Annotated in this window: 56 protein-coding genes, 1 tRNA gene and 1 other RNA gene (2 of these 58 cut by a window edge); 17 read left to right on the forward strand and 41 right to left on the reverse strand. The window is 48.9% G+C overall.

All coding sequences use genetic code 11. The features are described 5' to 3' along the window. On the reverse strand, positions 1-130 hold the start of the coding sequence (gene gltX / locus OEZ43_15900) for a glutamate--tRNA ligase (protein ID MDH5547072.1). Its footprint begins 1,277 nt before the window's first position; only the first 130 of its 1,407 coding nucleotides appear in the window; it begins with the start codon at positions 128-130; its stop codon lies off the left edge, out of view. 218 nt (positions 131-348) lie between these two features. Here gltX and OEZ43_15905 point away from each other — a divergent pair, with 218 nt between their 5' ends. Together OEZ43_15905 and ssrA are read left to right on the forward strand one after the other, a co-directional pair. Further along, the gene (locus OEZ43_15905) at positions 349-1,926 is read left to right on the forward strand and encodes a methyl-accepting chemotaxis protein (GenBank protein ID MDH5547073.1); all 1,578 of its coding nucleotides are present in this window, start codon (positions 349-351) and stop codon (positions 1,924-1,926) included. A gap of 46 nt (positions 1,927-1,972) precedes the next feature. Beyond that, positions 1,973-2,331: a transfer-messenger RNA gene (gene ssrA, locus OEZ43_15910) on the forward strand. Positions 2,332-2,669: 338 nt separating this feature from the next. Here the strand turns inward: ssrA and OEZ43_15915 are convergent. Beyond that, complete coding sequence (locus OEZ43_15915; protein ID MDH5547074.1) at positions 2,670-3,038, reverse strand: response regulator; 369 nt, start codon at positions 3,036-3,038, stop codon at positions 2,670-2,672. Between the two features lie 285 nt (positions 3,039-3,323). Between OEZ43_15915 and OEZ43_15920 the strand changes: the two genes are divergently transcribed. Both OEZ43_15920 and OEZ43_15925 read left to right on the forward strand, forming a co-directional pair. Further along, the gene (locus OEZ43_15920; GenBank protein MDH5547075.1) at positions 3,324-4,529 is read left to right on the forward strand and encodes a DUF5610 domain-containing protein; all 1,206 of its coding nucleotides are present in this window, start codon (positions 3,324-3,326) and stop codon (positions 4,527-4,529) included. Between the two features lie 88 nt (positions 4,530-4,617). After that, on the forward strand, positions 4,618-5,652 hold the full coding sequence (locus tag OEZ43_15925; GenBank protein MDH5547076.1) for a porin: 1,035 nt from the start codon (positions 4,618-4,620) through the stop codon (positions 5,650-5,652). Positions 5,653-5,664: 12 nt separating this feature from the next. Here the strand turns inward: OEZ43_15925 and kdsB are convergent, their stop codons facing one another. The 10 genes from kdsB to OEZ43_15975 are packed head-to-tail and all read right to left on the reverse strand — an operon-like array spanning position 5,665 to position 15,874. Continuing rightward, positions 5,665-6,432 (reverse strand): 3-deoxy-manno-octulosonate cytidylyltransferase, encoded by a 768-nt coding sequence (gene kdsB / locus OEZ43_15930; protein ID MDH5547077.1) that lies wholly within the window; start codon positions 6,430-6,432, stop codon positions 5,665-5,667. Positions 6,433-6,434: 2 nt separating this feature from the next. Next, on the reverse strand, positions 6,435-6,614 hold the full coding sequence (locus tag OEZ43_15935) for a Trm112 family protein (GenBank protein ID MDH5547078.1): 180 nt from the start codon (positions 6,612-6,614) through the stop codon (positions 6,435-6,437). Next, positions 6,587-7,618: a tetraacyldisaccharide 4'-kinase gene (lpxK, locus tag OEZ43_15940; protein MDH5547079.1), complete on the reverse strand. Its 1,032-nt coding sequence runs from the start codon at positions 7,616-7,618 to the stop codon at positions 6,587-6,589. Before lpxK ends, OEZ43_15935 begins: the two co-directional genes overlap by 28 nt. Next, positions 7,615-8,733 carry a hypothetical protein gene (locus tag OEZ43_15945; GenBank protein ID MDH5547080.1) on the reverse strand — a complete coding sequence of 373 codons (1,119 nt, stop codon included), beginning with the start codon at positions 8,731-8,733 and terminating at the stop codon, positions 7,615-7,617. Before OEZ43_15945 ends, lpxK begins: the two co-directional genes overlap by 4 nt. Then, positions 8,708-10,480, reverse strand: a complete 1,773-nt coding sequence (gene msbA, locus OEZ43_15950) for a lipid A export permease/ATP-binding protein MsbA (protein ID MDH5547081.1) — start codon at positions 10,478-10,480, stop codon at positions 8,708-8,710. Before msbA ends, OEZ43_15945 begins: the two co-directional genes overlap by 26 nt. A 47-nt stretch (positions 10,481-10,527) precedes the next feature. Then, a complete protein-coding gene (locus tag OEZ43_15955) occupies positions 10,528-10,944 on the reverse strand; it encodes a biopolymer transporter ExbD (protein ID MDH5547082.1) in 417 nt (138 codons plus the stop codon). Then, a complete protein-coding gene (locus OEZ43_15960) occupies positions 10,941-11,576 on the reverse strand; it encodes a MotA/TolQ/ExbB proton channel family protein (protein ID MDH5547083.1) in 636 nt (211 codons plus the stop codon). Before OEZ43_15960 ends, OEZ43_15955 begins: the two co-directional genes overlap by 4 nt. Positions 11,577-11,589: 13 nt before the next feature. Further along, positions 11,590-13,884 carry a DNA internalization-related competence protein ComEC/Rec2 gene (locus OEZ43_15965; GenBank protein MDH5547084.1) on the reverse strand — a complete coding sequence of 765 codons (2,295 nt, stop codon included), beginning with the start codon at positions 13,882-13,884 and terminating at the stop codon, positions 11,590-11,592. Between the two features lie 60 nt (positions 13,885-13,944). Continuing rightward, positions 13,945-14,634 (reverse strand): lipoprotein-releasing ABC transporter ATP-binding protein LolD, encoded by a 690-nt coding sequence (gene lolD / locus OEZ43_15970; GenBank protein MDH5547085.1) that lies wholly within the window; start codon positions 14,632-14,634, stop codon positions 13,945-13,947. After that, positions 14,627-15,874: a lipoprotein-releasing ABC transporter permease subunit gene (locus tag OEZ43_15975; GenBank protein MDH5547086.1), complete on the reverse strand. Its 1,248-nt coding sequence runs from the start codon at positions 15,872-15,874 to the stop codon at positions 14,627-14,629. Before OEZ43_15975 ends, lolD begins: the two co-directional genes overlap by 8 nt. A gap of 110 nt (positions 15,875-15,984) precedes the next feature. Between OEZ43_15975 and dapC the strand changes: the two genes are divergently transcribed. From dapC to dapE, 4 genes are read left to right on the forward strand one after another with little or no spacing between them, the layout of a single operon-like run. Then, the gene (dapC, locus tag OEZ43_15980) at positions 15,985-17,169 is read left to right on the forward strand and encodes a succinyldiaminopimelate transaminase (GenBank protein ID MDH5547087.1); all 1,185 of its coding nucleotides are present in this window, start codon (positions 15,985-15,987) and stop codon (positions 17,167-17,169) included. Between the two features lie 23 nt (positions 17,170-17,192). Then, positions 17,193-18,014, forward strand: a complete 822-nt coding sequence (dapD, locus tag OEZ43_15985; GenBank protein ID MDH5547088.1) for a 2,3,4,5-tetrahydropyridine-2,6-dicarboxylate N-succinyltransferase — start codon at positions 17,193-17,195, stop codon at positions 18,012-18,014. Beyond that, positions 18,014-18,358, forward strand: coding sequence for an ArsC family reductase (locus OEZ43_15990; GenBank protein ID MDH5547089.1), 345 nt, complete (start codon positions 18,014-18,016; stop codon positions 18,356-18,358). The genes dapD and OEZ43_15990 overlap by 1 nt, the downstream gene beginning before the upstream one ends. A gap of 31 nt (positions 18,359-18,389) precedes the next feature. Further along, positions 18,390-19,523, forward strand: coding sequence for a succinyl-diaminopimelate desuccinylase (dapE, locus tag OEZ43_15995; GenBank protein ID MDH5547090.1), 1,134 nt, complete (start codon positions 18,390-18,392; stop codon positions 19,521-19,523). Here the strand turns inward: dapE and OEZ43_16000 are convergent. Genes OEZ43_16000 through OEZ43_16015 form a run of 4 tightly spaced genes read right to left on the reverse strand, consistent with a single transcriptional unit; the run spans position 19,520 to position 23,816 of the window. Then, complete coding sequence (locus OEZ43_16000; protein MDH5547091.1) at positions 19,520-20,602, reverse strand: response regulator; 1,083 nt, start codon at positions 20,600-20,602, stop codon at positions 19,520-19,522. The genes dapE and OEZ43_16000 overlap by 4 nt on opposite strands. A 10-nt stretch (positions 20,603-20,612) precedes the next feature. After that, positions 20,613-22,313: a fused response regulator/phosphatase gene (locus OEZ43_16005; GenBank protein MDH5547092.1), complete on the reverse strand. Its 1,701-nt coding sequence runs from the start codon at positions 22,311-22,313 to the stop codon at positions 20,613-20,615. A 19-nt stretch (positions 22,314-22,332) separates the two neighbouring features. Next, positions 22,333-22,632 carry an STAS domain-containing protein gene (locus OEZ43_16010; protein ID MDH5547093.1) on the reverse strand — a complete coding sequence of 100 codons (300 nt, stop codon included), beginning with the start codon at positions 22,630-22,632 and terminating at the stop codon, positions 22,333-22,335. Between the two features lie 14 nt (positions 22,633-22,646). Next, a complete protein-coding gene (locus tag OEZ43_16015) occupies positions 22,647-23,816 on the reverse strand; it encodes a methyl-accepting chemotaxis protein (GenBank protein ID MDH5547094.1) in 1,170 nt (389 codons plus the stop codon). Between the two features lie 305 nt (positions 23,817-24,121). On the opposite strand from OEZ43_16015, the gene OEZ43_16020 reads away from it, so the two are divergent. The 3 genes from OEZ43_16020 to OEZ43_16030 all read left to right on the forward strand — a co-directional run bounded on the left by OEZ43_16020 (position 24,122) and on the right by OEZ43_16030 (position 26,742). Then, the gene (locus OEZ43_16020; GenBank protein ID MDH5547095.1) at positions 24,122-25,759 is read left to right on the forward strand and encodes a flagellar hook-length control protein FliK; all 1,638 of its coding nucleotides are present in this window, start codon (positions 24,122-24,124) and stop codon (positions 25,757-25,759) included. Next, positions 25,756-26,106, forward strand: a complete 351-nt coding sequence (locus OEZ43_16025) for an EscU/YscU/HrcU family type III secretion system export apparatus switch protein (protein ID MDH5547096.1) — start codon at positions 25,756-25,758, stop codon at positions 26,104-26,106. Before OEZ43_16020 ends, OEZ43_16025 begins: the two co-directional genes overlap by 4 nt. A gap of 87 nt (positions 26,107-26,193) precedes the next feature. Then, a complete protein-coding gene (locus OEZ43_16030; GenBank protein ID MDH5547097.1) occupies positions 26,194-26,742 on the forward strand; it encodes a PadR family transcriptional regulator in 549 nt (182 codons plus the stop codon). A gap of 50 nt (positions 26,743-26,792) precedes the next feature. Here the strand turns inward: OEZ43_16030 and OEZ43_16035 are convergent, their stop codons facing one another. Then, positions 26,793-28,136, reverse strand: a complete 1,344-nt coding sequence (locus OEZ43_16035) for a DUF5666 domain-containing protein (protein MDH5547098.1) — start codon at positions 28,134-28,136, stop codon at positions 26,793-26,795. Between the two features lie 304 nt (positions 28,137-28,440). Between OEZ43_16035 and OEZ43_16040 the strand changes: the two genes are divergently transcribed. Then, positions 28,441-29,025, forward strand: a complete 585-nt coding sequence (locus tag OEZ43_16040) for a hypothetical protein (protein ID MDH5547099.1) — start codon at positions 28,441-28,443, stop codon at positions 29,023-29,025. A gap of 126 nt (positions 29,026-29,151) precedes the next feature. Here the strand turns inward: OEZ43_16040 and parC are convergent, their stop codons facing one another. From parC to OEZ43_16055, 3 genes are all read right to left on the reverse strand, one after another. Then, positions 29,152-31,419, reverse strand: coding sequence for a DNA topoisomerase IV subunit A (gene parC, locus OEZ43_16045; GenBank protein ID MDH5547100.1), 2,268 nt, complete (start codon positions 31,417-31,419; stop codon positions 29,152-29,154). A 25-nt stretch (positions 31,420-31,444) separates the two neighbouring features. Continuing rightward, complete coding sequence (gene parE, locus OEZ43_16050; GenBank protein MDH5547101.1) at positions 31,445-33,334, reverse strand: DNA topoisomerase IV subunit B; 1,890 nt, start codon at positions 33,332-33,334, stop codon at positions 31,445-31,447. A 315-nt stretch (positions 33,335-33,649) separates the two neighbouring features. After that, positions 33,650-34,732: a tRNA pseudouridine(13) synthase TruD gene (locus tag OEZ43_16055; protein ID MDH5547102.1), complete on the reverse strand. Its 1,083-nt coding sequence runs from the start codon at positions 34,730-34,732 to the stop codon at positions 33,650-33,652. Between the two features lie 93 nt (positions 34,733-34,825). Between OEZ43_16055 and crp the strand changes: the two genes are divergently transcribed. Next, complete coding sequence (gene crp, locus OEZ43_16060; protein MDH5547103.1) at positions 34,826-35,494, forward strand: cAMP-activated global transcriptional regulator CRP; 669 nt, start codon at positions 34,826-34,828, stop codon at positions 35,492-35,494. A 5-nt stretch (positions 35,495-35,499) separates the two neighbouring features. On the opposite strand, the gene OEZ43_16065 is transcribed toward crp, so the two are convergent. Next, entirely contained in the window at positions 35,500-35,931 is a 432-nt protein-coding gene (locus OEZ43_16065; protein MDH5547104.1) for a nuclear transport factor 2 family protein, read from the reverse strand. A gap of 130 nt (positions 35,932-36,061) precedes the next feature. On the opposite strand from OEZ43_16065, the gene OEZ43_16070 reads away from it, so the two are divergent. Further along, positions 36,062-36,940 (forward strand): PDZ domain-containing protein, encoded by an 879-nt coding sequence (locus OEZ43_16070; protein MDH5547105.1) that lies wholly within the window; start codon positions 36,062-36,064, stop codon positions 36,938-36,940. A gap of 17 nt (positions 36,941-36,957) precedes the next feature. Here the strand turns inward: OEZ43_16070 and OEZ43_16075 are convergent, their stop codons facing one another. The 3 genes from OEZ43_16075 to OEZ43_16085 form a co-directional block, all read right to left on the reverse strand. After that, complete coding sequence (locus tag OEZ43_16075; protein ID MDH5547106.1) at positions 36,958-37,968, reverse strand: lytic murein transglycosylase; 1,011 nt, start codon at positions 37,966-37,968, stop codon at positions 36,958-36,960. A gap of 262 nt (positions 37,969-38,230) precedes the next feature. Further along, positions 38,231-38,680 carry a DUF1178 family protein gene (locus OEZ43_16080; GenBank protein MDH5547107.1) on the reverse strand — a complete coding sequence of 150 codons (450 nt, stop codon included), beginning with the start codon at positions 38,678-38,680 and terminating at the stop codon, positions 38,231-38,233. An 84-nt stretch (positions 38,681-38,764) separates the two neighbouring features. Further along, positions 38,765-39,595 (reverse strand): hypothetical protein, encoded by an 831-nt coding sequence (locus OEZ43_16085; GenBank protein MDH5547108.1) that lies wholly within the window; start codon positions 39,593-39,595, stop codon positions 38,765-38,767. Between the two features lie 152 nt (positions 39,596-39,747). On the opposite strand from OEZ43_16085, the gene OEZ43_16090 reads away from it, so the two are divergent. Then, positions 39,748-40,122 carry a PilZ domain-containing protein gene (locus OEZ43_16090; protein MDH5547109.1) on the forward strand — a complete coding sequence of 125 codons (375 nt, stop codon included), beginning with the start codon at positions 39,748-39,750 and terminating at the stop codon, positions 40,120-40,122. Here OEZ43_16090 and radA read toward each other — a convergent pair. The 8 genes from radA to rpsF form a co-directional block, all read right to left on the reverse strand. Next, a complete protein-coding gene (gene radA, locus OEZ43_16095; protein MDH5547110.1) occupies positions 40,119-41,486 on the reverse strand; it encodes a DNA repair protein RadA in 1,368 nt (455 codons plus the stop codon). The genes OEZ43_16090 and radA overlap by 4 nt on opposite strands. 2 nt (positions 41,487-41,488) lie before the next feature. Continuing rightward, on the reverse strand, positions 41,489-42,568 hold the full coding sequence (alr, locus tag OEZ43_16100) for an alanine racemase (protein MDH5547111.1): 1,080 nt from the start codon (positions 42,566-42,568) through the stop codon (positions 41,489-41,491). Beyond that, on the reverse strand, positions 42,565-43,962 hold the full coding sequence (gene dnaB, locus OEZ43_16105) for a replicative DNA helicase (protein ID MDH5547112.1): 1,398 nt from the start codon (positions 43,960-43,962) through the stop codon (positions 42,565-42,567). The genes alr and dnaB overlap by 4 nt, the downstream gene beginning before the upstream one ends. Before the next feature lie 250 nt (positions 43,963-44,212). Beyond that, the gene (gene rplI, locus OEZ43_16110; protein ID MDH5547113.1) at positions 44,213-44,659 is read right to left on the reverse strand and encodes a 50S ribosomal protein L9; all 447 of its coding nucleotides are present in this window, start codon (positions 44,657-44,659) and stop codon (positions 44,213-44,215) included. 46 nt (positions 44,660-44,705) lie between these two features. Then, positions 44,706-45,617 (reverse strand): hypothetical protein, encoded by a 912-nt coding sequence (locus OEZ43_16115; protein ID MDH5547114.1) that lies wholly within the window; start codon positions 45,615-45,617, stop codon positions 44,706-44,708. 30 nt (positions 45,618-45,647) lie between these two features. Then, positions 45,648-45,875, reverse strand: a complete 228-nt coding sequence (rpsR, locus tag OEZ43_16120) for a 30S ribosomal protein S18 (GenBank protein MDH5547115.1) — start codon at positions 45,873-45,875, stop codon at positions 45,648-45,650. Positions 45,876-45,882: 7 nt separating this feature from the next. Further along, positions 45,883-46,212, reverse strand: coding sequence for a primosomal replication protein N (priB, locus tag OEZ43_16125; GenBank protein MDH5547116.1), 330 nt, complete (start codon positions 46,210-46,212; stop codon positions 45,883-45,885). Further along, the gene (rpsF, locus tag OEZ43_16130) at positions 46,199-46,576 is read right to left on the reverse strand and encodes a 30S ribosomal protein S6 (GenBank protein ID MDH5547117.1); all 378 of its coding nucleotides are present in this window, start codon (positions 46,574-46,576) and stop codon (positions 46,199-46,201) included. Before rpsF ends, priB begins: the two co-directional genes overlap by 14 nt. 238 nt (positions 46,577-46,814) lie before the next feature. Between rpsF and OEZ43_16135 the strand changes: the two genes are divergently transcribed. Next, the gene (locus OEZ43_16135; GenBank protein ID MDH5547118.1) at positions 46,815-47,039 is read left to right on the forward strand and encodes a hypothetical protein; all 225 of its coding nucleotides are present in this window, start codon (positions 46,815-46,817) and stop codon (positions 47,037-47,039) included. On the opposite strand, the gene rlmB is transcribed toward OEZ43_16135, so the two are convergent. Both rlmB and rnr read right to left on the reverse strand, forming a co-directional pair. Further along, entirely contained in the window at positions 47,040-47,783 is a 744-nt protein-coding gene (gene rlmB, locus OEZ43_16140; protein ID MDH5547119.1) for a 23S rRNA (guanosine(2251)-2'-O)-methyltransferase RlmB, read from the reverse strand. It abuts the gene before it with no gap. A gap of 6 nt (positions 47,784-47,789) precedes the next feature. Next, positions 47,790-50,114, reverse strand: a complete 2,325-nt coding sequence (gene rnr / locus OEZ43_16145) for a ribonuclease R (protein ID MDH5547120.1) — start codon at positions 50,112-50,114, stop codon at positions 47,790-47,792. Between the two features lie 35 nt (positions 50,115-50,149). On the opposite strand from rnr, the gene OEZ43_16150 reads away from it, so the two are divergent. Then, a tRNA-Leu gene (locus OEZ43_16150) sits at positions 50,150-50,236 on the forward strand. A 115-nt stretch (positions 50,237-50,351) separates the two neighbouring features. Here the strand turns inward: OEZ43_16150 and OEZ43_16155 are convergent. The 7 genes from OEZ43_16155 to hflX form a co-directional block, all read right to left on the reverse strand. Further along, the gene (locus OEZ43_16155; GenBank protein ID MDH5547121.1) at positions 50,352-51,056 is read right to left on the reverse strand and encodes a response regulator; all 705 of its coding nucleotides are present in this window, start codon (positions 51,054-51,056) and stop codon (positions 50,352-50,354) included. Next, positions 51,031-52,596: a PAS domain S-box protein gene (locus tag OEZ43_16160; protein MDH5547122.1), complete on the reverse strand. Its 1,566-nt coding sequence runs from the start codon at positions 52,594-52,596 to the stop codon at positions 51,031-51,033. The genes OEZ43_16155 and OEZ43_16160 overlap by 26 nt, the downstream gene beginning before the upstream one ends. A gap of 154 nt (positions 52,597-52,750) precedes the next feature. Then, positions 52,751-54,046: an adenylosuccinate synthase gene (locus OEZ43_16165; GenBank protein MDH5547123.1), complete on the reverse strand. Its 1,296-nt coding sequence runs from the start codon at positions 54,044-54,046 to the stop codon at positions 52,751-52,753. A gap of 2 nt (positions 54,047-54,048) precedes the next feature. After that, positions 54,049-55,230 carry an ATP phosphoribosyltransferase regulatory subunit gene (locus tag OEZ43_16170; GenBank protein MDH5547124.1) on the reverse strand — a complete coding sequence of 394 codons (1,182 nt, stop codon included), beginning with the start codon at positions 55,228-55,230 and terminating at the stop codon, positions 54,049-54,051. 88 nt (positions 55,231-55,318) lie between these two features. Then, positions 55,319-56,182, reverse strand: coding sequence for a protease modulator HflC (gene hflC / locus OEZ43_16175; protein ID MDH5547125.1), 864 nt, complete (start codon positions 56,180-56,182; stop codon positions 55,319-55,321). A 2-nt stretch (positions 56,183-56,184) separates the two neighbouring features. Then, positions 56,185-57,387, reverse strand: a complete 1,203-nt coding sequence (gene hflK, locus OEZ43_16180) for an FtsH protease activity modulator HflK (protein MDH5547126.1) — start codon at positions 57,385-57,387, stop codon at positions 56,185-56,187. Positions 57,388-57,440: 53 nt separating this feature from the next. Then, positions 57,441-57,671 carry the 3' portion of a GTPase HflX gene (gene hflX / locus OEZ43_16185; protein ID MDH5547127.1) on the reverse strand. The gene runs 1,089 nt beyond the window's last position, so 231 of the gene's 1,320 nt are visible here — the last part of the coding sequence; its start codon lies beyond the right edge, outside the window; it ends in the stop codon at positions 57,441-57,443.

A 57,671-nucleotide genomic window follows, 5' to 3' on the forward strand; every position in this document is an offset into this window, starting at 1 on the left:
TGTCCTCGATACGCAATATAAAACGTCCGCCATGTTTGCGCGCATGCAGCCAGGAGAACAGCGCGGTACGGGCACCACCAATATGAAGATAACCGGTAGGACTAGGGGCAAAACGGGTTTTAATGCTCATTGATCTAGGCATTCCTGTGGCGTTGACAAGCCGCATATTCTATCGGCAGACATCAAAATGTACAGTGCCGAAAACCGAGGACCATTCTAAATTTCCCTTGCGACACAACCGATATGCTTATGAAAGCCGAACTCTGTCCGGCTGTCAGGCGCACGCGCGCAGAAAGATACTGGCAAGAAACATTGATGAAACCAAGGCTATAGAGACACTTTTGGCGTATGAAGATTAACCTGCCAATTACTGGCAAACGAGTCCCTATCCCGGAAGATTGCGTCATCATCTCCATCACCGATGAGAAGGGGATCATTCGCTATGTCAATGAACAATTCGTTGAAATCAGTGGTTTCACGCGCGAGGAGCTATACGGGAAAAGCCACAATATCGTGCGCCACCCGGAAATGCCACCAGAGGCCTTTGAAGACCTCTGGGTAAACCTGAAACAGAACAAACCATGGCTAGGTGTTATCAATAATCGTTGTAAAAATGGCGACAATTATTGGGTCGAAGCCTTTGTCTGCCCGAACTATGAAGATGGCGTTCACGTTGGCTACCAATCCGTACGGGTAGCCCCGCGCGAACAAGACGTTAAACGCGCAGAGAAACTATACCGGTATGTCCAGCGACGGAAGAAACTCCCCGGATTCGGCTGGCGCAGCCTGTCCCTGTCGACCAAGTTCTTTTCCATATATACCAGCGCGCTCTCCCTGTGCGGTGTCGCTGGCTATTTTAGCTATCTGTCGCAGTCGATATTTCCGTTAATGCTCGGCTTTGCTCTGTCCGTCGCACTCAGCGTTTTAGGTACACGCCTGGTACTCAGAACGCTGAAAAGCGTGGCGAGAGAGTCCCGCGAGATCGTCGACAATCAGATCTTTCGCCATGCCATGACTGGGTATGACGATGAATTAGGGCAGATTTACAGCGCCCTACTCATGCAAAAGGCGAAGCTGCGCACCCTACTCGGCCGTGCGGAAGATTCAGGGCAAGATCTCAATGACGTTGCTGTCAATATGTCGAACACTTCGCAACTCGCTAGCCTCGGACTCAATGACGCCAGTGATGAAATCACGCAGATCGCATCGGCTATCGAGCAAATGTCACATAGCATCAGCCTGGTAGCGGCAAATATTCAAGAGGCTGCAATGGCAGCAAATAAAACCAAACTCGAAACCGATGAAATCAACATCGCGGTCACAAGAACCATCAGCATAATCACCACCTTGGAGACAGAAATCCGCGAGGCCTCCAGCACCATCAACCACCTTAAAGAGGATGCCAACCAGATCAGCACGATTGTGAATGTTATTAACGAGATCGCGGACCAAACCAATCTGCTGGCGCTCAACGCCGCTATTGAAGCAGCGCGAGCAGGAGAAAGCGGACGCGGATTCGCAGTGGTGGCCGATGAAGTGCGCTCGCTGGCCAGTCGAACCACGCAATCGACCCAGGAAATTCGCGCGATGATCGAGACCCTGCAACATTCAGCAAACGGCGCGGTCGACACCATGAGCGATGCGCTAATGGCCTTGGACAGTAGCGTGCATAACGTCACTGAGACCGCAGACCATATAGCCAAAGTCTCTGACTCTACCAACCGTATCAGCGAAATGAACTCCAGCGTCGCCGCTTCTGCAGAACAGCAAAATAGCGTGGCGAAAGAAATCAGCAACAGCATACAGAACATCAACGCATCGGTTATCCAGGTGTCCCACAGCGCCAAACTCGCCTCTGAGGCCAGCACCCGTGTTAAAACCATGGCCGGCCGTCTCAGCGATATGATCAAACAAATCGATAATTAGACGCCTGGAACCTATGTCGCGTATACTTGTCTACCTTTTTGCTTCAGGGGACGACATGGCTTCGACGTGGGTAGTGAAACCTGAGGTGCATGCCGAGGTGCGGTTCCTCGTAAATCCACTGCAAAACTTATAGTTGCCAACGACGACAACTACGCTCTAGCTGCTTAATAACCAGCTTAGTGCCCTCGGCCTGATGTGTGCCTGTACACTCAGTCAACCGGGGTCGACTCTTACAGGATCGCGATGAAAGATGTCTGGGCTGGATTCGCTAAAACTTAACTAGACTCGCTGCTGGTCTTCCCTGCCTGTGGGGTAGCCTTCAGCTAAATTAATTTGCAGGATAAGCATGTAGAGCCAAAGGCGGAGGACTTACGGACGCGGGTTCGATTCCCGCCGTCTCCACCAAACGACAAAGGGCTGCCGACTAGGCAGCCCTTTTTTGTTTGGTGGAGACGGTGTGGATGAGAATCCACGTTCCGGGTTTGCCCTGATCAAAAAACGAAAAAGATGCACTTTATCTTTTTTGTTTTTTGATAGGGTACGCATAATGAAGCGCGAAGCGATTCTATGTGCCGAATATCTTCCCTACCGCTGGACAAAAAAAATAAAACCATCATTCGTGACTACATCCGCTTAACGCCACGAAACGGAAAATATTCGGTATTACAAAAACAATTAAGAATGGCGTTTGAGGAGGGAGTGCTTGCTATAAAGGCAAACAGGTAGAACAACCACTAGATTTTTTACGCCGCTTTCGCGACATTATCAATTTCAGCTTTCAATACATCTCTATGCACAGGCTTTTGCAAAGCCTTACCGATTTTTTCGATTTCTTTTTTCATATCCTGGTGTTCATTCAAGTCGTAACCGGTGACGAACAGAAATCCCACTTTTGAACTGACTTCGCGAATTTGCTTTGCCACGGCCAATCCATTGCCATCACCAAGTAACAAATCCATAATCACCAGGCCAAAACCTGAGGGGTTGGACTGAATCGTACGTAAGGCCGCTGCCCCATTGTCGTTGATCGTCGCTTCGTAGCCACAATGCAGTACAATGGAAGCGGTAATTTCCGCACACAAGATATCGTCGTCGACTATCAGGACTCGCATTTTTTCGGACCTTTCCTGCACTTTTATAGGTAACACCTGAAAACAAGTAAATCATTTTCCGATAAGGGCTTGAGCTAGGAAGCCTAACAACTTCCAAAACCAACGTCGGACAACAGTATGGTTATCGGTGCCGCAAACTGCCACATTGAGTCATCGGCAAAGATGTTACAAAACGAAACAAAACACGGTCTAAAATAATTAAACGTTTTGCCAACTTTTAAGCAATATTTTTCCTAAAGCGGCCGATATAGTGGGTAACAGTGACCATTTTTATGTGTGGTGCTTATGTTTGATCCATTAATGCAGTTTTCTCCGGGCCTTGGCAGTAATAAGCTGACTAAGTTTAAAAATCCCTCTGTCGACCATCAAAAGTGGCTGGAAAAAGCTGTCGAAGCCAAACTCGACAATAGAGGACTGAATTTTCAACATAGCGCACAGGCGATTCTTAGACAGCGCCTGGAAGATGCCGCACAAAATTCATTGATTACGCCTACCAGCGTACCCATATTCGAACTCGATCCGGAAGCGTTCTCGCCCGAAGCCATAGCTGAACGAATTTTAAATTTCGTGGGAAAGGCCATCGCTGAAAGGAGCGCTAATAATGGCGCCGATAAAGACGCTCTGCTCGCGCAGGCAAAGATCGGCGTCGAAAACGGTTTTAACGAAGCCGTTGACGTACTTAAAAATCTGGGCATCTATCAAGACGAAATTCAGGACAACGCCGAAAAAACCTATGACCTGATTAATCAGGGTTTGAACAATTTTTCATTTGACTCCGCGCCAGCTGTTTCCACTGCACTCGAGTTTGGCCTCAGCAGTCAAAGTTACGCCGAGCAGAAATCGCTTTCACTACAGATTCAAACCAAGGATGGAGACACCGTAACCATCAACATCCAACGTGACCTTGCCTATGAGCAATCAACAAGTGAATTGCAACAACAAGGTCTCAGTATCCATGAATCGAGAACTGCGTTTTCCTCACAGAACAATCTTCAATACACCGTCGAAGGTTCACTCGACGAAGAGGAAATGACAGCGATTGAAAATCTTGTACGTGATATTCATACGACATCGAGCACATTCTTTAACGGTGACTCGCAGGTGGCTTTACATCACGCACTGGACATCGGTTATGACACAACTGAAATCGCTGCATTTTCATTACAGCTTTCTCACCAGCAAACCTCTAGCGCAACACAGGCCTATGCCACGATCGATGGCTTGAAAGAGAACACTCGAGGCCATGGCTACGCTCCGAAACAGGCCGAACAACTATTTTCGCCCCTGTCCGGGGTAATGAAGGAGCTGAACGGTCTGGTACACCGATCATCCGCCCTGCTTGCACAGGCCAGACTGGATGCCAAACAATTGTTCGATGCCCTATCTGTGATGGACTCGCGCAATTACCCGGCCCTGGACAAACTCGAACAACACACTCAGCAGCCTCTGAGCAGTTTCACCGAACGGTTTTTCCAAGGTCTGCCCTTCTAATCGACTTCCCTATGTAACGGGGACACCGAACGATTTTCCACGTATAATCGAGCGCAATTCGCTTTATCGTTTTAGCTCAGGATTGACCATGCGGAAAATTATTATACCCAGCGGCCTGTTCGCGTTTGGCTTGTTGGCGCATCCCGCCCAGGCGGCTATCGATGTCTACGGACAAATTCATTTATCAGCAGAATATATCGATCTCGAACGCTATCAGGGTGATAGCGCAGGCTATGCTGACACTACCCTTTCATCAAACGCCACCACCCTCGGACTCAAGGGTGAGCACGAATTGAATTACGGATTCAAGGCCATGTGGGTTCTGGAGAGCAATGTGGATATCGCTGGCGAACGTGACTGGCTGGTGGCGAGAAACCGCTACGTGGGGCTGGAACACGCCTACGGCACGCTCATCGCCGGATACCACGACACCCCGGTTAAACAACTGGGTGAACGAATCGACTTCTGGCCGGAAACTATCGGTGATCGTCGCAACATCCTGGGATATGGCATGGGACTGGAGTCCGATGTACGCGCACGAAACTGCGCCATGTTTGTCTTTCCGACGGTTTATAACACCACGATTTCGTTTATGGGCTCAGTCGGTAACGATGATGACCCTACCTCCGATAGTCAGTATCTCGTCAGTAGCAGCCTTCTATACCAACATGAATTCTTCTTTTTCGGCATGGGTGCGGAACGGCAGATGCGGACCGATATCCGGCACGACAGTGCTCGATTTATCGGCGGCATCACTGCAGGTGGATTCAAGCTGAACGGTTTGATTGATTACATGAAATCACCGGTACACGATGCATTCGACCGCCGATCTATTGGCGGTGGGGCCTCGTATACGATTCTCGATACCAGCTTCCGACTCCAGGGCTATTATGCGTCGGACTATCAGAACAGCGACATAACTGATGCGGTCAGTATCAGTGCGGGTATCTCGCAGTCCTTCTCCAAGAGCCTGCAAATGTACCTTATTTACGCCACGACGATTAATGGCGCAAATGCCCAATACGGTTTGGGTGCTGGCGAACATGGCGATCACTATAGCCCCGACGAGCCGGGCATAAATATGTACGGGGTATCCGCCGGCATCAACTACCGGTTTGAATAAAATGGGACTGAGCTACTCCTGATGAACGCCGGCCAAAATAGCAGCAACTTCCTTTAGATCGTTTTCTGTATCGACGCCAGGGCCGGGTACGGCCTTGGCTTCTTCCACATGTATCTTGCGTCCGTTATACAGGGCGCGCAGCTGTTCAAGTGACTCGGTCTCTTCCAGATGACACACCGGCCATGTCACGAAGTCTTTGAGAAAACCACAATGATAGGCATACAGACCAATGTGTGCGTAATGGGTGTAGAACTCCGGTAATGGCTCGTCCAGAGGAAAACGCTCACGGTCCCATGGTATCGCCGCGCGACTGAAATACAGCGCATAGCCATTCTTGTCGAACACAACCTTGCATACATGGGGATCGAACAACATACGCGTGGTTTTAATGCGTTTACATACCGTCGCCATCGCGGCATCGGGTCTTTGCAATAGATTCGTGGCAACCTGGTTAATGACTTCTGGCGGCATCAAGGGTTCGTCACCCTGCAGATTCACGATTACCTCACCATCTGCGCAGCCAAGTTTGGTAGTCACTTCCGCCAGGCGATCCGTACCACTGGGGTGGTCAGGCGAAGTCATACAGACTTCGGCGCCGAAACCGGTAGCCACATCCGCAATACGCTGATCATCGGTGGCGACAATGACCTGCTCGGCATCACTACGCATGGCGCATTCGAAGACATGCTGTATAAGCGGCTTGCCTGCGATATCGCGAAGGGGTTTGCCTGGCAGACGTGAAGAGCCATAGCGGGACGGGATAACGACGCGAAACCCCACGGCTAGACTTCCTCTTCAGGCGCCAAATTACGCGCCTCTTCCTCCAGCATTACGGGGATGTCATCTTTGATGGGGAATGCAAGACGATCGGCCTTACAGATGAGTTCTTTTTCGTCTTTCTTGTAGACGAGAGGGCTCTTGCAGAGCGGACATACTAAGATGTCGAGTAACTTGCTGTCCATCGATGTTTCCTTGCACTCAATTTCTTTTCAACCTGAGAAATAATCTGCTTGCTCAACTCATTGCTGACTTCGGCGCGTACGCGCACAAACCAGAAGTTGGGGCCGGCAAAACGCTCGCATTTTACCGCATCTTTCTCGGTCATGAGTACCACATCGTCGGATTTAACAAAATTAAAATCACTGGCGACAAAACGGTGATGGTCTTCGAAGGCATGTTCCTGCAAATTCAGACCGTGTGTCTTTACCTGATCAAAAAACCGTTGAGGATTCCCTATCCCGGCCACCGCGTGTACCGATTTGCCTCGCAGCGTGTCGAGACTGATCTTCTTATTGGGATTGGCCACGTTGATGACTTCGGTGACGACAAGCTGCATGGCGTATTCCCGATCCTTGGCCTTGCCGCCATTGGTCACGCAATAATCGACTCGCTCCAGTCGCGACACAGGCTCACGTAATGGACCGGCGGGGAGACAATATCCATTACCAAAACGGCGCTCCCCGTCGATGATGGCAATTTCCAGGTCTCTACCCATGGCGTAGTGCTGCATACCATCATCGGAAATGATGACATCGATATCGTTATAGCGAATTAGTTCTTTGATTGCGGTCACCCGTTCTGGCGCTACCGCCATCGGACATTCGCAGTGACGGGCCAGTAACACGGCTTCATCACCTACCATCGTCGGATCACTATCGGGTCGAACCTGTTGCGGCCAATGACTGGCCTGCCCGCCATAACCACGACTGACAATACCCGGCTTTAACCCGGCCTTTTTCAGACGTTTGACTAGCCATGCGGTAAACGGCGTCTTGCCCGTGCCACCCACATTGATATTACCTACGACAATAACGGGTATTTTTGGCCGGTAGACGCGAAAAAAGAATAAAAGAAAACCGACGCGACGAATAAAGGCCAGCACGCGAAAAACCCGCGACAATATCTTCAACCAGAACGGTACCCGTTCAGGTGTTCGATACCAATATTGTTCTACGGAGTTACTCACCAGTCATATACCTGTTGTAAAAGTACTTCCAGCGCCGCGGCAGCTGATCTGCGCGCAGACCAGAATTGCCTTCGTAACCGGTCACCTTGCTGTCGCGCCTCGAACGGCTGCGTCGCAAGATTTTGCCAGCTCTCAATTACATCGACCGCATTTTCAAATTCTTGTAATTTTATGCCTGTTTCGGCGCTCTTGGGGAGCACAAATGTGCCGCTGCGTGAACACGGCGTGCCGCTGGCCAGACATTGCCAGACATCTAGCGGATCACCTGCCTGGAGGTGTATACCATCAGCCGCAACCGCCACAGCGGCTCGCCAGCGTGCATCATCGACCACGATTGCGGCCCCAGGGGGCAGAGGCTGACGCTCCCACAGACTCAGGCGATAGACAGGCACTGCCGCGGAAAAAATGTCTGTTCCTTCGGTGATATCCTCATAATTTTTACCAGAAACAAATAGATACGAGGATGCGCCAATGTCGCTGTCACGCCACAATTGTAGCAAGGCGCGTACCGAGGTCTTTTCCCGGCCATGCCACCAGAACAGCGCGGCTTGGGAATCCTGACGTATCAAGCCACCTAGCGTGGGTTCAAGCTGGGTTTCCACCCACAAGGTGCGCATATCAACCGGCACATCATCAACAGCGCAATCCTGTTCAATCTGCGGGGGGAATACGACACTTTTTGTATTATTTTCAGCCAGAGCAGCAGCGAGGTTTTGACCGGGAGAGCGCTCAATGTGAATAACACCGAGAGGCTGCAGACGAGACAACACCCGTTTTACAACGCGAGTTTGATCGCATGGACCAAAACCGAAACCCATTTTATCGACACCACGCAGGGCAGTTTGCAGTATGTCGGGGTATTCCTGTTCGTAGGTCAGCACCAGGCGTATATCTCGCCGCCGTTCGCGCAGTGCCGCAAGTAACTCGGCACCAAGTCTTACCGAATAAGCATCACTGCCGGCTTTTATCCAAACCAGTTTTCCCTGACCAACAGGGGCAGTGATATAACCCAGGCGCGCATTGGCGCGACGACTTTCGCCGCCCATTCGATCTCTAAGATTCTGAAGGAGTACGGGTAGACGCGCTGCGCTATAGGACGGGGTCAGCGTTTTCATTGAATTGCAAACGATGCAATGTGGCGTAATATCCGTCTTTCGCAAGCAACTCCGCATGGGTGCCCCGTTCAACGATGCGCCCCTGATCCATAACGACAATGGTGTCCACGTTCTCGATAGTGGACAGGCGGTGGGCAATAACAAAAGTGGTGCGACCCTTCATTAATTCTTCCAGCGCAGCCTGGATAAAGCGTTCAGACTCGGTATCCAGCGCAGAGGTGGCTTCATCCAATATCAGTATTGGCGCATTCTTCAAAATAGCGCGCGCAATTGCCAGTCGCTGACGCTGACCTCCGGACAACAACACGCCACGTTCGCCTACTATCGTATTGACGCCATCAGGCAGACGTTCGATAAATTCCATGGCGTGAGCGGCTTTGGCGGCAGCGACAATTTTCTCTTCCGTAACATCGGATAGGCGTCCATAAGCGATATTGTGTGCAATCGTATCGTTGAACAAGGTGATGTTCTGGCTGACCAGCGCGATATGCTGGCGCAGCTCACTGAGTTTGAGTTGACGTATATCAATGTCGTCGAGAAATATCGTCCCCTCAGGCGCGTCGTAGAATCGTGGAATCAGGCTCACTAAGGTTGTTTTACCGCTGCCAGAGCGTCCTACAAGCGCAATGCTTTCACCGACCTTTACGCGCAGAGAAATATTATGTAACACATCGCCTTTGTCGTCGTTATAGCGAAAACTGAGGTCTCTGAATTCCACTTCGCCTCGTGTTTGCGGTAAACATAGCGTCCCGCTGTCTGCCTCGCATTTTTGTTGCAAAAATCCAAAGATGCTAGCCGCGGCGGCAATACCTCGTTGCAATGTCGCGTTAACCGTGGTCAATCGCTTTAACGGTGAAAGCAACAATATTGCGGCGGCGATAAACGACATAAAACTACCAACGGTGATCTCTTCGACTACTGACGGTCGCGTCGCATAATAGACGATACCTGCCAGAAAAAAAGCGACCAGCAATTGTATAAAGGGCACCGCCATACTATTGGTGCTGACAACTTTTATATTTTGTTGGCGGTTATGTTCATTGGCTTTATGAAATTCTTCACGCTCGTATTCCTGACCACCAAATATTTTGACTTCCCGATTGGCGTCGATACTTTCCTGAGCAATGTGATTAAGCTCTGCGACGGAATTTTGTATCGTACTACTGATTCGTCGCATGCGCTTATTAACGCGGACAACTATCACACTGGTAATTGGCCCGACGGTAATAAAAATCAGGGTCAGTTTCCAGTTGAGATAAAACATCCAGCCCAACAAACCTAATAGCGTCAGACTATCTTGTATGATTACCTTGATGGCATTACTCGAAGCAGACGCCACCTGTTCGGCGTCGTAGATGAGCTTGGAAAGCAATTTACCCGATGACTGAGAATCAAAGAAACGCGTTGGCAGATACAGAAAGTGATCATACATCTCACGGCGCAAATCGCGGATAACATATCGCCCGACCCACGCCATGCAATATTCCGTGGCAAACGAACCTATTCCCCGGACGATGAAGATCGCGATTATCGCCGTTGGGATTAGATACATTGTCGTTGGATCACGCTCGACGAAAGAACCGTCGAGAAGAGGCTTCATCAAGGCAGCAAAGCCAGTCTCGGTACCTGCAACGAAAACCATGCCGAACATCGCCACGGCAAAGGCCTTCCAATACGGTTTTACATAGGTAAGAAGATGACCATAGATGGCACTTCCATTGGAGAGATCGAGTGTTTGTTTTGACATCGAAGCAGTGTTTCAGGCGTCCCGAACATCGGTCCGGCACTAGCCGCTTATTCGTTGGACAACTGCTGTGTGGCGAAGGTCAGCTTTGTAAAGCCCAGTTGGCGCGCTACATCCATCGCGGTAATCACAGCCTGGTGCGGTGTGGCCGCGTCGGCGCTGATAATAACAGGTAGTTGGCGATCATTACCAGCGACTTTTTCCAAAGCACGCCTGAGGTGTGAGGCCTGGGTGTTGATGACCTTTTGTTGATTGATAAAGAATTGTCCCTTTTCGTCTATGCCGATATTCAATACCTTTTCCACCAGTTTTGCATCGGTCGAGGCCTTGGGCAATTCTATGCTGACTTCAAATTCCTGTTTAAATGTCGTGGACACCATAAAGAAAATCAACAACAGAAAAACTATGTCGATTAACGGAGTGATATTCAGATCTGGCTCTTCAACATTCTTGGAACGAAAATTCATGCCGGCTTCTCCTCAAGATTCTCGCTGCTGCGCTGGCCATGAATAATCTCTACCAGCTTGATCGCCTCTTGTTCCATCATGACCACCAGATCGTCGATGTGACGACGTAAAAAGCGATAGCCCATTAAACTGGGGATGGCCACGGTTAAACCCGCTGCCGTAGTGATCAAAGCTTCCGAAATACCACCCGCCAACACGCTGGGATTGCCCACGCCTTGTGCAGTAATCACGGTAAAAACCTTAATCATGCCGATGACAGTACCTAGCAATCCCAACAAAGGCGAAATCGATGCGATCGTGCCGAGCATATTGAGGTATTTTTCCATTTCGTGCACCACGTGGCGCCCGGTTTCCTCTATGCTTTCTTTCATGACTTCCCGTTGCTTATTCACATTCGCAACACCCGCGGCGAGGATTTGACCAAGATAGGAACTGTTGCGCAAGGCGGCCATCGCATTATTGTCGAGCTGACGGCGTTTATACAGGTGATAAATCTGCGCCACCATGTGTTTCGGCGCGACACGGCTGCGCTGTAATGTCCACACACGCTCGACAAACACCGCCAGTGCCACAATCGAACACAGGATGATGGGTATCATCATCAGGCCACCGGACTTGACCAATTCAAACATATACAGAAAACCCTCAGTTCGTCATTCGATGTTGCCAGAAGCGGCGTTTTTGCCTACGCCAGCTGTGCGGACCGTCAATCCCGGACTCGCTAAGCGTCAAGCGGATGGCACCATGTTGCGCCGTATTCCACAGCGCCATGTTTCGTTCAGTATAGCGACGCATCACTTTTGCATTGGGCAAACGATAGCGATTGGCATATCCCGCCGCATTTATAGCGATACCAGGCGACACCTGTTCGATAAACGTGGGTGTCGATGATGTCTTGCTACCGTGATGCGGAATGAGCAGCACATCGGACCGCAGGCCCAAACCCAGTGATTCTAACAAAAATCGTTCCGCTTTCTTTTCTATATCACCAGGAATGAGTATAGCGTGTTCCCCCGCGTGAATTTGCAATACGCAGGAACCATTGTTGTCACTCAATTCCTGCAGCGTATTCTCTGGATAGACCAATGAAAATCTCACCTGGTTCACTTGCCAGTGCGTACCCGCGCGACACGGCTTTTGGCCCTCACGCGTTATTTGTCGAGAGGCGCCGTTGTAGAATGTTGTGACTGGCATCTGCGCAAACACGGCGTCCAGCCCACCCGCATGGTCACTGTCGCCATGACTGAGTACCAGGGTATCAATCTGTTCCACTCCGTGTTCACGCAGAAACGGCAGTATCACTGCGTCTCCCGCATTAAAATCTTCGGAGAATCGAGGCCCGGTATCGTAAAGCAAAACATGATCCCGCGTACGAGCGACAACTGCCAGACCTTGCCCCACGTCGAGCACATCTATGACGACTTCGCCTTCGTTCAATGCCTGAGGTTTTACCGCCAAGGCCGGTATTAAAAAAATGATGCCGATACTGCGAAACATTACACCACGGGGCAAGATCAAACACACTACCCCCAGAACTGCCAGCACCGTCGCCCACCAGCCAGGCGCAAAAGACTGGTAGGCAGCCAGGGGCAGATCAGCCATGCGCTGTAGTAACCACCAAAGTGTCTGCATTGCCGTTGCGCTACCTTGCCACACCAGCGTCGCCACATCAGGCAAGCCAGAAAATAACGCGCCGAGCAAGGCCAGTGGCACAACGATGAAACTCATCCACGGCACTGCCAGCACATTCGCCAGGGGTGAAATTAACGACAGGCGTTGGAAGTACCACAACAACACCGGTACCAGCGCAATCGTAATTATCCACTGCACCCTGCCCCATTGATACAACGCGCGATCGCGACGGCGTAATTGCAACGCATATAAAATGGCCATCACCGCCAGAAACGACAACCACGTGCCTGCAGACAACAAGGCAAAGGGGTCGTATAGCATGACCAACACCCATGCACTGGTTAAAATTTGCAGTGGCCGCCACTGAAAACCCATCAGCAGACTCACCGCAAGCACGCCAAACATCAACATCGCCCGTTGCGTGGGCACGGTAAAGCCGGCTAATGCTGCATACACCAAAGCAGAGAGAAAGGCGAAGAACACCGCTACTTTGGTTGCCGGGAACCACAGACAGGCGCGCGCACTGAGTCGCCAGCAGCGGGCAACTATCCACAACACCAGCCCCGCCACCAAACCGATGTGCAAACCAGAAATCGCCATCAGGTGATTAGTGCCGGTATTATTGAGTATGCGCCAGTCGTCCTGGCTTAGCTCTCCACGATCACCGATTACCAGTGCTTTGATAAATCCCCTCATCGGCGCATCCACCAAAGCATCGTCGATACGCTCTCTCAACCATTCACGTATCGGCTGCACGATTGAAGTCGCAGGTGCGAGAAATTTGTTTTCGGAAGATTTGCGCACGTACCCGGTTGCGCCTATGCCTTGCTCATATAGATAACGTTCGAAGTCAAACCCACCCGGATTGGCAAATCCATGTGGCGGTTTCAATCGCACCATGAGCTGCCACTTCTCTCCTACTTTTGGCGGATCGTAAGCACCATACCAACTCAGCCGCACCCTTGGTGGCAATTGCACTTTATGTGACTCAACGTATGCCGCCTCGATATCGAAAACAAACCGAACCGACTTGTCCTTGTATTGTGGTAAATCTGCAACCGTCCCTATTAACAGCACTTCTTTTCGTAGCCAGGATTCATCCAGAGCCGCAGGCCCAAAACTATGCGCATAGAAATTCACATAGAGGAAACCGGCGCACACTGCCGCCAGCCAGGTCACCATTCGATTACGGGAAAAAACGAGCAGACTGAATATCGGTAGAAACAAACACCAGACGAGGTCAACAAGCTCAGCCTGTTGAAAGGCGGCAAACATCCCTGCTGTAAACAACATGGTTTTTATGATCATTTTATTTTTCTTTTTATCACCGCCCCATTGGGAGGCGTGTTGTTTTATTACAAAGTAAAACTAAATCGAATCTGTTGCGGTTAACACGCCCTGCTCGAGCGATAACACTCTATCCATACGCTTGGCCAGATTCGGATCATGAGTCACGACGAGAAAACTGGTTTCCAGCTCTTTGTTCAATTCCAGCATCATGGCGTACACCTTGTCCGCCGTTTTGTAATCCAGATTGCCCGTCGGTTCATCGGCCAACACGCAACGCGGCTTGGTCACCAGTGCACGCGCTATCGCTGCACGCTGCCGCTCACCGCCGGACAACTCACCCGGTTTATGGTTTACTCGTTCACCCAAGCCTACTCTTTCAAGTATGTTCGTCGCCGCATCTCTGGCATCTATTACACTCGCACCGCCAATCAGCAGAGGCATCGCGACGTTCTCCATGGCGGTGAACTCTGGCAACAAATGATGGAACTGATAGATAAAACCCATGTTGGCATTGCGGAACTGACCGCGTTTGGTCTCGTTCATGGTGGAGATCTTGTTGCCAAGAATATCCACCTCGCCGGCACTGGGCGTATCCAGACCGCCGAGCAGATGTAACAAGGTACTTTTGCCCGAACCTGAAGCGCCGATGATAGCTACACGCTCTCCCGAAGCGACGGACAAATCAATATTGCGTAACACCTCGACACGTAGATGACCATCGTCGAAGGTCTTGGATAATCCCTGGCAGACGATGACTGGATCACTCATAACGCAATGCCTCCGCCGGTTGGACACGCGAGGCGCGCCATGCGGGATAGAGAGTGGCCAACAAGCACATGACTAGTGCCACGCTGCAAATGCCGAATACCTGCCCCCAACGCATATCCGAAGGCAGATCGTTAATGTAATACACCTCTGCGGACAGGAACTCCATACCAAGCGCCTGTTCGATCATGGGTACAAGCGTTTCGATATTTGCCGCCAGGGATACGCCACCGAGCGCACCCAAGAGCGTTCCAATAACGCCAATCACCGTACCTTGCACCACAAACATACCCATAATACTCATCGGTGAAGAACCCAGGGTACGCAGTATCGCGATATCCGATTCTTTATCGACCACAGTCATTACCAGGGTCGCCACGAGATTGAACGCCGCCACGCCGACGATCAGGGTCAGAATAATAAACATAGTCACTTTTTCCATTTTCACCGCGCGGAAAAAGTTGGCGTGTTCGCCGGTCCAGTCGCTCACCCAATACTCACCAGGCAAATCGCCGAGCAGATCTCTGGCGACAACCATAGAACGAAACATGTCTTCGAGTTTGAGCCTGACACCGCTCACGTCGTCTTCGAGACGAAACAGACGCGCCGCGTCTTCCATATGAATCATGGCCATGGCGCTGTCATATTCATACATGCCGGCTTCGAATATGCCAACCACGGTAAAACGGCGCATACGAGGTAATACACCTGCAGGTGTTACCGAGGCCTGGGGAATAATTAAAGTTACCTTCTCCTGCATAACCACGCCGAGATTGCGCGCCAGGTCTTTGCCCAATACGATGCCGAACTCGCCGCTTTTCAAGCTACTCATATCGCCGAGTACCATTTTGTTGCCGACGTCAGAGACCTTGCTCTCCTCCTCGGGAATAATGCCACGGATAATGGTGCCATTGACCTGCTGGCCATAGGACAACATACCTTCGGCCTGTATAAATGGCGCAACGCCGACCACTTCCGGGTGTTTCAAAGCTGATAGCGAAACCAGACGCCAGTCGCGCAAACGCCCCTGATCACCCTTGACGGTGGCGTGAGAGGTCATGCCGAGAATACGTTCACGCAATTCCTTTTCAAAGCCATTCATGACGGAAATGACCACAATCAAGGCCATCACGCCGATAGCAACACCTAACATAGACATCAGGCTGATAAAGGATATGAAGTGATTCCGGCGCTTGGCGCGGGTATATCGGAGTCCGACAAAAAGTTCGATAGGTCTAAACATGGGCCGCCATTAAACCATAAAAGAAGGACTTACAGCCACTATCAGCGTCTGATTTGGTTCTAAGTGCTGTATGTCCTATACTACGCGCCTCAATTTTTTGGCACATTTACATGAATCCGGCGCTCGATCATCTACATCCTTACCCGTTTGAAAAACTGGCGGCTCTGAAGGCAGGTATTACCCCTGCAGACAAACCCCATATCGCGCTTTCCATCGGTGAGCCCAAGCACCCTGCTCCGGCGCTTGCCCTGAATGCCTTCCAGGAGAGTCTTGGCAGTTTCGCCAGCTACCCTCTGACCAAAGGCACCGATGAGTTGCGCGCATCTATTGCGGGATGGATAGAACGACGCTTTGCAGCAAAAGTTGATCCAGATTCACAAATCATTCCGGTAAGTGGTACTCGTGAGGCCTTGTTTGCCTTTGCGCAGGCCGTGATCGATCGGGATAACAAGGCCAGTGTGTTGATGCCAAATCCCTTCTATCAGATATACGAAGGCGCAGCGATACTGGCAGGTGCGCAACCGGTGTATCTCAATACCACGGCCGAGAATGGTTATTTGCCAGACTATGACGCTGTACCGGAACAGGTGTGGCGAGATTGTCAGCTTCTCTATATTTGTAGCCCGGGCAATCCGACTGGTGCAGTGATGCTCTATGAACAGCTACAGGATCTGATCGAGCTGGCGGAAAAATACGATTTCATTATTGCCTCGGATGAGTGTTATTCGGAAATCTATCCCGAGGAGAACCGTCCGCCCGCGGGTTTATTGTCGGCGGCGGCGAATATGGGCAATACCGAGTTCAAGCGCTGCGTGGTGTTTCATAGTTTGTCGAAGCGTTCGAATCTGCCAGGACTGCGTTCCGGCTTTGTCGCCGGTGATGCTCAGGTGCTGGCGAAGTTTCTCAAGTATCGCACCTATCATGGTTGTGCCCTGCCACTGCCGGTTCAACAGGCCAGCATCGCCGCATGGAATGACGAGACTCATGTGCGGGAAAATCGCGATGCCTATCGCGCGAAGTTTGCGGCTGTATTAGATATATTGAATCCGGTACTCGACGTAAGCGCGCCCGACGCCAGTTTTTATCTGTGGCCGAAACTCCCTGTTGACGATCAAGTGTTCGCGCAAAAACTTTTCGCCGCACAAAACGTCACCGTTTTACCGGGTAGTTTTTTGTCCCGACAGGCCGATGGCATCAACCCTGGTCAGAATCATATCCGCATGGCACTGGTTGCCAGCGTGGACGAATGTATCGAAGCGGCAAATCGAATCAAAGCCGTTATCAGTCAATTTTAAATTTGTTATTTGGAGAAAATGTAATGAGCGATTTACAGACCATTATTAAAGAAGCCTTCGAACGTCGCGCCGACATCACACCTAAGAGTGCCGACCCGCAGACCAAAGAAGCGGTAATGGCTGCGATTGAGATGCTCGATAAAGGTGAAGCGCGTGTTGCGGAAAAAGTCGATGGCCAGTGGGTCGTCAATGAGTGGTTGAAGAAGGCGGTATTGCTTTCCTTCCGCATCGAAGACAATCACGTCATGGACAGCGGTTTTACCAAGTATTACGACAAGGTCGAACCGAAATATGCCAGTTATGATGCACGTCAGTTCCGTGATGGTGGCGTGCGCGTTGTACCACCCGCAATGGTACGTAAAGGTTCTTTTGTCGCGTCTGGTGCGGTGCTCATGCCTTCCTATGTCAACATCGGCGCATATGTCGATAGCGGTACGATGGTAGACACCTGGGCGACGGTGGGTTCTTGTGCACAAATCGGTAAGAACGTGCATCTTTCCGGTGGCGTTGGTATCGGCGGCGTGTTGGAGCCATTACAGGCTAGCCCGACGATCATCGAAGACAATTGTTTTATCGGCGCACGTTCTGAAGTGGTCGAAGGCGTTATTGTCGAAGAAGGCTCTGTTATCTCTATGGGTGTATACATCGGACAAAGTACACGCATTTATAATCGCGAAACCGGTGAAATCAGTTACGGACGTATACCTGCCGGTTCAGTAGTAGTATCCGGAAACCTGCCCTCGAAAGATAGCTCATATAGTCTTTACTGCGCAGTCATTGTGAAGCAAGTAGACGAAAAGACACGCGGCAAAGTCGGTATTAACGAACTGTTACGCGACATCTAATGATTACGATTTACGGCATTAAAAACTGCGACACCATGAAGAAGGCCATGAAGTGGCTGGAGGATAATGGTATCGAATTTCAGTTTCACGATTTCCGTAAACAAGGCCTGGATGAGAAACAACTCCTGACCTGGGAGAAAGAACTGGGTTGGGAGTTGTTATTGAATCGCCGCGGCATGTTGTGGCGCAAGGTCGATCAGAAAACCAAAGACGCGATTGATCGCGATTCTGCTTTGGCATTGATGAAAGAAAACCCTGGCATCATCAAACGCCCGGTACTGGATCTTGGAACTAAACGCGTCGTCGGCTTTTCTGCGGACGACTACGCTGCGCTGTTTAACTAATCACTTTTCCTCATACGGATAGATAAGAACTATGTCACCTACGATTGAATTAGCCATGGATTTGATATCACGCCGTTCGGTTACGCCGGAAGACGCGGGATGTCAGGAAGCGATGATTCAACGGCTGGAGGCCATCGGTTTTCAAATCGAGCGACTGCGTTTCGATGATGTAGATAATTTTTGGGCGCGTCGTGGTGACAAAGGTCCGGTGTTGGCCTTTGCCGGTCATACCGATGTGGTACCGACTGGCCCGTTGGCTGATTGGAAGATTGAGCCGTTCACGCCGACGATAGTCGACGGCATGTTGTATGGTCGTGGTGCGGCCGACATGAAAGGCAGTCTGGCGGCGATGGTCGTTGCTTGTGAAGAGTTTGTGCAACAGCATCCAGATCACGACGGATCAATAGCGTTTCTCATCACCAGCGACGAAGAAGGCCCAAGCATTAACGGCACCGTGAAAGTTGTTGAACACCTGGAAGCGCGCCAGGAAAAAATGGACTACTGTATTGTCGGTGAACCAACCAGTACCAGCCAAGTTGGTGATGTGGTCAAGAATGGACGTCGCGGTTCACTCAATGCGACGCTGACTGTGCACGGCATACAAGGTCATGTTGCCTATCCTCATCTGGCGAAAAATCCCGTACATGTCGCTGCACCTGCACTCGCCGAACTGGCGGCAACCGAGTGGGATAAAGGCAACGAGTTCTTTCCGCAAACCACTTTTCAGATTTCCAATATCAGTGCAGGCACCGGCGCGACCAATGTGATTCCCGGTAGCATGACGGTAGTGTTCAATTTTCGCTTTTCGACAGAATTAAATAGCGAGACTATTCAACAACGCGTGATTGAATTACTTGATCGGCATGGTCTTGATTATCACATCGAGTGGAGTTTGTCCGGCAATCCATTTTTAACCGGACGTGGTGAGTTGGTCTCTGCCACACAACATGCGATCAAGACAATTACCGGAAGGGAAACAGAACTCTCAACGAGTGGCGGCACCTCTGACGGTCGCTTCATTGCACCGACAGGCGCACAGGTGTTGGAGCTTGGTCCTTTGAACGCAACGATACATAAGGTGAATGAGTGTGTTTGCGCGGAAGACCTGGATACACTCAAAGATATTTATCGCGAGGTTTTATCACGTCTACTGGTAGCTGACTAAGGTTTATCTTCTTCGACTACGCGAAAATTCATTTTTACTAGCGCGCCACCGCTTTCCCGATTTTTCACTTCCAGCTCGCCATCAAACTTGCGCATAACCAGTCGGGCTAAAACCAGACTGGTACACAAACCTTGAACGTGATGCATCAGATCGGGGCTTTCAAAAAGATTGAAACCATAGCGAAGCTGATCTTCGGTCAAGCCTGGTCCCTGATCAGAAATACTCAGAATGAAGTTACTCCCTTTCCTCTCACCATCAATATTGATTTCGCTATTTTCTGCGGTAAATCGAATCGCATTTTCCAACACCTCAGACACAACCTCAAAAAGAAGTTTCTCATGGGAAATCACGCGTATCCTTCCCATATCCTGTAAATCTGATTTCACGTGAATATTCTTGTCTTTTATACTTTTTTGACGACTGTTCAAAATATCGCCGACCAATACCCGCAGTTCCACGACTTGCTCATCAAACTTCTCATCGCTATTCAGCATGTCGTTTAGCAGCGATATTCTTCGAATCTTGTGATGCAGTCTTTTTCCGGCCTGACGAATCTCCTTAATATAGGTCAGTACGGTCTCGTTTAGGGGCTCATTGACCAGCAAATCGGAAAAACCAATAATCGCATTGAGTGGCGTTATCGTTTCGTGATTCATTAGTTGCATAAACGTGCTTTTGTATTGATCTACTTCTTCTATATTGCGCAGCTTCGAATATACACGCACCTTGGCAAGCAATTCGTCCAACTCAACCGGTTTTGTTACATAATCGTCTGCACCTGCGGCATAGCCTTCCAGCCTTTCCTCAAGTGAAGTTTTTCCTGATACGATCAATACCTTTAACAGTTTATACTTTTCGTTTGCCCGAATTCTCCGACATATTTCGAGGCCGCTAATATCGGGCATAACAATATCCAGAAGAATGACATCCGGGGAGAACGAGTCCAGCATGCGCATCGCCTCTTCCCCGGTCGTAGCTGACTCAATGCGGTACTGATCCTCCAGTATTGTCCGATAAAGTTCAATATTTTCGAACTCATCGTCAACGATCAATATTTTGTTTTTGGCCGAAGTACTCATCGCTAATCGCCTACCATTTATACGTCGCTAGCACTTCGTTACCATTTCCTATATAACGTAGTTCGGCACAAATTTGATTCAAAATCGTTACGCCTCGTCCGTGATAGGAAGACTCCGCGCTAGACTTTTCGAGTTCTACAAAATCAAACCCGTTTCCGCTATCCTTGACATTTACAAGCACAGCGCCGTTTCTTCCATCAATGGAACAGTTCAACCGGATCTCTATTTTTCCACTATCGAGACTTTCCAGACGACGCTCTTTCTCATCGTAGAATTTTTCAAACCCGTTTGTTTGTTGCTTGATTCTGGAATCAAGATTCAACAGACCATGATCCAGCGCGTTAGAAAATAGTTCACGCAAAATTAAATAGAGTGGTTGTTTGTGTTCAGAGATATATTCCATTTCCCCTAGTGACTGCATTATCATCGGTATCGGGTCCATCTTGCGCAATATTCCCGGGCGTAGCTCGTACGACATAGACCATTGAACCTGTGAGTCATCGGCGTCAAAAGCCTCTACAGATGACTCTGTAAAACTGATTTCTTCGCTTACGCCGCTAGTCGTTATTTCAATCAATGTGACATCATCTATCAGATCGTGTCGCTTTGGATAATTGGTAAGACAATCCAATATATTGTCGAACAGCTTTTCACCATCGTCTGTTTTGCTTATTACACTATATACACCTGTATTTCGTATTTTATTACTAAACTCATCAAAAACTGATAAAGCCCCATCTGTAAATGCAATTATTCTGTCACCTTTCCTTAAAAAAACATCTTCCATTTCAATTTTAAATTCGTCACTACTTACTACAGCAAAAGGATAATTTTTCGACTCTATAGTCCGCCGGATTTTATGTTTTTCATCAGAGTAGATCATGATATCGGGACTTCCACCATTCCAAACACGAAGGTGTTTTGATCTAGGATCATAGTCGATTAGTGCAGCGGCAAGAAAAATCCCCACTGGTAACACGCTACTCAATCTGGAATTTATCTCACGAACAATAGCCTCTATGGAGAACCCTTTCTCGGTCATTGAATAAAATATCCCCGCCACCGGGATAGACCCAATCGCACCGGACATACCATGACCTGTAAAATCACCTATCATTACCCGTGTAATCTTTTCCGGCGTCTTGGTGACCATCAAAATATCACCATTAAATAGCGCTTTCGGTGAAATCTTAAACTTTATAGATTCCTCATGAAGATGTTCTTTTTTTGTAATCTTATTGATTACGCCTTCTGATATTCGATACTCATTTTCTAGCCACACATTGTGTTTTTCAATATGCGCTATTTTTTCCCTTTCAGAATGATAGAGACTACGCAATTGCAGAAAAGATTTAATTTTAGCGTCTATCAGAATAGTGTTATATGGTTTGGTCAGAAAGTCATTTCCGCCACATTCGATACATTTTGCAAGTGAATCATCGTCAGTGAGCGCTGTGACAAAGATGATAGGGGTAAAAGTGTCAGATTCCAGCTCGCGAATCCGTACAGTCGCCTCATAACCATTTACGACAGGCATCATGATATCCATGAGAATCACGTCGGGAGACAGCGACTGATATTGCGCTATCGCTTCTTCGCCATTATTTGCGGCAAACACTTGATAGCCCAACCTTTGAAAGATAGCCTTCAATAGGGAGATATTGGTTATATCATCGTCGACAACGAGTATTTTCGCCTTGTCTGATTGCAAGAGCTTTCTCCGGAATTCTCTACTCTACGTTGAACAGACTATCGAACTGAATCATGCTCAGGGTTTTTTTGACATCCTCATTACAATTCCGGATATGGATATTCTTTCCATTACCGCCAATGTAATCCTTTAGTACCAAAAGCATTCCGCAAGCGGTACTATCCATAAACTCTGTTTGACCAAGATCAATAACGAAGCTGTTTACTTCTTTACCAACTTCCTCGTAAGCGCGACGAAAGTCTTTCTGCACTGAAAAATCAAAGCGATTCCCAACGTTTATAGTCAGTGTATTTCCGTCTATCCTATGATTAATCGACATAAATCTTCCTCATTTCAAAATAAATCAATGTCACCTTCATCCATGCTGGTCTGCTCCACCGCCTTTCTTAGCGTATTTCTGTACTGACTCACACTGCTTTCGAGTATGTCCAGGCGATTTTCTCCGGTCAGATTGGCGTCCGCCTCACCTGTACTTTCCACCAGTTTCGCGATGTTCTCGTTCTTCTTCTGAATGTATTCGAGTATTTGTCTCACCATGTCTTCAAACTGCAAATTCCTGATGGCTACACCGACTTGAGAATCAATATCGCCACTGATAGTCGATGCCTGAGCCAAGGCAGTTGCGTAGTTTTCTTCCATTTTTCCCAAACGCCCCATCAAGACATCGGCCTTTTCTTTGGCAGAGATATGAATATTCATATCTCTGGCCGCAAGTTGGAAAATAATTTCTCTCGCTTCAGATATTGTATTCCGAGTTTTCTGCATCTGTTTTTCTATGTCGTCGCTAAATTGTCGTGAGTTTTCCGATAAGGTTCTCACCTCGTCGGCAACCACGGCAAACCCACGCCCCGCGTCACCGGCCCGCGCGGCTTCTATCGCAGCATTGAGTGCGAGCAGATTGGTCTGGTCAGCGATTCCCCGCACATTATCCAGCGAGGAAAATATTCCACCCATCTGATCAACCATGTCATCAATTCTATGCACGATAAGTACGCCCTGCTTACTTATATCTACAAAAAGATTAATGAAATACTGAATAATTTGCGAAACCTCATCGCACACACTGGCAATCGTGACGACTTCTTCGTCGCCTTCACTACGTGCGCGTTTTAGCACACGGCTTATCAAGTCTTTTTGCTCACTGGTCAGCTCTGACAGTTTGCTAAAACTTGTGTTGAGTTCGCCTATCGCCCTGGACACCAGGTCAGTAACCTGCAAAACCTCTTTTTCGCTACCTCTTAACTCTTCACAGACGAGCTCTTTTGCTTCTTCGAGCTTACGAGATAAGTACTCTTCCGTCTCATCGACAGGCTCAAGTTCTGCCGCCGTTTTTGCATTCTCGAACTTACGCAACGCGACGATCAAAACAAACAACCAACATGCACTCAGTACAAACAAGGCAGTTTTCGCCGTCAACAGATCAGGAGTGATGGTATGTCCCACGGCCAGCAACAATGCGGCACCAATTGGTGGCAAACCATATCCCAATAACTGTTTAAACATCGCGGTATAAACCCACTTTTCCGTGTCTATTCATTCGTATATTGGGTTATCGACATAGGTATATGAAAAAAGACTGTGTTTAACATATTGTTACAATCAGTGTATTTTCTATGTGGCTATCAGGTGCGCGCCTGTTCCCGCACTCCGGCGTCTTTCTTGCTATGCTGGACAGTATAAATTCTTCTAAATCAGGGAATTCGGGCCCGATATCGCTATCACGAGCACAGGTATTTATTCGAATAGATTAGTAAAACCCTTCTTATATAGGACGATATAAGTAAGACGAACTATCTTTGTGATGTGAAATGGAAATAAGCAATACTCAACTCCAAGCCTTGCAACAGGCAATCAGCCTGACAAGTAGCCGACTCCGTACTGAGGGACTCAGTGTCGGACAGCAGCTTCAAGCTCGTGTCGTTGCGGTAAATCCTGATGGTCAGATTACACTGCATATCAATAACACCATACTCAATGCACGTAGCCAGCTACCACTCTCACAGGGACAATTGCTGCAACTCGTGGTAGCTCAGTTGGGAAAAAAGATATTGCTCATACCGACACAGAAGGCCATTGATGACGCCGTACTCGCACATAGCATAAGGCAAACCCTCCCCTTGCAGCAGCCGCTCAAGGATACGATTCAACAGTTACTACAGGTCATGCATCAGAATACCGCGAAAGCAGATACGCTTCCGCCCTCAGTGGTCAGCGCAGTTCGGCAATTTATGCAGAATCTGCCCACCAGCAAAGATGTAGAACAAGCCAAGCAACTTAAGCAGGTTCTGCGAAATGCCGGGACGTTTTTTGAACGTGGTCTCGCGCAAATGGCCAATGGACTAAAATCTGAAAATATCGGTAAGGACTTGAAAGCTATGTTGATGCGTCTGCGCGATCAACTGCAGCAGTCAACACCCGGAACCACATCAACCGCAAAAAACACATCTCCCTCGGCTACACAAGAAGGCGCGCGAGCAAACAATACTCCGCCACAAGCTGGTACAACCCAGGCCACTAACCCTAGCCTGACTCAAGGACGAGGCGCATCGACAACTCAGCAATCAACCGCTACGCAAACGCCTTTACCTCAATCCCAAACCACTACTGGCCAGACTGGCAATACCAATACTGCACAAACCGCTTCGCAGCAACAGCAAACGACTCAGACACAACATTCAACAGCGACGGCCACGTCTAAACAACAAACCACGCCACAAGGCGAAACGCAAAAAATGCCTGAACAACGACCTGGCATCCCTATGCCGAAAGCTGCTACGCAAGCCGCGCGCCCCTTGTTAAACACAGCATTGAATTCACAGCCCACGACAACGACATCGCAACCACTCAAAACGCCTATCGACGCTTCGAGAGGTGATAGACCCGAGCTCAAAACCGATTTGGCGAACGCAATGACAAAGAATGCGACAGTCAAAGGGGAAAGCGCGAATACACTGGCAGCTCGGTCCGCCGCGCAGGAAAGTGTTGTTGAACTGGTACGCCATGTGGAAAACGCGCTGGCCCGCACGCAATTGCATCAGCTCAATACGCTTAACGATAACGAAGCAGGCAAGCTCGCGTGGTCCTTGGAAATACCTATTCGCAACGATGATGACGATGTGAATGTACTGAATATGCGCATATTTGGTGACGCAGAACAAAAAAGTGAGTACGGCGAAATTCCCATCACCGTAACCCTTGAGGTCGCCTTGAAATACATCGGGCCTGTATTCGCCAAAATCACATTGCTCAAGGATCGAGTTTCTGTCGGCTTCTGGGCTGAACAAAAAGACACGGTTGAACTATTCACTCATCAACTCGATACACTTGAAAGTCGCTTGCAGGACTCCGGCTTGACTACCGACAACATCTGCTGTCATCACGGCCCCTCCCCGAGTAAATTACAACCGATTCCACAGATCTCAGGTCTGGTGGATGTGAAGGCATGAGCGAAGAAGAAAAAATTCCGGGCAAGCCATCATCAGCTGTAGCGCTACGCTATGACGGCGATAGTGCTCCGCGCGTCATTGCCAAAGGCGAAGGTCACATTGCGGAGAAAATTATCGAGATCGCGGAAGAACACGGTATCGTGCTCTACCAGGACTCAGAGCTGGTAAAGCTGTTATCAAAGCTCGATCTAAACGAAGAAATTCCTAACAATCTTTATCACGCGGTCGCCGCCGTACTGGCCTTTGTCTATCGCATAAATGGTGAGGCAGGCAAACACGCCGGTGATCCTCAAATAAAAAACGCCTCTCCCCTCGAAAAGCAAAACTCTCACGAAAAAGACGCTTAGTGAGTCGCCTCGACACGACATCGGCAGTGAACTATTATATGCACTTTTCTGCATAAAAATAGTTCTTGGCGACAGGGTTGAACGATAGTGTCACTAAAACATGCCGTATTGATCGCGCTCGAAGAAAATGAAGGCAGCGGTTATGAAATCACCAAGTGGTTCGAAGACGGACCTGGTCATTTCTGGTTCGCCACACACCAGCAAATTTACCGTGAACTGGCCAAAATGACTGATGATGGCTGGGTGAGTTTTAATGAAGTGCAGCAACAGGGCAAACCGGCAAAAAAAATGTACCAGCTGACCACACAAGGTCGCAACGCCTTAGTCGAGTGGTTGCTCGAACCTGGCAGTCCTTCACCACTGAAAGACACATTATTGATGAAAATCTATTCCGGTCATCTGGTATCGCCGAAACATTTGCTCGAAGAATTATTGCGCGTTAAACACGCAAACGAGGAAACCTTAAGTCGCTACCATCAAATTGAAGAAGAGTTGTATACCACAGAAAACAGGAAAGTCGAGTGCGTGCAATTCGCCCATCTCACCTTACGCAACGGCATCATCATGCTAACTGCCTGGCTGATGTGGGCCGACGAAGTCATTCAGTTTCTCAATAAAAAAATCAAACCCTATTGAAACGAAAAAAGCGGCCAAAAAGGCCGCTTTTCTCTAGTCCATAGCGAAGTTTACTCAGTTACCGGCATCATACCGCTATTACTATGTTCGCCTACATGCTCGACACTCACAGAGGTAATGATGAAACTGCCTGCCATATCGAGATAGCCTTTCAGTTCAACCTCAACACCGGCCACAAGTGCCGCCATATGTCTGTCTCTGATCTTCACTGTGGTCAAATCGACAAGCACTGTCGTTTCAACAACCGCGCCATTGGTATCTGTGGATTGTACGGATACCGCAATCACACTTCCGTCAATACTAAGTAGCGTGCCTTTCACTTCATGCTCGTTAGCGTCGTCGCCGTCATCATCCATATCTTCGACTTCAACCGAGCTAATGACAAAAGCGCCGGTCGCATCAACATGGCCTTCGATCTCAACTTCAACACCGACAGCCATTTTCGCCAGATCGTTGTCATTGATTTTCACCGTAGACAAATCAACGGTATAAACCGTTTCTACCGTCGCGCCATTGGCATCAGTGGATTGCACCAAAACCGAAATTACATTGTCTTGGATAGACTGAACAGTGCCTTTGACTTCCTGCTCGTTATCGTCATTGGCCATGTCATCTGTATCGTCCATAGCGTCGTCGCCATTATCGTCCATGACTTCATCGCCACTGTCATCTACGACATCACTATTGGCGTCATCATCACCCACGCTATCATCCGATCCGTTTTCGCTTTCAGGCATACGTATCTTTAACACGCGTGTGGTAAACAGGTTATTGGCATCAATTGTACCCTTCAGCTCAATACTTGCGCCGACAGTAATATCGTTAATCGATCCCATTTTCAGAAATGCGTCACTAACGGTAACGCTGATTTGCGCACCCAAGTCTGCTGTCGAGTGCTCGACTTCCACAATACTCACCACAATGACATTACCGGCAATACTGGATACCACGCCCTTAATTTCAACATGGCTATCGGCTTCTACATCACCTTCGACTTCAGCAGTCGGCGCATCGACCAGGCCAGCGCCCACGACCAGGAGCTTATTGCCGTCGTCATTGCTACCCGACATATCGTTCTCAACTTCGATTTTCACTGCGCTAATGGAATTCGTCGTCGCATCAAATTCGCCAGTGACTTCAAGTTTGTCACCTACCTGAACATCCGTCAGATTCAGCGTCGCGTGGTTATCGCTGATAACAACGCCATCATTGAACACGACGTTAACTTGTACGCCGTCTTCGGTCATCAGCTGTATGCTAGAGGCATCCACGCCGACAACTTCTCCTTCAACTTTGTTTTTTGGGCTGAGAAGATTGGCAGAATCGCCACCCACTTGAGAACAGGCACCCAGGCTCAACGCCAGCACCAGTATTAAGACCATACGTAAGGACATCACACCCTCCTAAAGTTATTATCTTGTGAACCATATACCCAATTTGCGAGAAATGATGAAAACGGCAAATTTCCTAGGTCATAGCAGGTAGCAGGCCAATCAGGCTATTACCACCAATCAGACAATATCCTATTGAAATCACGATAATTTTTTTATTTATCCCCATCTCTTGCCGTCACGCTATGTCAGCGTACCCCAACAAAACGCCCCTATCCTAACAACATTTTGAGAATTTTTCCTCAAATTTTTGGTAACAGATTTGCCACTGGCCGGTGTTTTATACTAGACAGCAAGGAGAAACGTTATGAAAAACATACTTTTATTGATCATTATTGGCATTTTCAGCACCGGAAATACTTTTGCGCAGGAGAGAGAGACGCTGGTGGGCAACGGCGACATCGCCCACGGAGGCATGGGCGGCATGATGATCAAGTCGGGCATGATCAAGGATGAGCTCAATATTCTGGTCGGGGGAAAAGGGGCCTATCTGATGGACCACCGCCTTTATATCGGTGGTGCCGGCTATGGCACATCCATGATGATCTCGGCCAACGGCACCGAGTACGCGGCAGGCTTTGGGGGCATGATGATGGGATACAAATTCTTCCCCCACAAACTCGTCCATGTTGGCGTTGAGACAGTGGTGGGTTCTGGTGGTCTATCCGAGGTCAATACCATGAACCACGATATGAGTTACAACCACCACGGTGGCGACGCCTTCTTCTACGCCGAACCATCCGTCTATGCCGCGTTTAATATCGCGCCGTTTTTCACCATCCATACCGGGGTTAGCTATCGCTACGTTAAGGGCACCAATACCACTGGGTTTAGTGATGCGGATTTTCGCAATTACAATCTGGAAATTTCGATGTTGTGGGGGAAATTCTAATACCTGCGAAACTCGAGACAGGAAACACCGCGTAGTGACTGTGATAGGTGCTTGTAACGGGAAAGACCGTTGATTCGAACAGAAGGCTATTCATATTTACGGTCTTTCCCGATTAATAGATACCTGTCACTCTTCCTCATCCATATGTATCGCTTCGATGCGATCAACTTTCTGGAAACCACGAGGCAATTTCAATCCGCGCAGAGAACGCTCGCCCAGGTAATGATCCAGTTCGTCACCGGCCAATACCACGTGACGCTTGCCCGAATAAACAGCGAGCTTTGATTCCAGTCCAAGTATCGCCACAGACTTCACGTACTCGCTGCGATTACTGAATTTGTTACTGGGAATATTGATCAGCTTGAGTCCCTTGCCTTTGGACATTTCGGGCACTTCACCCATGGCGATGATTAGCAGATGACCCTCCGCGGTAACCATGGCCAGGTATTCTGATTCTATGTCGGTGACCCGTTGAGGCTGAAGAACTCGCGAGCCTTTGGGTACGCTGATAACAGACTTACCCGATTTGTTACGCGTGATCATATCGCCAAGTTTGCCGACAAAACCGTATCCACCATCCGTACCCATGAAAAACAGATCTTCGTCGCTACCGGTAAACACGCCATGAAATCCCGCGCCCGCCGGTGGTTTCACCCGACTGGTAACCGGTTCGCCATGACCACGCGCTGATGGCAGAGTATGACCGGGGAGCGCATAACAACGCCCGGTCGAATCGACGAATATTGCGAGTTGATTGGTTTTACCATGCGCGGCGGCGAGAAACTGGTCGCCAGGTTTATACGCCAGTGTTCGAGGGTCTAATTCATGCCCTTTGCCCGCACGCATCCAGCCTTTTTCCGACAAGATTATCGTAATCGGCTCCGAGGTAATTAATGCTGTTTCATCCAGCGCCTGCGCCGCATCGCGTTTCTTGATTGGTGAACGACGATCATCACCAAAGGTGTCGATGTCTTCCTTGAGCTCTTTCTTAATCAGCGTCTTCATGCGCGCTGCTGAGCCCAGGGTCTTTTCCAGAGTATCCCGTTCTTCTTCGAGATCTTTTTGCTCGCCACGAATTTTCATTTCTTCGAGTTTGGCGAGGTGACGTAATTTTAATTCGAGTATGGCTTCGGCCTGCCGGTCTGACAGGTCAAAAGTCTTCATCAACACCGGCTTTGGTTCATCTTCGGTACGGATGATGCGAATTACTTCGTCGATGTTGAGAAACGCAATCAATAAACCATCGAGGATGTGTAGTCTGTCGAGTACTTTATCCAGACGATATTGCAAGCGACGGCGAACGGTTTCGGTGCGGAAGGTCAGCCAGTCGCTGAGTATGGTTTGTAAATCACGCACGCGTGGCAGACCGTCGATGCCGATCATATTCATATTGACGCGATAAGTACGCTCAAGATCGGTGGTGGCGAACAAATGCGTCATCAATTCTTCGACATTAATGTTTTTGTTACGCGGCGTGATCACCAGACGAACCGGGTTTTCGTGATCTGATTCGTCACGAAGATCTTCCACCATCGGTAGCTTTTTCGCGTTCATTTGTTGCGCGATTTGTTCCAGCACCTTGGCGCCAGAGGTCTGATATGGCAAGGCGGTGACGATGACGTCATCGTCTTCCTTTTCGTAGGTTGCGCGCATACGAATGCTGCCATTGCCCGTGCGATACATGCTGGCAATATCTTCTTTCGAAGAAATGATCTCTGCGGTGGTAGGATAATCCGGACCCTTAATGAACTTGCACAGGTCTTTGACTGTCGCCTTGGGATTGTCGATGAGATGGATACAGGCCTCACCCACTTCGCGCAGATTGTGTGGCGGAATATCCGTCGCCATACCTACGGCGATTCCCGTCGTGCCGTTGAGTAATAACACCGGAAGTCGGGCCGGGAGTATCAGCGGTTCATCTAAGGTACCATCGAAATTGGGAACCCAGTCGACTGTGCCGTGTTTGATTTCATCGAGTAATACCTGCGCAAACGGCGTTAACTTCGCTTCCGTATAACGCATCGCAGCAAAAGACTTCGGGTCATCTTGCGAACCCCAATTGCCCTGCCCGTCTATTAAGGGATAACGGTAAGAGAATGGCTGCGCCATTAACACCATGGCTTCATAACAAGCGGAGTCACCATGCGGATGAAACTTACCTAAGACATCACCCACGGTACGTGCAGACTTTTTGTATTTTGAAGCGGCACGCAGACCCAACTCCGACATGGCATAAATAATTCTGCGCTGTACCGGCTTGAGACCGTCGCCGATATTCGGCAGGGCGCGGTCCATAATGACGTACATCGAATAGTCGAGATAGGATTTCTCAGTGAATTCGTGTAACGGTAATTTTTCTATACCGTCGTCGGTGAATTGCGTTTCTTTTCCCATATGCCTTTCTCACCCGTTCGAGGTTTTACACCTGCGCCAGATTTCCTTTGGACTCCAGCCAGGCCTTACGATCAGCGGAGCGTTTCTTTGCCAGCAACATGTCCATCATATTATTCGTTTCGTCGCCGGCCTCGATATACAGTTGCACGAGTCGGCGTGTGTCCGGTGCCATCGTTGTTTCACGCAACTGTATGGGATTCATTTCGCCCAGACCTTTAAAGCGTTGTACATTGGGTTTGCCTTTGATCTTTTCCGCGGCAATGCGATCGAGCACACCCTGGCGCTCCGCATCATCAAGCGCATAAAACACATGTTTGCCCACATCAACGCGATACAAGGGTGGCATTGCCACATAGATATGACCGGCAGCGACTAATGGTCGAAAATGGCGTACGAACAAGGCACACAACAGGGTCGCAATGTGCGCACCATCAGAATCCGCATCGGCAAGAATGCAAACCTTGTTATAACGTAGACCTTTTAAATTATCCGAGCCAGGATCAACACCGATGGCAACTGAGATGTCGTGTACTTCCTGCGAGCCCAATACTTGCTGCGGATCGACTTCCCAGGTGTTGAGTATTTTTCCCCGCAAAGGCATCACGGCCTGAAACTCACGCTCACGCGCCTGCTTGGCAGAGCCACCAGCGGAATCACCCTCGACTAAAAACAATTCGGTTCGGTCTGGATCCTGAGAACTGCAGTCGGCCAGCTTGCCAGGCAGTGCCGGGCCGCTTGTAATTTTCTTGCGTACCACTTTCTTCGCCGCGCGCATGCGTTTCTGAGCGTTATTGATGGCGATCTCGGCAATCTGTTCCGCGATGCTGGGATTTTCTCCCAACCACAAAATAAACGCATCCTTGACCACGCCAGATACGAACGGCGCGCATTCACGCGAAGACAAACGCTCTTTGGTCTGGCCTGAGAACTGGGGATCGGCCAATTTAACAGAAAGAATATAGGCACACCGTTCCCATACATCTTCTGGCGCAATCTTTACGCCGCGAGGGACCAGATTCTTGTAATCACAAAATTCTCTAATCGCCTCTGTCAGACCGGTGCGCAAACCGTTTACATGGGTACCACCTTGCGCTGTAGGGATGAGATTGACATAACTCTCGCCGACGATATCGCCACCTTCCGGTAACCACACCACCGCCCAATCAACGGCTTCCGTCTCACCCTGTTCTGCACCGACAAACGCAGACTCTGGCAGAGTCGGCACATCGCCTAGCGCTGAACGTAAATAGGCGCGCAGTCCATCCTCATAATGCCATTCTTCATTGTCGTTCTTGTCAAACTCATTAACAAAGCTGACAAATAATCCGGGACAAAGCACGGCTTTGGCGCGCAAGACATGCTTGAGACGGGAAACAGAAAATTTCGCGGAATCGAAATATTTAGCCTCCGGCCAGAATCTAACCGCTGTTCCTGTAAGCTTCTTCGCAACGCTACCGGTCACCTTTAGATTGGTCTTCTTATCACCATTGGCAAACGAAATATGATGTTCTTTGCCATCGCGCTGTATCCAGACCTCCAGCTTTTTCGACAGGGCATTTACTACCGAAACACCAACGCCGTGTAATCCGCCTGAGAACTGATAATTTTTGTTCGAAAACTTACCACCGGCGTGCAAGGTCGTCAGTATGACCTCGACACCTGGCTTTTTTTGTTCGGGATGTTTATCGACCGGCATGCCGCGACCATTGTCACGCACGCTGAGTGAACCGTCTTTGTGTAGGACTACCTCGATTCTATCCGCATGACCGGCCATCGCTTCATCGACACTGTTATCGATGACTTCCTGTGCAAGATGATTGGGCCGGGTGGTATCGGTATACATACCCGGCCGCTTACGCACAGGCTCCAGGCCGGTGAGGACTTCAATATCGGATGCACTATAACTTTTTGCCATAAGACTCGTATGTTGGTCGATCTCGCTTGACGATGCTACTGCGCTGAGAAACTAACTTCAAGTGGCAACCGATCTGCAAATTCTTTTCCGATCAGTCGCATAATCTAAAAAAATCACCTGAATTCGGTTGTTTTTGTCGTAAGTGAACGAAAAAAAGCGTTTCAATATGCCCTTTTTGTCAGATTTTGTGTTGGTTTTAACCGAACGGCTAGCCCTGAAAATGGTTCGCGCCGGAATTTAGCCAATGCAAACCCACGTTGTCAACAGTGTAAATTTGACGTTTTTTCGACGACTGTTGACGTTTTCGCCAGCCTATCAGGCTTGTCGACCGGCATCGATGGACGCACGATGTCCATCGGTGAGCTGTACAAGTTCACGCAATACACTGGTGGCGAAACAACCTTTTTGCAAAAAAAATCGTAGAGTCACTTCGTTTTCCAGTAGTTCGTATTCCAACTCTCGCACGGCGAGGCGTAAACTCCGTCGTTCCGCATTGAGTTTAGGCACGCGATCCAGTGCCGTGGCTATCTCCGGAAATTCCGCCAATACCTCACTTTCTATCTGCGCTGCCGCACCGCCAACATGCCTGTCGCCTCGCGCATAGAGTAACCCTGATGGATGTATGTCCAACTCGGCAAGTCGTGACGACAAATTTTCATCGCTAGTCGGTTTAAAAAAACTATTGCTGCCATCCAGCATCATGACATCACCATCGATAGCCGTATTCCAATTCTTACACACAACGCGTTGGCCAAGAATGTGATTGAATAAAAACGAACGCAACGAAGAAATATACAAACCCCGCTGCTTTCGATTCTGGGTCCGTTGTTTGCCACTTAGAAAACGCAGCGCCTTTTCAACATTATCACCCTCACGCCCAAAACGTTGCTCTCCAAAATAATTGGGCACACCTCCGAGGGCGATTTGCTTGAGGCGGTCTTCCATGCATGCGCGATCGTAATGGCATTCACGAATTCTGATCGCAAACCGATTTCCGCGTAATTGACCGATTTTCAGTTTTTTTGGATGGCGTGTAGCAGAAAGAACTTTGACTTGTCCCTGAGTGAAATCGTCGATCGCATCCCAAGCTACCTGGTCGCGGTTAAGCATGTTGATACTGAACCACTGTCGTGTCAGCGCATGCCTATCTTTCAAGCCCGCATATCCAATGTCGACTGGGCTTACGCGCGCGAAAGCACTCAGCTTCTCTACGACCCATTCGGTGTTAACACCGCGTTTCTCGATCAATAGCCAATGATGCGTTCCTTCACCAGCCGGTTCGAAGCCTAATTCCTCGGTAACGACAAAGTCCTCAGGGCTACTTCTGAACACACCATTTGCACAGTACTCGCCCCATGCCTGGGCGTAATCATCCATTCGGTAGCGCAATCCCGCCATATTCATCTCAAATTTGTATTAAGTTCCTGGGGCATAATGTCGATAAACAACATAATGTAGATGTAAGTTCGTATTTTTATTAAAGAAGTGTCGATGTTAGCACATAAACAATTGAATCAAACCGCTGATAATGCTGAACAAGTCCTGGATAAGGTACTCGAGTTCTGCGATATCGATAATTTACCTTCCAAGCGATTAATCATCAGACCTGGTGACCCCGCGGACAAGCTCTATTATCTTATCGAGGGCTCGGCCACGATTACCATGGATGATGGCGAGGGTAACGATATCATTTTGGGTTACCTAAATGACGGGGATTTTATAGGGGAAACCGGTCTGTTCATTCCCCAGCAGCTACGCCAGGTTACCGTGCGTACACGCGCCCAGTGCAAGATCGCGTCTATTTCTTATGCGCGTCTCAACGAACTTAGTCGCAATGAATTAAAAGACTCATACGCCGATTTTCTTCTCTCCATCGGTCGCCACATTTCCAAGCGCCTGCATCAGGCCAATCGCAAAGTCGGACACCTCGCTTTTATGGACGCCGCCGGACGTATTGCCAGTACGCTACTGGATCTTTGCAAACAGCCGGATTCCCTCACCCATCCGGATGGTATGCAAATCAAGATCAGCCGCACCGAATTGGGCAGAATCGTTGGATGTAGTCGTGAAATGGTTGGCCGCGTGTTAAAAAATATGGAACAACAGGGGCTGATTTCGGCCAGGGGCAAAACCATTGTTGTTCATGGCGCACGTGACTGACGTAATTAGTCTAGTCCGACGTATACGCCACCCGAGATCTTCCAACCATCCTCGAAATGACGTAGCAATAAAATCTCTCTTCCCTCTATAGGTTTTTCCCGACCTTCCAGTTGATACACAAAACTTTGCACCACTCGCGCAGAATTCATTTTTGTCTCGACAGGGGCGCGTTGGGCTCTAAATTCCAGGCTCGCGTAATGATCAAAGGCTCTACTCATGTCTGATATCAAATCCTCCAGATGGTATTTCCCATCAAAATATTCCTCGTGGAGAACTGAGCGATATGCATTGATGTCCTTGGCCTGAATTGCTTCGGCGCGCTTGGCCAGCACGGCGCGTATATCTGCCACATCCTGAGGGTCTGGCGTGCCGGTATTACACGCTTGAATAAATACGACAGATGACAGGATCAGACATACACGAAAGAAGAATTTCACTTTTAACACCTCACCTACGGGATCGGCATGAGTATAACGCAAGCACAGCCGTATCACACTATAGCCAAGGGCGCGATTCTATGAAAACATATCGCGACAAACCGATCACGAGTGGAAAGCAACACAAATCATGCGCATACAGAACACACCGGCACTGATGCTTGCACTCGTATTAATCATCGGGTTGGGCATAGGCTGGAGTATCTCCCGAAATAGCGTTGACAATGATGTCGCGGAAAAGATTGACGCGATTGCGACAGACGATATCAGCCTTGAATCCCTGCGCTTGAAGGTCAATGAGCTCATTCTTATCGTGGAAAACGAGCGCCAGGCGCGACAAACCCTGCAACGAAAATACGAACAGCTTCAGAAGCAGCTTATTGTGGCTAGTGCTTCAGTCCATCCATCCAATAGCGCCACAGAGAATTCCGACGCCAGTAATCAAACCTCTGCGACCGGGAGTGATGAATCAACTATCAACGCTTTTCAAAACGATGACCGATTAAATGAAGTTCAACAAGCATTGATGTCATTAGGCATGGACACTGTCGCCATGGAAAAAATTCAGCATCGTGTTGAACAACAGGAAATGCAGCAACTGTATCTGCAAAACCAGGCCAGGCGTGAAGGTTGGTACGGCACGCGTCGCTATTTCGAAGAGACCGATAAATTGGAGTCCAAAGGTAATGTCTATCGCGAGGAACTGGGTGACCGACGTTATGACAAATTCCTTTTCCAGTCCGGACAGAACAATCGCGTCAAAGTGCAAAGCGTTCTTAGCGGCTCACCAGCAGAGTCTATCGGTTTGCAGGAAAACGATATTGTTTATACCTACGGCGACAAACGTATCTTCAACTGGAATGATTTAACCAACGCCACTGCCGCTGGCGACCCACAACAAATGGCGCGCGTGGAAGTCTTACGTAACGGAGAATTAATCGAGTTTTATATCAAACGGGGACCAATGGGTATTCGATTGGGAAGTGCTCGCGTCGATCCCGAACTCTAAAATCAGTGCATGCCTCACTAATTTCTTATCGCCTCAGAAAGCAAACCGACTGATGTTGCAAAGCTGGTGGATTTATTCCAGTCCATGATGACAAAGTAATTATGGAAAATAAGGAAGTAACGTCCCTCTTCACCATCAAGATTGATTAATGCCGCTTCCGAGACATTGTCTGGCAAAGATCCGTCGGACATCGACTTTACACCCAGTTTTGTCCATTCAGACATCGGGCGCATTTTTTCCTGGTCAAAGTAGCTGGCATCCATACCCTTTGGTACTTTAACCTCCATACCCCAGGATTCATTTCTCTTCCATCCCACTTGCGAAAGATAATTGGCGCCTGAAGCCAAAGCGTCGTTACGTGTTTTCCACACGTCTTTTTTACCGTCGCCATTGTGGTCAACTGCATACGAAAGAAAAGTCGATGGCATGAATTGCGTCTGCCCCATCGCACCAGCCCATGAACCAATCATATCCTGTTTGCTTACATGGCCCTGGTCGATGATGAGCAAGGCATTGATTAATTCACGACGAAAATAGGTACTACGCCTTCCATCAAATGCCAGCGTAACCAGGGCATCTATCACCTGAAACCCGCCAGTAATCCGACCGAAATCGGTTTCAATTCCCCATAAGGCGACAATGATTTGCGGTGGAACGCCGTATTGTTGATAAATCTTTTCCAGAGTAGCTTTATTTTGCGAAAGCTTGGCCCTGCCTCGCTTGATACGTCGCTTATCCACTACCTTGTTCAGATACTTCTCAAAAGTCCATTTGAATTCCGGTTGACTACGATCGAGCTCAATCACCCGCTTTAGCGGCTTGACTCCTTTCAATGCAAGCTTGAGCGTCTCGTCAGAGACACCTTTAACTTTTGCTTCGCTTTTCAAACCCGTTAACCAACCCTCGAAGGTGGGATCGACGCGATGTTCGTCATAGTCGTCTTTCTGACCATGCGCGGCATTTACGCCTTGTACGGTCAGCAAGAAGGTGATCAAAAGAAAAACTGTTTTGTGCTTTATTGCATTCATATCGGTTTCGGATCTGTAGTCAAATCGCGTTCCACCTTATGCAGAACGCATGCTAGTTTAAAATAACCCTTTAGTTTCATCCAGTTGTAGATATAAGTATTGCAGATTTTGGTGCTTCGACAATTTTTCATCGTTGGCATCACGAGAATTTGACTTGACTTAGCCACACCCGGTTCCAGGCATTATGGCTCAGACAGAAATGACAGCTCGATCTCAAAGACGTTATCGTTCGCCTGGTGGAACAACATGAGAATAGCCGCAGTTAATTCAGCTTTTTGTTATCCAGATGGGTAAAAGGCAAAGGCACGGCCTCGATACCTTCTTCATGCAAATCGACGATCTCCTTAACCGTCGCCTCGCCCCGAATATTTCGGTGCTCGGTCTCTCCATAGTGCATTTTGCGCGCTTCCTCTGGAAATTGCCGTCCAACATCTTCGCTACTATTAACGATGAATTCACGCATCTTTTCCATTACCGCTGGATTGATAGTGGGAGCAAGAGCTTGATTACTGTTTGAGCGTTTTTCATTACTGGAAGAAGAGCCTCGACCAAGATTGATATAGCTGGCAGAAGGAACGCGGTTGATGTCGAGAGAATCACATACTGGACAGCGTAACAAACCCTGTTCATGCTGTTGCGCAAATTCATTGCTGGATCTGAACCATCCTTCAAACTGATGCATGGACGGACATGTCAGATCGTACACAACCATAAATTACCCTCTTGGTGAAAGACGCGCCATTTTAACATAGCTATTACAGCGCACTAAATGGATTAATTGATACGCTCATCGGCATTAGTGTTTATCGAGCGTTATACGTATACCGCCATTCCATTGCATCGCACGATCAGAACGGTAATTTACATGAGGCCCAGCGGCATTGATGAAACGACTGTCGAAAAATAAACGGATATTTAGCCAATAGCTAAAGACATCCAGCACTCTGGTGAGTTCCATATGGCCAAACGGCATTGGGAATCCGCTTGGCTGTAACGATCCAATTGCGCTCAGATTTATTCGTTCGATGATTGCCGGATGTTTGATTCCTAATAACATGCGGTGACGGCGTCGCCCCCACCATCCCGTCATACCGGCAGAAAGACTCGGCGAAACCACCAGGAATGCCTCCTTTACGCCTCGCCCAATTCCGGAACCTACTTCTGTGCGTATATTTCTGCCCCAGGCATCTATTTCAACGCCAACCATCACTTCTAACATATAGGGTTCGGCAAGAAATCCATAGCGCTGACCAACATTGCCGCTAATACTTGTACCTATATAGTCGGCCTTGCTTGCCAGTGTCTCGGTTGTTACGCCCAACATGGGCATGGGGTCGGCGTCACGGTAATAGACGACACCGAGTATGCCTTTTCCTGAAATTTCGTAGAGAATTCCGGGATGATTCCAGCCCATATTGTCGCTGGTATATCCCACACTCATTCTTTGGCCTTCTTCATTGCGCAGAAACTGGCCACTGGTGTCGCTTTCTTCCCACAGGTATTGTTCCATTTCCATAAACAAGGCCTCAGTATGACGTTGGCGAAACGTCTCTGCATGCGCTTGGGTCGCATAGATACACAAGCTTGCGATAAACCAAATTAGGCAGCCTTGCCACACCTTCTTCACCTACTGGATTTCCTGAGACGATACCTGATAAGGTTTTCGTGCGTAGCCGACAAAGGCTTTAGATTTGCTCTTCATAAGACTTGTTTTGGTAAAGTAATTGCTTGATCAAGACGACTGATAATCTACTGATACATCCATATATAAGGTGAGACATGACTGCTGAGGCGAATCAGAACGAGAGACGACAATTTTCCCGCGTACCATTTGAGGCATCTGTGACGCTCAGCTGCCCTGCCGGAAAGTGGACAGGCAAGCTTGTCGACATATCGCTGAAAGGCCTGCTGGTTAGCCGCCCACAATACTGGACATGCAAAGCGGGTGATCCAATGCTGATCGAGATCCATCCACCGGAAGAGGTTTTCCAGATCACAATGGAAGTGATAGTGGCGCATGCAGAGTCCGATAGAGTTGGATTGCGCTGTATTGGTATTGATATCGATAGCGCGTCCCATTTGCGCCGCCTGGTCGAGCTCAACCTGGGCGACGAAGAGATACTCAATCGCGAATTGTCGATTATGGGTGCTTAAATCAGACTCAGAGCGTCACCAAGTCGGCTGACGGGTATAACTTCGACGCCATCAGGAATATGTCGTGGTTTGTTGGCCTTGGGTAACACTACCCGGTGATAACCATGTTTAGCCGCCTCCCGTACCCGTTCTTCCCCATTGGGCACAGGGCGTATTTCACCGGCAAGACCTACCTCACCAAATACCGCCATGTCGTTTGCCACGGGGCGATTGCGAAAACTCGATAACGCCGCCAGTATGACCGCCAGATCAACCCCAGTTTCACCCACTCGCACGCCGCCGACGACGTTCACATACACATCCTGATCATACATGGCGATGCCACCGTGACGATGTAACACCGCTAGCAACATCGACAGGCGATTATGCTCCAGACCTACTGTTACTCGTCGCGGATTAGACAAATGCGACTCATCCACCAGCGCTTGAAGCTCCAGCAACATAGGACGACTGCCTTCGCGGGTAATACTGATGACGCTACCAGGAACGGGATTCTCATGGCGCGAAAGAAAGATTGCCGAAGGATTACTCACCTCTTTCAGACCACCCTCGGTCATGGCGAACACCCCAAGCTCGTTCACGGCGCCAAAGCGATTTTTCACCGCCCGCAGCATACGATAGCGTCCATCCGACTCCCCTTCAAAATACAGGACAGTATCGACCATGTGTTCCAGCACCCGTGGCCCGGCTATCACGCCCTCCTTGGTGACATGCCCAACCAGGAAGATAGAGGTGCCGGTCTGTTTGGCAAACTGCACCAGCATGCCTGCGGTCTCCCGTAACTGAGCGACTGCCCCTGGCGCTGATTGTAATGTTTCGCTGAAGATGGACTGTATCGAATCGATTACGATGACTTTCGGTCGATCACGCTGCGCCGTCGCAATTATCGTCTCCACCCGTGTCTCGGCCATCAAACGTATTTTGTCCGCTTTGAGCCCGAGTCGCTGGGCGCGCAAACTTACCTGTTGCAATGACTCTTCGCCAGTAACATACAGCACCGGCAGGCTCTGGCTCAAACTGACCGTTCCCTGTAATAGCAGCGTTGATTTACCGATACCGGGATCACCACCGATAAGGATAACGGAACCGAGTATCAGTCCCCCGCCCAACACCCGATCGAGCTCCGGACTTCCTGTGGTAATTCGACTTTCCTGTACCGCTTCCACCTCGGACAATAACAAGGTGTGTCCACTACCATCGGCGCTGCCCGCATAGCCGGAAAATCGAGCTTTGCGCCCAATCGCTGTTGGAGCGGTGGTTTCCTGCAAGGTATTCCAAGCCAGACAGTCCGCGCATTGGCCGCCCCACTTGCTGGTCTGGCTACCACAGGCGTTACACACATAAATAGATTTGGTTTTTGCCATGATTATTGCTCGACAAAGCGCACGCGAGAGGTCACGCGACAGACGAGTTCATAGGGTATGGTGTGGGCATGGCCGGCAATTTCTTCAACGGGTAGACCATCGCCCCACAAAATGACCTTGTCGCCAACCATGACGTCGTGATCCATGCCCAGGTTGACGCACAGGCTGTCCATACTCACCCGGCCAACTAGGGGATAACGCAGGCCACCGATCAACACTGGCGTGCCGTTCTCCGCATGTCGTGGATAGCCATCGCCGTATCCGATCCCAACCACCGCGATTTGGGTATCGCGTTCTGCCTGCCAATGACCACCATAGCCGACGGTGTCGCCCTTCCCGATTGTTTTAATCGCAATGACCTGGCTGGCAAGTGTCATGACTGGCAACAACTCGAACTGATCACCCCAGGTATCTGCAAACGGCGAAATACCGTACAGCATCACGCCGGGACGCACCCAGTCCATGTGGCTTTCCTGCATCGCGAGCAGGCCCGCGGAATTGGCCATACTTTTCTCGCACACCAGGTCTTGGGTGTACTCATGAAACATATCGATTTGTTTGCGATTGACCGGATCGTTGCGCCGATCGGCATTGGCAAAATGAGACATCGCAAAACAATTTGCAATGTTCGAAGTAGACATGGCACGCAGGCGATCCCAAGCCCGATTGAATTCGACTGGATCGAAACCGAGACGATGCATACCCGTATCGAGTTTGGCCCACACGTCTATGGGGTTAGTGAGCGCCACCCCCTCCAGGATTTCAACTTGTTGCATATGGTGGATGACGCTGTCGATACGCCACTGAGCCAGCGTCTTCAATTCCTGTCGGTCGGCAAATCCTTGTAGTAACAATATCCGCTGCGTCATACCTGCTTCGCGCAGATAGATTGCTTCTTCAATTTTCGCCACCCCAAAGGCGTCCGCATCGGCGAGATTTCTCGCCACGCGCAGCAAACCATGACCATAGCCATTGGCCTTGATGACCGCCATGATTTTGCTGTTTGGGGCCAGTTTACGGACTTGCTTTAAATTGTGTTGAAATGCTCCGACGTCGAGGGTGGCAACAGCCGAACGGGTCATTCATAGTCCTCGTCATAGACGCTATGGATATAGTTTTCAAAACGCGTGTACTGGCCCAGGAAGGTCAGCCGCACCGAGCCGATGGGACCGTTACGTTGTTTGCCGATAATAATCTCGGCCGTACCCTTGTCTGGACTTTCCGGATTGTAAACTTCATCGCGGTAGATGAATACAATGACGTCGGCGTCCTGCTCGATCGCACCTGATTCACGCAAGTCGGACATAACCGGGCGCTTGTTTGGCCGTTGTTCAAGACTGCGATTGAGCTGCGACAGGGCAACAACAGGGACGTTGAGTTCCTTCGCCAGACCTTTCAGTGAGCGGGAGATTTCAGAAATCTCGGCTGCACGACTTTCTTTCATTCCAGGTACCTGCATCAGCTGCAGATAATCGATCACGATCAAACCCAGTTGCCCTACTTCACGACTGAGACGACGCGCTTTGGAACGCAATTCATTCGGACTCAAGGCAGGCGTATCGTCGATAAAAATCGGCGACTCTGCAAGCAAGCCAACGGCTTTTGTCAATCGTGGCCAATCATCGTCGCCTAACTTACCTGTACGTACTTTATGCTGGTCGATACGTCCGATAGACGACATCATACGCATCGCCAGTTGCTCACCCGGCATTTCCATACTGTAAACCGCTACTGGACGGTGACCGTCTATAGCGGCGTACTCCGCCATGTTCATACAAAATGTGGTTTTACCCATTGAGGGACGACCGGCTACGATAACGAGATCGCCTGCCTGTAAGCCGGAGGTCATCTCATCAAATTCGCTCCAACCTGTGGGAACGCCAGTGATCGGATCATCTTGTTGAAACAGCATGTCGATGCGATCAACTGCTCTACTCAACAAATCCTTTATGCCAACAAAACCTTTGTTGCTACGCGAACCTTTTTCCGCGATTTCAAATACCAGTCGTTCCGCAGTGTCGAGAATTTCAGCGCTTGCGCGCCCTTCGGGATTGAACGCACTATCGCTAATAGCCCCACCAACCGTAATAAGTTGGCGAAGAATTGATCGCTCACGTACGATACCTGCGTATGCTTTTATATTCGCTGCACTAGGCGTATTTTTTGCCAGTTTGCCGAGATAAACCAATCCACCGGCATTGTTTAATTCGTTTACGTTCTCCAACCATTCCGACAATGTAACAACGTCGAAAGGTTTTCCCTCGGAGGCAAGATGTCCGATCGCACGAAAGATTAACTTATGATCATGACGATAAAAATCATCTTCGATAACCATATCTGAAACCTGATCCCACGCATTGTTATCCAACATCAACGCGCCCAGTATGGACTGTTCCGCTTCAACTGAATGTGGCGGAATCTTGAGTTGTTCGGTTTCTGTATCTCGAGTGGGTAATGGAACGGCGAAGTCTTGCATAGGAGTTTTATAAAGACTTCTGAGACGGGTTGCAAGGACAATTCTTTGGCAGTTAGTCGGCTAGAAACAATATATTGGTTAAAACATGATCATGAATTTAAGCCAGTATTTGATTTCATTCACGAAACTTTTTTCAGCAAAATTAAACGAAACACTTGCACGAAATCGCCAACAAAAAACGGGATGGTGTGTTACACCATCCCGTTTCATATCGTGTCGCTATGCGTTAAAACAAATATTGTTTTAACAATTATTCTGCAACAACCGTTAGCTTAAGTGTCGCGCTAACATCAGGGTGTAATTGCACAGTGAACTCATACTCGCCCACGTTACGAATCGCACCTTCTGGCATGGAAACTTCATTTTTTCCAATTTCAACGCCAGCAGCAGTCGCCGCGTCTGCAATGTCACGTCCACTGATGGAACCGAACAACTTTCCTTCATCCCCGGCAGTGCCAGACATGGTCAGGCTAAGCGCTGAAATTTTATCCGCTCTTGCCTGTGCTTCAGCCAAAGACTCAGCAGCACGTGCCTCCAGTTCGGCACGCTTGGCTTCAAACAAGGCAATATTTTCCTTGGTTGCTTGAACAGCCTTACCTTTTGGGATAAGAAAATTACGCCCGTAACCGGAACGAACCCTTACCTGATCGCCAATGCTACCCAGGTTTTTAACTTTATCTAATAGAATGATTTCCATTGCATCACCTCGTAAACGCTTGTTGCCCGTGAGGCAACACAAATATTTAAACTGAACTCTTTTTAAAATACTTTCGTAAATCAACCCAACTATCGATAACCGCACTGATCGCAAGCGCTGCAGTCATTTGTGGCATGGCAAATAGCAACAACACATACAAGATCACCAAAAAGATGACGTTACCGCCACCATTAGCTACCCAGTCGTGCATCAATGCCAATCCGGGTATGCCCGCAATGGTGACTACGACTAACATCAAGTCTGTGGCAATCGGCATAGATCCACTACCAACCATAGCCAGAACGATAAACAACACCGTCAACGCAGCCGTTGTCCGATCAAGGCGTAAGCTGAAAAACTCCTGCTTAAATCCACCTGGGTTGTAAAGCATTGCCTGCCACCAACGCCCAAGAAACAGGCTAAATATCAGGCTGACCACAAAGGCACTGGCAATTATGCCGGTCATCATCTGCGCCATGACATCTACGATTTCCGCAACGCTTGATATGCCTTCTGGTAACTCTGTCTGACTCAAGGCATCACTGAAAAACTTGGTCAGAATGTCTCGCCACCAGGCAACCGGATCATCTAGCGCCGCATAGATACCCAGCACCACCAGGATACCGAGTAATCCCGCGACACTCAGCGTCAAGGGCAAAGAAACCGTGCGGCGTAATACCAACGACAAACCCAGTATCGGTAACCATACCACCAGCAAATAAGCCAGGGCTAAAGCCATCTGACCAAACATCATCATGGATAACGCGCCCATGATGAGCACCGCAACACCGGTGATTAACAGACCTTCGGTTGCGCCTTTACGCAAAGTGATCAGCGCAATAATACCGCCACTGACATAGCTAAAAGGCGGCAATATTAACGACAAAACCGCAAAGATTGCCGTTAATACCATGGCCTGAATACGGCCACGCGTCACGAAAGTGGCCAGGGCCTTCATCTATTCTGTTCCCTGCCTCAAATACACCAATTACTTATGTGAATCAGTATATGGCAACAAGGCTACATAGCGGGCACGCTTGATAGCAGCCGCCAATTGACGCTGATAACGCGCACTGGTACCCGTGATACGGCTGGGTACGATTTTTCCGTTTTCAGTAATGTAATTCTTCAACAAGTCCAGATCTTTGTAATCGATCTGCTTGATACCTTCTGCAGTAAAGCGGCAAAACTTTCTACGACGAAAAAAACGTGACATATTTAATTCACTCCATCAATTTCAATTCGTTTGCGTGGATGACCAGTTTGATTTCCTGACCACGAAAAACTGATTTATTTAAAAACCCTTTGACCTGGACTGCGCTACCTTCTTTAAATCCCTGCAACTTTGGCTGTAAGTCCTTACCGGCGACGATCACACTGATTCGTAACTGAACCTGTCGTGGTAAACCGGCTTCCTGTTGCTGCGAAACATGCTCAAGCGTAAAACGACTTATCGGAATACCAGCTGGTGTTTCGCGGGTCTGAGGCGAACGGACTATATATCCGTTCAAGCAAACCAGGTTAGCGTCAAACCCTTGTTCAGGCGTCTTCACTCACTGATTCATCAGCGCGTGAGGCCTTGCGTGAATCTTCAGCTGCCTTCTCTTTGGCCATAGGCGAAGGTTCGGTAACAGCTTCATCCAACACGATGATCATGTCACGCAAAACAGCATCATTGAAACGGAAGGCGCTCTTTAACTCATCAAGCGCTTCCTGACCACATTCGATGTTCATCAGGATATAGTGCGCTTTATGGATTTTTTCGATTGGAAAGGCAAGTTGACGACGACCCCAATCTTCCAGACGGTGAACCTTGCCGCCACTGGACTCGATAGACGAACGATAACGCTCTACCATACCAGGAACCTGCTCACTCTGATCAGGGTGTACCAGAAAAATAACTTCGTAATGTCTCATATTAATCCCCTTATGGATTCGACAGCCTCCCCTAATGGGTGAGGCAAGGAGTAGAAACGACTGAAAATTAGCCAGACGCTTCTGAAGCCGACGGATTCTACTGGATTTGTCCGCAAGCTGCAAACCCTGTGGGCTAGACTAACCCACAGAGATTTCAGTATAGAAGCGGCACTTTGCATGAACTATAGTGTCAATACCAATTAACCCGGAACTAATAACCGAGTGGGAGGGAAAAGATATGAGACGTCAGCCTTCAAATCGCACACGCCAATTACTGTATATCAGCATCGCGGCCAGCGTTTTTTCTTTAATATTATATAGTTACAAGTCTATTTCCAGCACAGGAGTGGAAGAACAGCTATCCCAGGGATGTTCGAACAATGACATTCAGATCGTCGACAGCGGTCTGTGTGAACAGATTCAGTCTCCCGTTTCTCAGATTCAACTTAGCAGTACCAGGTAATCAGGCACGCGCCAAACGTTGGCGCCTGACCTCATATAGGCAGATGGCGGTCGCGACCGAGGCATTCAGGCTTTCTACTTGCCCTGACATGGGTATGTTTACCAAAAAATCACAATATTCACGGGTCAGGCGGCGCAAGCCGCTGCCCTCACTGCCTATGACAATGGCGACTGGCCCAATATAGTCACCTTCAAATACGTTCTTCTCCGTCGCGGCATCTGTACCCGTAATCCATATCCCCTGTTCGCGTAACCATTCCATTGTTCGCGATAGATTTGTCACCTGGACAAAAGGCGTGGACTCGGCTGCACCACAGGCGACTTTTCGTACAGTCGCGGTAATTCCAACCGAATTGTTTTTGGGCGCGATCACTACCTGTACCCCAGCCGCATTCGCCGTCCGCAGACAGGCTCCAAGATTGTGTGGATCCTGAATACCGTCGAGGATGAGAATAAACGCGGGTTCTTTAAGATCGGCTAGCAGCGCCGGCAATTCCTGTTCACTAATGCTTCGTTCGCTTGCGCCATATACGATGGCTATCCCTTGATGGTTGCCATCGCATCGTTCATCCAGTTGTCGCTTGTCAAGAAAGCTGAAACGGATATTGCGTTTCTTGAGCTCGCCTAAAATGTCCTGCACTTGCGCATTACGAATCTGTTTTTGTACCAGCGCTTCACGAATATTATCCGCATCACTACTGAGTATTGCGCGTACCGCATGTATGCCATATACGATTTCTGACATTAACTATTACCTACGCGATTTCTTTTTTGCTTTGGCAGTGGATTTTTTCCTGCCGGTCTTTTTACGCGCCTTTTTTTCAGACTTGCCCGGTTTTTCGGACCTATCTGCGTCACGGTGTTTCCCTTGCTTACTCGAAGGAGGCTTTCCTTCCTGTACACGGCTCGCCAGCTCGAAATCGATCTTTTTGTCATCCAAATCTACCCGCACTACCCGTACGCGCAATTCATCAGACAATCGATAGATTTTTCGACTACGCTCGCCAACCAGACGATGCTTGGCAGGATCATAATGATAGTAGTCGTTATCCAGTGCGGTAACATGCACTAAGCCTTCGACAAAGAAATCATTGAGCTGAACGAATAAACCGAAACTCGTTACCGCTGCAACTTTACCATCAAACTCCTCACCCACTTTGTCTTGCAGGAATTCACATTTCAACCAGTCGAGCGCGTCGCGAGTAGCGTCGTCGGCGCGTCGTTCAGTCATCGAACAGCCTTCGCCGAGGCGCTCCATTTCTTCAAAGCTGTAATTAAATGCTTTGGCTGATTTGCCCTGAATTAAATGTCTCAATGCGCGATGTACGAGCAAATCGGGATAACGTCGAATCGGCGACGTAAAGTGCGTATACGCATCATAGGCCAATCCAAAGTGACCGCTATTTTCGGGACAATAGACCGCCTGACTCAGGCTTCGTAACAATACTGTTTCTATCATTTGAGCGTCTGGACGCTCGCGAATTTCGCGTATCAACTTGGCATAATGTTTTGGCTCGGGATCGTTACCGCCGCCGAGATAGAGCCCAAACTCTCCAAGAAATTCACGCAAATATTCCAGCTTTTCTTCGGTAGGCCCCTGATGTACGCGGAACAGAATGGGGATTTCGTGTTCTTCCAGATATTCAGCTGCCGCAACATTGGCCGCGACCATGCACTCTTCAATAATTTTATGCGCGTCGTTACGCACGACTGGTACGATGCGTTCAATTTTACGATGCTCACCAAACACGATGCGTGTTTCGATGGTATCAAACTCAATGACGCCACGCTTTTCGCGGCGGGAGGCAAACGATTTATATAAAGCATATAAATGATCAAGATGTTCGGTGAGATGTTCGTATTGCCGACGAACAGTCATATCACGCTCGACAACCATGGCCGCGACTTCGTTATACGTCAGTCGCGCATGTGAACGCATAACGCCTTCGAAGAAGCGATAGCTTTTTACTGTTCCGCTGGCAGAGACAATCATTTCACACGCCATACACAAACGGTCGACTTGCGGATTCAACGAACACAGTCCATTGGACAATACTTCCGGTAACATCGGAATCACAGTGCCGGGAAAATAGACCGAATTCCCTCTTTGCTGGGCTTCGAGATCCAGCGCAGAATCGGGTTTTACGTAATGGGAAACATCCGCTATTGCAACTATGAGGCGAAAACCTTTTCCGTGAGGTTCACAAAATACCGCGTCGTCGAAATCGCGAGAATCTTCACCATCTATCGTGACTAACGGTGTTGCGCGTAAATCTTCGCGACCTTGTTTAGCCGCTTCAGGTACTTCTTTGTTAAAGTCCTGTATTTCTTTTTTTACGTCATCAGGCCATTCAAAAGGAATCTGATAGGTACGCAGGGCAATATCAACCTCCATGCCCGGTGCCATCTCATCACCCAGCACTTCGACTATCTTACCTATCGGTGCCGAACGCCAAGTGGGATGCTCGATAATTTGCACGACTACGATCTGACCATCTATGGCACTGGAGCGATTTTCCGGAGAAATTAAAATATCCTGGTTTATACGCTGATTGCTGGGAGATACGAAACTAACCCCATGCTCCTGCCGATAACGACCGACTATCTGTTCATTTGCCCTTTCTAACACTTCGACCGGTGCGCCTTCTTTACGCCCTCGCTTGTCTACACCAGCGACACGCGCGACGATTCTGTCGCCGTTAAGAATACCTCGCATACGTTTAGCAGAAAGAAAAAGGTCTTCACCACCATCGTCAGGCACCAGGAATCCGTAGCCATCACGATGACCTATTACGCGACCACGAATAAGATCCATCTTACGGGTAACACCGTAGGCGCCACGGCGATTACGTATCAGTTGTCCATCTCTTTCCATGGCACGCAAACGACGGCGCAGCCCTTCCATTTCATCATCATCAACAATGTCAAAATGTGAGGCGATATCACCTAAATGCAAAGGATGCCCAATGTCTTCAAGGATTTGCAGGATAAACTCCCGACTGGGTACAGGCTTTTCATATTTTTCGGCCTCTCGGCCGGCGTTTGGGTCGTCAGTGAAACGCTGATTGTTTGACAAAAATTACATCTCCCGGTAGAGTTCGCTTTCGCTGAGCCGAGGTGGTGAAATTGGTAGACACGCTAGCTTCAGGTGCTAGTGGGGGCAACCCCGTGGAGGTTCGAGTCCTCTCCTCGGCACCAATTATTCTTTCCAATTGATCAAATAGATCACCTGCCCACAATGGGCGGGCCATTATTACAGATCCCGTGTATTTTTTCTACGTAAGTGTTTGGAGATAGAGGAAACGAGGCGACGTTATGCCGCCCGTTGAAGTATATCCATTACCTGATCTGGGTCGAAGGGTTTGTAAATACAACCAGTGATTGAGAGTGATCGCAGAGGGTCTATACCCTGTTCACTGTTTAGTTTTTCTCCTATGAGGAAAATCACCGTTGTACCTGACAATTGATCACGGATGTTTATGTACTCAGCCAATCCGGATATAACAGTGTTGTCTAGTTCATAAATAATAATATTTGTAGACTGACGGTGAGCATCCAAGGCCTGTTCACCATTTGTAACAATAGCCGCTTTCGCCCCTGATGCACTAATCGCTTGTTTCAATTGCTCAGCAAAACCAAGCGAGGGATTATCAACCAAAACGATGCCGTGTCGATTTGCCTTAGCCGTTTCCACCACTTTATCAGGTTCACTATTGGAACGAAGTACTGCAACGGGATTCCCATTGGAAACTGTCTCAAGCACCTGTTCAATTCGAAATCCAGTCATCAGGATGACTTTAGATTTTGGATAGGTTCTGGTCAATTGACTAAACAATGTGACCCCGTTGGTGTCTGGTAATTTGATATCAACAAAAGCCAGATCAAATCCTTCGCGCGCCTTTTCCAATGCCATTTTCCCGTCATAGGCAGCATAGACTTCATAGCCTTCATCATCGAGTATCATCGACAAGCCATCAGCCAGGTCTTCGTTGTCATCCACGACTAACACACGCTTCATTGCTCAGTCCTCCTGTGCTAACACATGTTATAGGTAGCCAAAGCTTTACTGTTGTCCCGCTACCTGCAATAGACTCAATTTCTATACCGCCGCTATGTTGCTCCATAATCTGCTTAACCGTTGGCATACCCAGGCCTACGCCAAAACCTTTGGTACTATATAGCGGCTCGAAAATCCGTTCGAGAACCTCATCAGTCATACCCACGCCGCTGTCTTTTATTTCAATCGCAACGCGTTCAGCTTCCATCTTGGTCTGTATTGAAATCAGTTTTTCATTACTGTTTTTGTTTTCAGCAATCGCTTGCCAGGCGTTTTCCAGTATATTGACAATGGCTCTTCGCAACCGACCGGTATCGACAACAATGGATTCTGGTCCGGAAAACGTTAGTTTTGCCTTGATACCATCTGGAAACAATATTTCACCAATCAAATTCTCGAGCCAAGGTTTAAATAAAGTTTCTTCGCGCTCCAAGGTTGTAATACGTGTAAAGTCGAGCAGTTCATCTATTATATGATCGCAACGGGCAATATTGCGCTCTATGCGCTGGTAGGCCTGAACCAATTGCTGATCATCGGACAATTTCTTACGAATATAGTAAAGCGATGGACGGATAGCTCCCAAGGGGTTACGCAGTTCATGACTGACCGTCGCGGTTAATTGCCCTAGTGTTGCGAGTCTTTCACTTCTGACGAGTTCGGCCTGGGCCTTGTGTAATTCTAATGTTCTTTCCTCGACCAATTCTTCCAAGCGCTCACGGTATAGTCGAAGTTCTTCATCTTTGCGTTTTTGTTCTGTTATGTCGTAAACCGTTCCAATCATACGAATCGGGTCACCGGCTTCGTTGCGATAAACCTTTCCGCGCTCTTGAACGACTCGTTCTTCACCGGTTCGAATTCGAACTATGCGATGCTCAATATGATATTCGACATTCTTATCTGCGACGGCTGCATTTACTGCGTCAACAACTTTCTGTCTATCATCTTCATGTATAGTTTCGAGAAAGGCTTCATAGGTGGCGCCAAAGCTTTTTGGCGCTTGACCGAAGATACGATAGATCTCATCTGTCCAACTGAGACCTCCATTGATGATGTCCCAGTCCCAGCTACCAATATGGGCGATTGCTTCCGCCTTGGCATAGGTTTCCTCGCTTCTGGCTAAAGCTGCCTGGATCTTTTTCGTTTCAGAAATATCCATGAACGACATCATGATACACATCGGATTTTGTTCGTGATCGAATAGTAGGCTCGCCGCTAATTGAGCACAAAACCGACTTTCGTCATGGCGTATACCACCAACCTCGCCTATCCAGTGTCCTTCGCCAGGAACCGCTTCCAAGATGGCTTTTAGATCGTCTTTTTGAGAAAGAAAGATTTCAATGTTTTTTTCAATGATGTCCTTGCAATCATTAAGTCCCCACAACTTGAGAAAGGCGCGATTGACATATCCAATCTTTCCTTCCAAGGTGGTAAAAGCTATGGCATTTACTGAAGCCTCGATTGCGCGACTTCTGAGACCGGTGTCGTTCAAATGTCTGCCCACGATATCTTTCCTATAGCGCTGGTCTAACCTATAGCGCAAAAAATAGGCGATACTGTATACACAAACATCCCCACACAGGGGGAATATTACATTTATTTACGTTTGAACAATTGAAATTAGAAACGAAATGGCGGCGCAGCGCCGCCATCCGATATCAAGACTGGTAAAGATCTTCAAGAATGATAGTTTCCGTACGCTCTGGTCCAGTGGAAACCATGGCAATTGGCGCCTCGCAAATTTCAGCAATACGTCTGAGGTAATTTTGTGCGTTAACCGGTAAGTTATCGAAAGACTTTACACCGACAGTTGACTCAGACCAGCCTGGCATCGTTTCGTAAACCGGTTCGCACTGAGTATAGGCTTCAGCACCAATAGGTGGCGCGATTTGATCAACGCCATCCACCTTATATCCAACTCCAATGTTTATGCTATCCAGTCCATCCAACACATCGAGCTTGGTAATGCACAACCCGCTTACGCTATTAATCTGTATCGAACGACGCAAGGCAACCGCATCAAACCAGCCACAACGTCGCGCACGACCCGTGGTTGATCCGAATTCGTGCCCTTTCTTCGCCAGATGTTGACCTACTGCATCTTCCAATTCCGTCGGAAAAGGACCGGCGCCCACGCGTGTGGTATAGGCCTTGGTGATACCAAGTACGTAATCAAAATAGAGTGGTCCCACACCAGTACCTGCTGATGCGCCACCGGCAGTAGTGTTCGACGATGTTACATACGGATAGGTGCCGTGATCGATATCTAGTAAAGCACCCTGTGCACCCTCGAACAATACTGAAATATTACGCTTACGATAGTCATCAAGCAGCTCTGGAATATCTGCGACCATCGGCGCGATAGTTTCCTGAAAACTCAGTGCATGTTCCAGTGTTTGCTGAAAATCGACGGGCTCTTCTTTGAAATAATGTTGTAGAACAAAATTGTGATAATCGAGAACTTCACCGAGTTTGGCCGAGAAACGCTCGCGATGAAATAGATCCGCTAGTCGCAATGCACGTCGCGCGACTTTGTCTTCGTAGGCCGGCCCGATGCCACGGCCGGTAGTGCCAATCGCCGCTTTTCCACGCGCCTTTTCACGCGCCTGGTCGAGTCTGATATGGTACGGGAGTATCAGAGGACAGGCCGCACTTACACGCAGTCTTTCACGCGCCGGAACGCCGTTACTCTCAAGCATTTCGATTTCTTTCATCAAGGCATCGGGGGCTAACACCACGCCATTGCCGATCAAACACTGTACGTTATCACGCAAAATGCCCGATGGAATCAAATGCAAAACGGTTTTTTTATTCCCTACGACGAGTGTATGGCCAGCATTGTGTCCGCCCTGGAAACGCGCTACTGCCCCTACTCTGTCTGTCAGCAAATCAACAATCTTGCCTTTGCCTTCGTCACCCCATTGACTTCCGATTACTACAATATTCTTGCTCATCGCTACTTTCTCAGGTTTTTGATCATCCAGTTATTGTCTTCATTCACCAGCACGCGGTCACAATACACCACACTGGCATCTTCTTCACCTGGCAAGGCTTGTATCACCCGTTCACCCTGCGCACGTAATTCTGCAACTTTTTTCGCTAGTCGCGCGTCGTCCGACGACGGCGCAAATACACCACTGCGCTTGTCTGCAATATTTTCATCCAATCCCATAATCGCGGTCAGATCCAGACTAAAACCGGTAGCGGGTCGATGGCGTCCAAAGACTTCACCAATTCCGTCATATCGCCCGCCAACTGCAATGGCCTGCCCATAACCCGGTGCGTAGGCGCCGAACACAATTCCCGTGTGGTAGGCGTATCCGCGTAGCTCGGCAAGATCGATATTCAGGTACTTGTCAGGCCAACGTTTTTTAAAACCTTGCGCTATCTCTTGTAAATCACCCAATGCCTTTTTAACCGCTTCGTCGGCATGGGACAGCACATCGGCCGCTTCGTCTAACACCTCAACACCACCGTTGAGACGCGTCAAACTTGCGAGCATTTTGGTCGCGCTTTGATTTGCAACAGACTTGAGTATTTCATCAATCTCCGGCTGCGCCTTACGCTGCAAGGCATCGAATAAATGCGCTTCTGTCACCGCCGATAAATCCGCCTGACGAGTCAGACTACGAAATATTCCGACATGACCAAGATCAATATAGCAGTTATCACGTTTTGCCGCGCGCAATGCCTCCATCATCATATTGATGATTTCCAGATCGGCCGCTATACCTTCATAGCCATATAGCTCAGCGCCACATTGTACCGGGTTACGTGAACCGCCGAGTTCGCGCGGCCTCGTCAGCAATACATGGCCAAAGTAACACAAACGTGATGTACCCTCGGATTTTAGACGGTGGGCATCAATACGTGATACTTGAGGCGTGATGTCGGCGCGTACGCCGATCAATTTGCCACTGGCCGAGTCGGTCAATTTAAAGGTATTGGATTCAAGGTCACCTGCCTTGCCCACTACGAGAGAATCAAGAAACTCAACCATCGGTGGGATAACCAGTTCGTATCCCCAGGAGTGGAACAGTTTGAGTAGATGACGGCGCATGTGCTCAAGCCTTATGGCCTGTGGCGGTAAAAATTCATCTATGCCATCAGGCAGCAACCAGGGTTTGTCCACATTCATAACTCAATTCACTCTTATTTCAAACGCAAAAAGGCGGTGCGTTTGCGCACCGCCTGTAGTCATTGCTTTTTCACTCTAAACGCTACGATTACTTACCTGCGTTATTAAAATATTTAAAGAATTCTGCGTCGGGCTGTATCACGACGAAATCCTGTTTGTCTTTGAACGTCGAACGATAGGCGCTCAAACTGCGATACAAAGCGTAGAATTCACTGTCTTTGTTGTATGCATCTGCGTAAATCTTGGCCGCGCTTGCATCACCCTGACCACGAATCTGTTCTGCATCACGATAGGCCTCTGCCAGCAAGATTTCACTCTGTCGGTCTGCATCCGCACGTATACGTTCTGCTTCCTCCGCACCTCGTGAGCGGAAATCTTTGGCAACACGCGCGCGTTCGGCTTCCATACGTTGATAGACGGAACTACTGACGTCTCGAGGAAGGTCAATACGCTTGATACGCACATCGACGATTTCGATACCGAATTCACTTGCCTGCTTGGCGGCATTTACCAATATGCTGTTCATAATCTGTGAACGCTCACCGGACACCGCTTCCTGGATAGTTCGCTTACCGAACTCGTTACGCAGACCGTCTTTGATAATTTGCGAAATTCGATTCGATGCTCTGCGCTCATCACCACCCATGGATTTATAATATTGCGCGACGTCGTTGACACGCCATTTGATAAACGAGTCTACAGTGACGTTTTTCTTTTCACTGGTGAGATACTCTTCTGGACGAGCATCTACTGTCAGTACACGCGAGTCGAATTTACGAACGTTATTCACAATCGGAATCTTGAAATGTATGCCTGGCGCAAACTGATCATCAACGATTTCACCCAGGCGAAACATGATCGCCTTTTCCTTTTCGTTTACGATGAATACCGAAAATGAAGCCACCAGCACAACAATCGCCAAAACAACACCTAAGGACTTAACACCACTCATAACTATCGTCCTCCTCTACCGCGTGAGTTATCGCGATTGCGACTCTCGGGCAATACCCGTCTAATCCCCTCTTCGGTGATTTCGGGGAGATTCATAGGAACAGCTGTCGGAGACGACGCGCCTTGCGGCATCAAACGATCCAGTGGCAGATACATCAGATTATTACCACCTTTGACGTCTATCATCACTTTGGTTGTGCTGCTCAGCACCGACTCCATGGTCTCAAGATAGAGACGTTGGCGTGTTACCTTTGGCGCCTTTTTGTATTCTGTCAGCATTTGTTCGAAGCGCTGAGATTCACCTTCGGCCTGCGCCACGATTCGTGCCTTATAACCGCTGGCCTGCTCCAGTTCACGGGCAGCCTTACCACGTGCACGGGGAATAGTGTCATTAGAATAGGCTTCTGCTTCGTTGATCAATCGTTGTTGATCCTCGCGCGCCTTGATAGCGTCCTCGAACGCGCCTCTCACCTCTTGCGGTGGTTGCGCGCTCTGGAGATTTACACCGATGACTTCAAGACCAGTACCATAGCGATCCAGCTGTTCCTGGATTAATTGTTCGGTACGATCAGCGATGTCACTCTGTCCTTCGGTGAGAACGAAGTCCATCTTGCTCTTACCCACCGCTTCACGGATGGCACTCTCGGTCGCCTGACGCAAGGTCGCATCCGGATCACGTACCATGAACAGATAGTCCTTGGCATCCTTCACCCGATACTGCACCGCGAACTTGATATCAACGATATTTTCATCCTGGGTCAGCATCAAGGCTTCCTGAGGAACGCTTGCGGCTTCGCGCGCTGAAGATTGGCGGTAACCAACTTCGACATTCCGGTTCTGATCAACATCCACGATTTCAACGGACTCGACAGGATAAGGGATATGCCAGTGTGGTCCGGGTTGTGAGGTATCCACATACTGACCGAATCGGGTCACTACGCCGCGCTCCGCCGGTTCAACAATGTATATACCTGATAGCCCCCAGACGATGACAACGACGACGAGAATAAGTCCGATAGCCCCAGACCCAGGAGCGCCGCTCCCGCTGTCACCACCACCAGTGCTCTTGCCGCCAAAGATACCGCCAAGCTTGTTTTGAAATTTCTTCAAAACCTCATCGAGGTCGGGAGGGCCTTGGTTCTTGCCACCACCCGAATTACCCCAAGGGTCTTTATTACCGGAACCGCCAGGTTCGTTCCAGGCCATAAGAGTCTTACCTTTTTTGCTATGAATTCAATAAAAACGTTAGCCCACGAATTTTAGGGGGCTTGGTCCACGCCCGCAAGTAATTGCCCGTTTTTTGGCAAAATTTTTTCAAATTGATGGCCAAATCGCTTTTCCAGCCCTTCGAGCGTGCTGCGCTGTATGCTAACCTCCAACAAAAACCCACCATCCTGCGGGTCTTTTTCATTGACAACCACACCTAATTCAAAGAATTCCGCTCTTGCGCGAGCATCTTGCGGCGCGAGCTTAATCCAACAGTGGATAAA

It is taken from the genome of Gammaproteobacteria bacterium (assembly GCA_029881255.1).
GTDB lineage: Bacteria > Pseudomonadota > Gammaproteobacteria > S012-40 > S012-40 > JAOUMY01.

Coding starts and splice junctions, on each gene's coding strand:
- OEZ43_15905 (MDH5547073.1), top strand. CDS start 349: ATGAAGATTAACCTGCCAATTACTGGCAAACGAGTCCCTATCCCGGAA.
- OEZ43_15915 (MDH5547074.1), bottom strand. CDS start 3,038: ATGCGAGTCCTGATAGTCGACGACGATATCTTGTGTGCGGAAATTACC.
- OEZ43_15920 (MDH5547075.1), top strand. CDS start 3,324: ATGTTTGATCCATTAATGCAGTTTTCTCCGGGCCTTGGCAGTAATAAG.
- OEZ43_15925 (MDH5547076.1), top strand. CDS start 4,618: ATGCGGAAAATTATTATACCCAGCGGCCTGTTCGCGTTTGGCTTGTTG.
- OEZ43_15935 (MDH5547078.1), bottom strand. CDS start 6,614: ATGGACAGCAAGTTACTCGACATCTTAGTATGTCCGCTCTGCAAGAGC.
- OEZ43_15945 (MDH5547080.1), bottom strand. CDS start 8,733: ATGAAAACGCTGACCCCGTCCTATAGCGCAGCGCGTCTACCCGTACTC.
- msbA (MDH5547081.1), bottom strand. CDS start 10,480: ATGTCAAAACAAACACTCGATCTCTCCAATGGAAGTGCCATCTATGGT.
- OEZ43_15955 (MDH5547082.1), bottom strand. CDS start 10,944: ATGAATTTTCGTTCCAAGAATGTTGAAGAGCCAGATCTGAATATCACT.
- OEZ43_15960 (MDH5547083.1), bottom strand. CDS start 11,576: ATGTTTGAATTGGTCAAGTCCGGTGGCCTGATGATGATACCCATCATC.
- OEZ43_15965 (MDH5547084.1), bottom strand. CDS start 13,884: ATGATCATAAAAACCATGTTGTTTACAGCAGGGATGTTTGCCGCCTTT.
- lolD (MDH5547085.1), bottom strand. CDS start 14,634: ATGAGTGATCCAGTCATCGTCTGCCAGGGATTATCCAAGACCTTCGAC.
- OEZ43_15975 (MDH5547086.1), bottom strand. CDS start 15,874: ATGTTTAGACCTATCGAACTTTTTGTCGGACTCCGATATACCCGCGCC.
- dapC (MDH5547087.1), top strand. CDS start 15,985: ATGAATCCGGCGCTCGATCATCTACATCCTTACCCGTTTGAAAAACTG.
- dapD (MDH5547088.1), top strand. CDS start 17,193: ATGAGCGATTTACAGACCATTATTAAAGAAGCCTTCGAACGTCGCGCC.
- OEZ43_15990 (MDH5547089.1), top strand. CDS start 18,014: ATGATTACGATTTACGGCATTAAAAACTGCGACACCATGAAGAAGGCC.
- dapE (MDH5547090.1), top strand. CDS start 18,390: ATGTCACCTACGATTGAATTAGCCATGGATTTGATATCACGCCGTTCG.
- OEZ43_16000 (MDH5547091.1), bottom strand. CDS start 20,602: ATGAGTACTTCGGCCAAAAACAAAATATTGATCGTTGACGATGAGTTC.
- OEZ43_16010 (MDH5547093.1), bottom strand. CDS start 22,632: ATGTCGATTAATCATAGGATAGACGGAAATACACTGACTATAAACGTT.
- OEZ43_16015 (MDH5547094.1), bottom strand. CDS start 23,816: ATGTTTAAACAGTTATTGGGATATGGTTTGCCACCAATTGGTGCCGCA.
- OEZ43_16020 (MDH5547095.1), top strand. CDS start 24,122: ATGGAAATAAGCAATACTCAACTCCAAGCCTTGCAACAGGCAATCAGC.
- OEZ43_16025 (MDH5547096.1), top strand. CDS start 25,756: ATGAGCGAAGAAGAAAAAATTCCGGGCAAGCCATCATCAGCTGTAGCG.
- OEZ43_16035 (MDH5547098.1), bottom strand. CDS start 28,136: ATGTCCTTACGTATGGTCTTAATACTGGTGCTGGCGTTGAGCCTGGGT.
- OEZ43_16040 (MDH5547099.1), top strand. CDS start 28,441: ATGAAAAACATACTTTTATTGATCATTATTGGCATTTTCAGCACCGGA.
- parC (MDH5547100.1), bottom strand. CDS start 31,419: ATGGGAAAAGAAACGCAATTCACCGACGACGGTATAGAAAAATTACCG.
- parE (MDH5547101.1), bottom strand. CDS start 33,334: ATGGCAAAAAGTTATAGTGCATCCGATATTGAAGTCCTCACCGGCCTG.
- OEZ43_16055 (MDH5547102.1), bottom strand. CDS start 34,732: ATGGCGGGATTGCGCTACCGAATGGATGATTACGCCCAGGCATGGGGC.
- crp (MDH5547103.1), top strand. CDS start 34,826: ATGTTAGCACATAAACAATTGAATCAAACCGCTGATAATGCTGAACAA.
- OEZ43_16070 (MDH5547105.1), top strand. CDS start 36,062: ATGCGCATACAGAACACACCGGCACTGATGCTTGCACTCGTATTAATC.
- OEZ43_16075 (MDH5547106.1), bottom strand. CDS start 37,968: ATGAATGCAATAAAGCACAAAACAGTTTTTCTTTTGATCACCTTCTTG.
- OEZ43_16080 (MDH5547107.1), bottom strand. CDS start 38,680: ATGGTTGTGTACGATCTGACATGTCCGTCCATGCATCAGTTTGAAGGA.
- OEZ43_16090 (MDH5547109.1), top strand. CDS start 39,748: ATGACTGCTGAGGCGAATCAGAACGAGAGACGACAATTTTCCCGCGTA.
- radA (MDH5547110.1), bottom strand. CDS start 41,486: ATGGCAAAAACCAAATCTATTTATGTGTGTAACGCCTGTGGTAGCCAG.
- alr (MDH5547111.1), bottom strand. CDS start 42,568: ATGACCCGTTCGGCTGTTGCCACCCTCGACGTCGGAGCATTTCAACAC.
- dnaB (MDH5547112.1), bottom strand. CDS start 43,962: ATGCAAGACTTCGCCGTTCCATTACCCACTCGAGATACAGAAACCGAA.
- rplI (MDH5547113.1), bottom strand. CDS start 44,659: ATGGAAATCATTCTATTAGATAAAGTTAAAAACCTGGGTAGCATTGGC.
- OEZ43_16115 (MDH5547114.1), bottom strand. CDS start 45,617: ATGAAGGCCCTGGCCACTTTCGTGACGCGTGGCCGTATTCAGGCCATG.
- rpsR (MDH5547115.1), bottom strand. CDS start 45,875: ATGTCACGTTTTTTTCGTCGTAGAAAGTTTTGCCGCTTTACTGCAGAA.
- rpsF (MDH5547117.1), bottom strand. CDS start 46,576: ATGAGACATTACGAAGTTATTTTTCTGGTACACCCTGATCAGAGTGAG.
- OEZ43_16135 (MDH5547118.1), top strand. CDS start 46,815: ATGAGACGTCAGCCTTCAAATCGCACACGCCAATTACTGTATATCAGC.
- rlmB (MDH5547119.1), bottom strand. CDS start 47,783: ATGTCAGAAATCGTATATGGCATACATGCGGTACGCGCAATACTCAGT.
- OEZ43_16155 (MDH5547121.1), bottom strand. CDS start 51,056: ATGAAGCGTGTGTTAGTCGTGGATGACAACGAAGACCTGGCTGATGGC.
- OEZ43_16165 (MDH5547123.1), bottom strand. CDS start 54,046: ATGAGCAAGAATATTGTAGTAATCGGAAGTCAATGGGGTGACGAAGGC.
- OEZ43_16170 (MDH5547124.1), bottom strand. CDS start 55,230: ATGAATGTGGACAAACCCTGGTTGCTGCCTGATGGCATAGATGAATTT.
- hflC (MDH5547125.1), bottom strand. CDS start 56,182: ATGAGTGGTGTTAAGTCCTTAGGTGTTGTTTTGGCGATTGTTGTGCTG.
- hflK (MDH5547126.1), bottom strand. CDS start 57,387: ATGGCCTGGAACGAACCTGGCGGTTCCGGTAATAAAGACCCTTGGGGT.